54 protein-coding genes and 1 pseudogene (1 of these 55 running past the window's edge) are annotated in these 57671 nt (G+C 37.6%); 41 read left to right on the plus strand and 14 right to left on the minus strand.

All coding sequences use genetic code 11. The annotated features are described in order from the left end of the window. Positions 1–367: 367 nt before the first annotated feature. The 5 genes from ACFSBH_RS19985 (at position 368) to ACFSBH_RS20005 (ending at position 5121) form a co-directional block, all read left to right on the plus strand. On the plus strand, positions 368–784 hold the full coding sequence (locus ACFSBH_RS19985; protein ID WP_251514405.1) for a YugN family protein: 417 nt from the start codon (positions 368–370) through the stop codon (positions 782–784). Between the two features lie 355 nt (positions 785–1139). Beyond that, positions 1140–1970, plus strand: a complete 831-nt coding sequence (locus tag ACFSBH_RS19990) for a basic amino acid ABC transporter substrate-binding protein (protein WP_251514406.1) — start codon at positions 1140–1142, stop codon at positions 1968–1970. 102 nt (positions 1971–2072) lie between these two features. Beyond that, positions 2073–2741: an amino acid ABC transporter permease gene (locus ACFSBH_RS19995; RefSeq protein WP_251514407.1), complete on the plus strand. Its 669-nt coding sequence runs from the start codon at positions 2073–2075 to the stop codon at positions 2739–2741. After that, complete coding sequence (locus ACFSBH_RS20000) at positions 2728–3450, plus strand: amino acid ABC transporter ATP-binding protein (RefSeq protein ID WP_251514409.1); 723 nt, start codon at positions 2728–2730, stop codon at positions 3448–3450. The genes ACFSBH_RS19995 and ACFSBH_RS20000 overlap by 14 nt, the downstream gene beginning before the upstream one ends. A 54-nt stretch (positions 3451–3504) precedes the next feature. Next, positions 3505–5121 carry a M20/M25/M40 family metallo-hydrolase gene (locus ACFSBH_RS20005; protein WP_251514410.1) on the plus strand — a complete coding sequence of 539 codons (1617 nt, stop codon included), beginning with the start codon at positions 3505–3507 and terminating at the stop codon, positions 5119–5121. A gap of 64 nt (positions 5122–5185) precedes the next feature. Here ACFSBH_RS20005 and ACFSBH_RS20010 read toward each other — a convergent pair whose 3' ends face one another. Next, positions 5186–6745, minus strand: a complete 1560-nt coding sequence (locus ACFSBH_RS20010; protein WP_251514411.1) for an FAD-dependent oxidoreductase — start codon at positions 6743–6745, stop codon at positions 5186–5188. A 731-nt stretch (positions 6746–7476) separates the two neighbouring features. Here ACFSBH_RS20010 and ACFSBH_RS20015 point away from each other — a divergent pair. From ACFSBH_RS20015 to ACFSBH_RS20080, 14 genes are all read left to right on the plus strand, one after another. Further along, positions 7477–8250: a gluconate 2-dehydrogenase subunit 3 family protein gene (locus ACFSBH_RS20015; protein WP_251514412.1), complete on the plus strand. Its 774-nt coding sequence runs from the start codon at positions 7477–7479 to the stop codon at positions 8248–8250. A 94-nt stretch (positions 8251–8344) separates the two neighbouring features. After that, positions 8345–10057 carry a GMC family oxidoreductase gene (locus ACFSBH_RS20020; protein WP_251514413.1) on the plus strand — a complete coding sequence of 571 codons (1713 nt, stop codon included), beginning with the start codon at positions 8345–8347 and terminating at the stop codon, positions 10055–10057. Positions 10058–10256: 199 nt separating this feature from the next. Beyond that, entirely contained in the window at positions 10257–10454 is a 198-nt protein-coding gene (gene tatA, locus ACFSBH_RS20025; protein ID WP_251514414.1) for a twin-arginine translocase TatA/TatE family subunit, read from the plus strand. Between the two features lie 199 nt (positions 10455–10653). Further along, on the plus strand, positions 10654–10869 hold the full coding sequence (locus ACFSBH_RS20030; RefSeq protein ID WP_251514415.1) for a WYL domain-containing protein: 216 nt from the start codon (positions 10654–10656) through the stop codon (positions 10867–10869). Positions 10870–11070: 201 nt separating this feature from the next. Continuing rightward, complete coding sequence (locus ACFSBH_RS20035) at positions 11071–12531, plus strand: CoA-acylating methylmalonate-semialdehyde dehydrogenase (protein WP_251514416.1); 1461 nt, start codon at positions 11071–11073, stop codon at positions 12529–12531. A gap of 355 nt (positions 12532–12886) precedes the next feature. Beyond that, complete coding sequence (locus tag ACFSBH_RS20040) at positions 12887–13165, plus strand: CD3324 family protein (RefSeq protein ID WP_251514417.1); 279 nt, start codon at positions 12887–12889, stop codon at positions 13163–13165. A gap of 319 nt (positions 13166–13484) precedes the next feature. Next, positions 13485–13628 carry a hypothetical protein gene (locus ACFSBH_RS20045; RefSeq protein WP_379599426.1) on the plus strand — a complete coding sequence of 48 codons (144 nt, stop codon included), beginning with the start codon at positions 13485–13487 and terminating at the stop codon, positions 13626–13628. Positions 13629–13945: 317 nt separating this feature from the next. Beyond that, the gene (locus ACFSBH_RS20050) at positions 13946–14146 is read left to right on the plus strand and encodes a spore coat protein (protein WP_251514418.1); all 201 of its coding nucleotides are present in this window, start codon (positions 13946–13948) and stop codon (positions 14144–14146) included. Between the two features lie 121 nt (positions 14147–14267). Further along, on the plus strand, positions 14268–14828 hold the full coding sequence (locus ACFSBH_RS20055) for a spore coat protein (protein WP_251514420.1): 561 nt from the start codon (positions 14268–14270) through the stop codon (positions 14826–14828). An 18-nt stretch (positions 14829–14846) separates the two neighbouring features. Further along, entirely contained in the window at positions 14847–15281 is a 435-nt protein-coding gene (locus ACFSBH_RS20060; RefSeq protein ID WP_251514423.1) for a spore coat protein, read from the plus strand. Between the two features lie 132 nt (positions 15282–15413). Further along, entirely contained in the window at positions 15414–15770 is a 357-nt protein-coding gene (locus tag ACFSBH_RS20065) for a DUF2642 domain-containing protein (RefSeq protein WP_379599429.1), read from the plus strand. A gap of 16 nt (positions 15771–15786) precedes the next feature. After that, positions 15787–15999 carry a hypothetical protein gene (locus tag ACFSBH_RS20070; RefSeq protein ID WP_251514428.1) on the plus strand — a complete coding sequence of 71 codons (213 nt, stop codon included), beginning with the start codon at positions 15787–15789 and terminating at the stop codon, positions 15997–15999. 847 nt (positions 16000–16846) lie between these two features. Then, the gene (locus ACFSBH_RS20075) at positions 16847–17128 is read left to right on the plus strand and encodes a hypothetical protein (protein WP_379599431.1); all 282 of its coding nucleotides are present in this window, start codon (positions 16847–16849) and stop codon (positions 17126–17128) included. Positions 17129–17343: 215 nt separating this feature from the next. Continuing rightward, positions 17344–18372 (plus strand): polysaccharide biosynthesis protein, encoded by a 1029-nt coding sequence (locus ACFSBH_RS20080; RefSeq protein WP_379599433.1) that lies wholly within the window; start codon positions 17344–17346, stop codon positions 18370–18372. A gap of 95 nt (positions 18373–18467) precedes the next feature. Here ACFSBH_RS20080 and ACFSBH_RS20085 read toward each other — a convergent pair whose 3' ends face one another. From ACFSBH_RS20085 to ACFSBH_RS20095, 3 genes are all read right to left on the minus strand, one after another. Beyond that, a complete protein-coding gene (locus ACFSBH_RS20085) occupies positions 18468–19394 on the minus strand; it encodes a glycosyltransferase (RefSeq protein ID WP_379599435.1) in 927 nt (308 codons plus the stop codon). Between the two features lie 68 nt (positions 19395–19462). Then, positions 19463–20203 carry a sulfotransferase domain-containing protein gene (locus tag ACFSBH_RS20090; protein ID WP_251514435.1) on the minus strand — a complete coding sequence of 247 codons (741 nt, stop codon included), beginning with the start codon at positions 20201–20203 and terminating at the stop codon, positions 19463–19465. A gap of 17 nt (positions 20204–20220) precedes the next feature. Continuing rightward, the gene (locus ACFSBH_RS20095; protein WP_251514437.1) at positions 20221–21351 is read right to left on the minus strand and encodes a polysaccharide biosynthesis C-terminal domain-containing protein; all 1131 of its coding nucleotides are present in this window, start codon (positions 21349–21351) and stop codon (positions 20221–20223) included. A 136-nt stretch (positions 21352–21487) separates the two neighbouring features. Between ACFSBH_RS20095 and ACFSBH_RS20100 the strand changes: the two genes are divergently transcribed. From ACFSBH_RS20100 to cysQ, 5 genes are all read left to right on the plus strand, one after another. Further along, a complete protein-coding gene (locus ACFSBH_RS20100) occupies positions 21488–22588 on the plus strand; it encodes a glycosyltransferase family 61 protein (protein WP_379599437.1) in 1101 nt (366 codons plus the stop codon). A gap of 402 nt (positions 22589–22990) precedes the next feature. After that, positions 22991–23890: a sulfate adenylyltransferase subunit CysD gene (gene cysD, locus ACFSBH_RS20105; RefSeq protein ID WP_251514441.1), complete on the plus strand. Its 900-nt coding sequence runs from the start codon at positions 22991–22993 to the stop codon at positions 23888–23890. Between the two features lies 1 nt (position 23891). Further along, positions 23892–25718: an adenylyl-sulfate kinase gene (cysC, locus tag ACFSBH_RS20110; protein ID WP_251514443.1), complete on the plus strand. Its 1827-nt coding sequence runs from the start codon at positions 23892–23894 to the stop codon at positions 25716–25718. A 58-nt stretch (positions 25719–25776) separates the two neighbouring features. After that, a complete protein-coding gene (locus ACFSBH_RS20115) occupies positions 25777–27555 on the plus strand; it encodes an SLC13 family permease (RefSeq protein WP_251514444.1) in 1779 nt (592 codons plus the stop codon). A 20-nt stretch (positions 27556–27575) separates the two neighbouring features. Continuing rightward, the gene (gene cysQ / locus ACFSBH_RS20120) at positions 27576–28373 is read left to right on the plus strand and encodes a 3'(2'),5'-bisphosphate nucleotidase CysQ (protein WP_251514445.1); all 798 of its coding nucleotides are present in this window, start codon (positions 27576–27578) and stop codon (positions 28371–28373) included. 84 nt (positions 28374–28457) lie between these two features. Here cysQ and ACFSBH_RS20125 read toward each other — a convergent pair whose 3' ends face one another. The 6 genes from ACFSBH_RS20125 to ACFSBH_RS20150 all read right to left on the minus strand — a co-directional run bounded on the left by ACFSBH_RS20125 (position 28458) and on the right by ACFSBH_RS20150 (position 34096). Further along, complete coding sequence (locus tag ACFSBH_RS20125; RefSeq protein ID WP_251514446.1) at positions 28458–29723, minus strand: glycosyltransferase family 2 protein; 1266 nt, start codon at positions 29721–29723, stop codon at positions 28458–28460. A 101-nt stretch (positions 29724–29824) separates the two neighbouring features. Beyond that, positions 29825–29992 carry a hypothetical protein gene (locus ACFSBH_RS20130; protein WP_251514447.1) on the minus strand — a complete coding sequence of 56 codons (168 nt, stop codon included), beginning with the start codon at positions 29990–29992 and terminating at the stop codon, positions 29825–29827. 61 nt (positions 29993–30053) lie between these two features. Continuing rightward, positions 30054–30731, minus strand: coding sequence for a hypothetical protein (locus ACFSBH_RS20135; protein ID WP_251514448.1), 678 nt, complete (start codon positions 30729–30731; stop codon positions 30054–30056). Between the two features lies 1 nt (position 30732). Further along, a complete protein-coding gene (locus tag ACFSBH_RS20140; RefSeq protein WP_379599441.1) occupies positions 30733–31653 on the minus strand; it encodes an ATP-binding cassette domain-containing protein in 921 nt (306 codons plus the stop codon). Positions 31654–31684: 31 nt separating this feature from the next. Beyond that, positions 31685–32719, minus strand: a complete 1035-nt coding sequence (locus tag ACFSBH_RS20145; protein ID WP_379599443.1) for a hypothetical protein — start codon at positions 32717–32719, stop codon at positions 31685–31687. A 144-nt stretch (positions 32720–32863) separates the two neighbouring features. Continuing rightward, complete coding sequence (locus ACFSBH_RS20150) at positions 32864–34096, minus strand: ABC transporter permease subunit (protein ID WP_379599445.1); 1233 nt, start codon at positions 34094–34096, stop codon at positions 32864–32866. A gap of 193 nt (positions 34097–34289) precedes the next feature. Here ACFSBH_RS20150 and ACFSBH_RS20155 point away from each other — a divergent pair, with 193 nt between their 5' ends. The 9 genes from ACFSBH_RS20155 to ACFSBH_RS20195 all read left to right on the plus strand — a co-directional run bounded on the left by ACFSBH_RS20155 (position 34290) and on the right by ACFSBH_RS20195 (position 44667). After that, complete coding sequence (locus ACFSBH_RS20155) at positions 34290–35906, plus strand: ATP-binding protein (RefSeq protein ID WP_379599447.1); 1617 nt, start codon at positions 34290–34292, stop codon at positions 35904–35906. Further along, the gene (locus ACFSBH_RS20160) at positions 35899–36582 is read left to right on the plus strand and encodes a response regulator (RefSeq protein WP_251514453.1); all 684 of its coding nucleotides are present in this window, start codon (positions 35899–35901) and stop codon (positions 36580–36582) included. Before ACFSBH_RS20155 ends, ACFSBH_RS20160 begins: the two co-directional genes overlap by 8 nt. 201 nt (positions 36583–36783) lie before the next feature. Further along, positions 36784–37833 (plus strand): tripartite tricarboxylate transporter substrate binding protein, encoded by a 1050-nt coding sequence (locus tag ACFSBH_RS20165; RefSeq protein ID WP_251514454.1) that lies wholly within the window; start codon positions 36784–36786, stop codon positions 37831–37833. A 66-nt stretch (positions 37834–37899) separates the two neighbouring features. Continuing rightward, positions 37900–38358, plus strand: coding sequence for a tripartite tricarboxylate transporter TctB family protein (locus tag ACFSBH_RS20170; protein WP_251514455.1), 459 nt, complete (start codon positions 37900–37902; stop codon positions 38356–38358). A gap of 12 nt (positions 38359–38370) precedes the next feature. Continuing rightward, entirely contained in the window at positions 38371–39861 is a 1491-nt protein-coding gene (locus ACFSBH_RS20175) for a tripartite tricarboxylate transporter permease (RefSeq protein ID WP_379599450.1), read from the plus strand. Between the two features lie 2 nt (positions 39862–39863). Continuing rightward, positions 39864–41273: an SLC13 family permease gene (locus ACFSBH_RS20180; RefSeq protein WP_251514457.1), complete on the plus strand. Its 1410-nt coding sequence runs from the start codon at positions 39864–39866 to the stop codon at positions 41271–41273. A gap of 12 nt (positions 41274–41285) precedes the next feature. Continuing rightward, on the plus strand, positions 41286–42707 hold the full coding sequence (locus tag ACFSBH_RS20185; protein ID WP_251514458.1) for a bifunctional 2-methylcitrate dehydratase/aconitate hydratase: 1422 nt from the start codon (positions 41286–41288) through the stop codon (positions 42705–42707). A 12-nt stretch (positions 42708–42719) separates the two neighbouring features. Continuing rightward, positions 42720–43631: a methylisocitrate lyase gene (prpB, locus tag ACFSBH_RS20190; RefSeq protein WP_251514459.1), complete on the plus strand. Its 912-nt coding sequence runs from the start codon at positions 42720–42722 to the stop codon at positions 43629–43631. Continuing rightward, on the plus strand, positions 43624–44667 hold the full coding sequence (locus tag ACFSBH_RS20195; RefSeq protein ID WP_251514460.1) for a GntG family PLP-dependent aldolase: 1044 nt from the start codon (positions 43624–43626) through the stop codon (positions 44665–44667). The genes prpB and ACFSBH_RS20195 overlap by 8 nt, the downstream gene beginning before the upstream one ends. Positions 44668–44777: 110 nt before the next feature. Here the strand turns inward: ACFSBH_RS20195 and ACFSBH_RS20200 are convergent, their stop codons facing one another. After that, entirely contained in the window at positions 44778–45092 is a 315-nt protein-coding gene (locus ACFSBH_RS20200) for a BREX-1 system adenine-specific DNA-methyltransferase PglX (protein ID WP_251514461.1), read from the minus strand. Between the two features lie 136 nt (positions 45093–45228). Next, positions 45229–46623: a MocR-like pyridoxine biosynthesis transcription factor PdxR gene (gene pdxR, locus ACFSBH_RS20205; protein ID WP_251514462.1), complete on the minus strand. Its 1395-nt coding sequence runs from the start codon at positions 46621–46623 to the stop codon at positions 45229–45231. A gap of 112 nt (positions 46624–46735) precedes the next feature. On the opposite strand from pdxR, the gene pdxS reads away from it, so the two are divergent. After that, the gene (gene pdxS, locus ACFSBH_RS20210; protein ID WP_285853729.1) at positions 46736–47620 is read left to right on the plus strand and encodes a pyridoxal 5'-phosphate synthase lyase subunit PdxS; all 885 of its coding nucleotides are present in this window, start codon (positions 46736–46738) and stop codon (positions 47618–47620) included. Positions 47621–47684: 64 nt separating this feature from the next. On the opposite strand, the gene ggt is transcribed toward pdxS, so the two are convergent. Continuing rightward, on the minus strand, positions 47685–49400 hold the full coding sequence (gene ggt, locus ACFSBH_RS20215; protein ID WP_379599469.1) for a gamma-glutamyltransferase: 1716 nt from the start codon (positions 49398–49400) through the stop codon (positions 47685–47687). A gap of 386 nt (positions 49401–49786) precedes the next feature. On the opposite strand from ggt, the gene ACFSBH_RS20220 reads away from it, so the two are divergent. Next, positions 49787–50836, plus strand: coding sequence for a C45 family autoproteolytic acyltransferase/hydolase (locus ACFSBH_RS20220; protein ID WP_251514463.1), 1050 nt, complete (start codon positions 49787–49789; stop codon positions 50834–50836). Between the two features lie 30 nt (positions 50837–50866). Here the strand turns inward: ACFSBH_RS20220 and ACFSBH_RS20225 are convergent, their stop codons facing one another. Then, positions 50867–51745 carry a LysR family transcriptional regulator gene (locus tag ACFSBH_RS20225; protein WP_251514464.1) on the minus strand — a complete coding sequence of 293 codons (879 nt, stop codon included), beginning with the start codon at positions 51743–51745 and terminating at the stop codon, positions 50867–50869. A 135-nt stretch (positions 51746–51880) separates the two neighbouring features. Here ACFSBH_RS20225 and ACFSBH_RS20230 point away from each other — a divergent pair, with 135 nt between their 5' ends. The 6 genes and pseudogenes from ACFSBH_RS20230 to ACFSBH_RS20255 form a co-directional block, all read left to right on the plus strand. Then, positions 51881–52849, plus strand: coding sequence for a DMT family transporter (locus ACFSBH_RS20230; protein ID WP_251514465.1), 969 nt, complete (start codon positions 51881–51883; stop codon positions 52847–52849). Between the two features lie 261 nt (positions 52850–53110). Beyond that, positions 53111–53392 (plus strand): GNAT family N-acetyltransferase, encoded by a 282-nt coding sequence (locus ACFSBH_RS20235; RefSeq protein WP_251514466.1) that lies wholly within the window; start codon positions 53111–53113, stop codon positions 53390–53392. A 207-nt stretch (positions 53393–53599) separates the two neighbouring features. After that, the gene (locus tag ACFSBH_RS20240; protein ID WP_251514467.1) at positions 53600–54538 is read left to right on the plus strand and encodes a ring-cleaving dioxygenase; all 939 of its coding nucleotides are present in this window, start codon (positions 53600–53602) and stop codon (positions 54536–54538) included. 178 nt (positions 54539–54716) lie between these two features. Continuing rightward, positions 54717–55631, plus strand: a complete 915-nt coding sequence (locus ACFSBH_RS20245) for a chemotaxis protein (RefSeq protein WP_285853730.1) — start codon at positions 54717–54719, stop codon at positions 55629–55631. 326 nt (positions 55632–55957) lie between these two features. Beyond that, positions 55958–57336 (plus strand): annotated as a pseudogene (locus tag ACFSBH_RS20250) (MFS transporter). Between the two features lie 22 nt (positions 57337–57358). Continuing rightward, on the plus strand, positions 57359–57671 hold the beginning of the coding sequence (locus ACFSBH_RS20255) for an amidohydrolase (protein ID WP_251514469.1). It continues 878 nt past the right edge of the window; only the first 313 of its 1191 coding nucleotides appear in the window; the start codon lies at positions 57359–57361; the stop codon falls past the right edge of the window.

The following is a 57671-nucleotide window of genomic DNA, read 5'->3' on the forward strand; positions in this document are numbered from 1 at the left end:
ACCTGACTAAATCCATTATAAAGGACTTTTTATTTGCATTAAAGTAAATTAGCGAAAATTCGGGGTCTTGTTAATATTTAATCTTAATTAATGCAACGCTAGTGGTGAAAGTACAATAAAAAACGCCTATATAAAATATAGGCGTTATCGAATATTCGTGGCGAGCGAACCATGTGTTCACATTCACATGTATTACCTTGTTCCTCGACTTACACGAATCAGCTCATCGCCAAGCTAGTATAACATGATTTGGTTATCATAGCTACATACATTATTTGGTTATGATAATCGCTGACTCTTTTTCTAACATGTATACATTTCCGCTGATTACCAATAATAGTTAAAAAACACAGTGGAGGTTGTATGGATGATTCGCTTGGAAACAGATATTGAAGGAAAGCAGATGTCTTTTGGAGAAGCCCAAAGTAACTTGAAACAGTATGGTTTGAGTATGGGTGGCAACTGGGACTACGATAGAGGAATATTTGACGGTATTATGCACCGGGAAGGCGGAGAAACTATTTATATTCGGTTGCCTTTTCATGTGCTTAAAGGTGAGCTGGATCGAAAAGATGCTTGGATAGAATTCCAGCAGCCTTATGTCATCAAGCATGTTGTGAATTTGGGATTGGATAAGGATTCAAATTCACTATTAACTGCAACAGGTTTTAGCCAATTTCAAGAACCACTTGATACAGATGGTTATATTCGTGATAAAAGTAAGTGGCAGGAATTTGGAGAAGAAGCGATTGGAGATATATTAAATAAGTTGGAAAAACAATAAGGTTCCCCACTCAAATGATAGAAAAAGAAAATAGCTAAAAGAGCAGCGTGATACATCTCATCGATAAGATGATTGGTGTCACGTTGTTTTTATTTTACCGAACGATTTTCTTATTAGGAGAAAGAATGAGAGAAGAATGTATAATTAAAAGTGTATCGTTATTACAAGTATTTCTAATATTAGAACTTTACAATCGAACTGCTATAAAGTAAGATGTTGAATAAGATATGAGCTGCGAATAGGATTGGAGTGACGAAAAATGGGAAGTTTTGGGTAAGCATTTGAGCAATGTTCAAGAATAAGAGCGTTTCTTAATTTAGGAAAAGTTATTCAAAATATAGGGGGGGATATTCATTTGAAAAAGTTCATACTATCAATACTTATTGTAGGATTTTTAGGCATATTGGCAGCTTGTGGTTCGGAAGCTGATGGAGATGATAATGGTGGTGGAGAATCTGATAAATTGGTCATCACAGTTGGAACAAGCCCAACATATCCACCGTTTGAATCAGAAGAGAATGGTGAACTTATCGGTTTTGATATTGGCTTAATTGAGAAAATTGCTGAAGCGGAAGACTTCGAAGTGGAGTTTACAACGATGCAATTTGATGGACTTATTCCAGCACTGAAGGCGGGACAAATCGATGTCGTCGTTGGAGCGGTGACGATCACTGACCAAAGAATGGAAAGTGTTGATTTCTCAAATGCTTATTACGAATCCGGTCTTTCCATCCTAGTACCAGCGGATTCAGATATTCAGAGCTTTGAAGATTTAGACGGTAAATTGATAGGTATCCAAAAAGGTACGTCTTCTTATAATTATATGATTGCTAATGGAATCGAAGATCAAAATATTAAACAATATGCTGATATTAGTACTGCATATAGCGCACTTGAAAATGATGGTGTCGATGCAATTTTATATGATCATCCATCAAATATTAACTATATAACAGAACGGAATTCAGATGCAGTAATTGTTGGTGATATTCTAAACGGTGAATATTACGGAATCGCGGTAAATCCGGATAAGAAGGATATCCTCGAAAAAGTTAACAATGGATTAGCGACCATTCAAGAGAATGGCGAATATGAGAAACTATTTGATGAATATCTGGGTGGAGAAAGAAATGGTTTTGTGGAAGATGTCTTAAATCCGGAAGATGTAGTAATTACGGTGGAATAACATCTTAAACACATACATTATGAAACTATCTGGGAGATTAAAGGGAAGAACATGCTAGATTTCCTTTAATCTCCTTGTTGATACATAAGGAGGTCCAACAGCATGCAAGCAGTTTTAGATAATCTCCCTCAACTTTTGGAAGGCCTTAAATTTACACTGTATTACTCGATTGCCGCAATAATCTTGGCTGTAATTTTTGGTTTAATCGCTGCCCTAATGAAGCTTTCCAAGTCAAAAATATTAAAAGGACTCGCAACAGTATATATTGAAGTTTTCCGTTCGACTCCATTATTAGTACAGCTATTCTTCATTGTTTTCGGTTTGACGGGCGTATTACCTTTAAATGAATGGTTCGGTCAAAGAGCATATCCGATCATTGCAGCGACTATCACCCTTGCTTTGCACGAGGGGGCTTATATATCTGAAATCATTCGTGCGGGGATACTTGGGGTAGATCGTGGGCAGAAGGAAGCTGCAGCAAGTATTGGTATGACGGAATATAAAACGATGAGGTACATCGTATTACCTCAAGCTTTTAAACGGATGATCCCTCCACTCGTCAACCAATCAGCACAAACGATTAAAGATACTTCCTTACTGGCTCCAATCGGTATCATTGATCTGGTTTATCGTGGACAGATAATTATTTCTGCTACATTCGAGCCATTTTCTATTTGGCTAGTAATTGCAATCATCTATTTTACTATTATATTTGCGATATCACAGTTTGCCGGGTATCTGGAAAGGAGAATGCAGCTTGATAAACGTTGAGAACCTCCGTAAATCATTTGGTAAACTTGATGTTTTAAAAGGAATTAGTACTGAAATCCGGCATCAAGAAGTTGTTGTGGTAATTGGACCATCTGGGAGCGGGAAGAGTACATTTCTCCGCTGCCTCAATGGGCTGGAGGAAGCAACAAGTGGAAAAATTGAAATTGACGGGGTGGAGCTTACTAACCCGAAAACAAATATACATGAGTTAAGGCAACATGTTGGAATGTGCTTTCAGCAATTTAACTTGTTCAGACATTTAAATATTTTACAGAACATCACAATTGGACCGATGAAGGTGTTGAACAAGAGCAAGGAGGAAAGTGAGCAACTTGCACGTCAATTACTGAAAAGAGTCGGTCTTGGAGATAAGGAACAAAACTATCCAGATGAACTTTCTGGAGGGCAACAGCAACGTGTTGCAATTGCCCGTGCCTTGGCGATGAAACCGAAAGTCATGTTATTCGATGAACCGACCTCTGCGCTTGATCCAGAGATGGTAGGTGAAGTTTTAAATGTAATTGGCGATCTTGCAGAAGATGGTATGACGATGGTGATTGTGACGCATGAAATGGGGTTCGCCCGCAAAGTTGGTGATCGGGTAATATTTATGGATGAGGGGTATCTCATAGAAGAAGGTCCTCCTGCAGAGATATTTAATAATCCTCAGGAAAAGCGGACACAAAGCTTTCTTGCAAAAGTATTGTAATAAGCTTTTCCATTATTGGCAGTACAGAAGAAGATATGAATTTACGGGGTGAATATGTTGAAAGCAAGATGGGGTACACCAAAACAACTAAGAGATTTACTAAATGAACTGGTAAGTTGGAATAGTATCACCTTATCAGAAGGCGAGCGTCAATTCCCGATAAAATTAGAAAATAAGTTGCGGGAATTAGCTTATTTTCAAAAGCATCCGGAGTACCTTACGCTCCATGATACAGATGATCAACGGCAGTTCTTAACAGCCCTTTATAAACATCCAGATGCACAGAAAACAATTTGTCTGGTCAGTCATTTCGATACGGTAAACATAGAGGAATATGGGAAGCTGAAGGAAATGGCGACTGAACCAGATAAACTTACAGAAATATTGAAGATAAGAGCTGCTGAATTTTCAGCTGACGTGAGAAATGATTTAGCGTCTGGAGAGTACTTATTTGGAAGAGGAACCATGGATATGAAAATGGGCCTTGCGTTACATATGCAAATGTTGGAAAGAGCAAGCTTGGAAAACTGGCCAATTAATTTATTGCTGCTCACCGTTCCTGATGAAGAAGTCAACTCTGCTGGAATGCGATCCGCTGTTCCTGCATTGTTGAAATTGGAGGAAAAGCATGAACTTAATTATATCCTTTTTCTAAACAGTGAGCCTGTTTTCACTCAACATGGAGATGATACACATTATATTTATTCCGGATCGATAGGAAAGGTCATGCCTGCTGCGTTGTTCTACGGCAAGGAAACTCATGCGGGACAACCATTGAACGGGATGACTTCTCCATATATTGCATCCTATCTGACACAGGAAATGGAGTGGAATTCTTCGTTTCAAGAAACTTCTTATGGTGAAACGAATCCATTGCCAGTCACCTTACAGCAACGTGATTTGAAGTCCGATTATTCAACACAGACACCATACCGTTCGAGTGCTCTTTATAATGTGCTTGTTATGGAACAAACGGCGGCTGATGTATTTGATCGCTTTGAACAAGTTGCGAATAAAGCTGCTGTGAGACTAAATCGGGATTACGCAGAAATTTGCAGAAACAATCAAGTGGATCCAGTAGGGAAAGTATCCGTCATCCGGTACGAGCAGCTAGAAACATATGCTGTGAATAAGCTTGGAAGAGAATTCATCGACAGGGTGAAAGCGACAGTCCATCACCAGAAAGAATGGGACGATCGGGAAAAGTCGTTACGTATAGCGGATAAATTAATGATTGAATGTCAGGAACTTGCACCGGCCATTGTTATTTTACTTACACCTCCGTACTATCCAGCTGTGAATTCTAGTGACAATGAAACGATTGAAAACTGTGTGGCTTTTGTGAAAAGAATTGCCAAAGAGAAATTCAACTTGAAAGTGGAGAGAGTCCACTATTTTAATGGTATCTGTGATTTGAGTTATGTATCTTATGAGGGAGATTCAAAGGATTCGGTCACTTTTGAAGCGAACACACCGGTCTGGGAGACGAGCTATTCCATCCCATTCGAAGATATGTTGAGACTGGATGCTCCAGTTCTAAATATCGGACCATTTGGGAAGGATGCCCATAAACTGACTGAACGGTTACATATTAAAAATGCTTTTGAAGAAATGCCGGTTATTTTAAAAGAGATGATTCAACAATTGAGTTTAAAAAATAAGGTTAACTAGACTTTCATTTTAAAATGAATGAATTGAACCCTTATCCTGGTTACCCAGGATAAGGGTTCAAGCATTAATAACCGGAATCCTCCGATGTTAGATTATCTATCATCTTGTAATCATATTTCTGTAAAGGTTTTTCTGCCGGGCCTTCAATTACTTCTCCAGTATATGTGAATCTGGAGCCATGACACGGGCAGTCCCAGCTGCGCTCACCACTATTCCATTCCACCTCGCAACCGACATGGGTACAGGTTGTATCAACAATATGGAGCTCTCCTTTTTCATCCCGATAAGCCCCTTTTCTTTCTCCATTGATGCTGATGACTGCACCTTCATCATTATCTAATGTTTTCGGATTCATATTACTCATTTGTAACTTACCTTTGATTAAATGGCCGACAACATCAGCATTTTGAACGAGGAAGTTCTTAATACTTGGTGTCGCATAGAACCTGGAAGGGGTGAATAAGTTCTTAAAAATATTTTCCCTTCCTAATACAATATCTTTCAGTAATAGAGCTGCTGCGGTACCATTGGTCATTCCCCATTTTCTATAGCCTGTGGCAATTAGGATGTTCGGCTGTCCGGAAGTGATTTCTCCAATATATGGCACTTTATCTAATGTCGTAAGGTCTTGTGCCGACCAACGATAAGGAATTTCTTCAATGCCAAAAACCTCTTGTCCCCATTGCTCCAATGCATCAAAATGTTTTTTAGTATCGATGCCTTGGCCGGTTTTATGACTTTCCCCAACAAGGAGGAGCATTTCTTCTCCATTGATCGTTACCGAGCGCACAGAACGTGTCGGTTGATCTGCGCTAATGTACATACCGCCTGGAAATGGCTTATTTGGTTTTACAGCAAGTACATAGGAACGATCTGCATACATTCGCGTTGAATATAAACCCATCCCTTCATAAAACGGAAAATGGGAGCATGCAAGGACAAATTTAGCGGTTACACGATGATCATTACTTGTTAAAACGGTTGGATTTTCTCCTGTTTCCACATTAACTGCGGTCGTATGATTAAAGATTTGACCATCTTTTTTAGTAATCTCATCGACTAAATGAACTAAATACTTTAACGGATGAAATTGCGCTTGGTTACGCATGACAGCAGCATTCCTGATTTTTAGATTAAATGGGATTGTATCTACCAATCCGCCATCGATACCAAGTTTCTCATATGCCTGTACTTCTTTGTTGATTTTTTCTTCATATTCTTCGGTCGTGGAATAGATGTATGCATCCTGTTCGGTAAATTCACAATCTATACCTGACTTCTCCACTGTGCTTTTTATGAATGCCAATGCTTCCATGCTTGCTTCATAATATAATCTCGCCTTACTCTTTCCCATGTTTTTAATTAGTTCATCGTAAATCAAGTCATGCTGAGCAGTAATTTTAGCAGTCGTGTGCCCCGTCGTCCCGCCTAATAATTCATTTGCATCTAGAATGGCGACACGTAATCCTTCCATTGCCAAAAGATAGGCAGAAGTAATTCCAGTAATGCCTCCACCAACGATACAAACATCGACTTGTATGTCCTTTTCTAATCTAGGAAATTCAGGGATCTTAACAGAATCCCGCCAATACGATTTTGTGATATCTGGTAGTTTTTCAGCCATACTAACCCTCCGTTAAATAATGAATATTATCAACAGAATCTCCATATAAGGGCTGAAGTATACTAAAGCTGGAATAATTCACCAGTGTATACTGAATAATTCTTGAGGGATTACAGAGGAGAGTAGTAGATTTTATATAGATGTTATTTGTTTATCACCCAAACTTAATAAAGGTTTCTTTTTTCTTTACCGATTATTGATATATTTAATTAAATAAAAACTAAGGAAGAATTGCAGGACCAAACGACGCAAATGAATCGGATGTTGTGATCCGATTAATGGACATTGAATTTAGCAACTATGCTTAATAAATTTACCAATCTATGCAATTTTCCTCCATGATTTTCTATTAATTTCTAGTTACTGGATAATTAGTTTAGTTGATTGACAAAACAAAATGAGAGGCATATACTTAATTCAGCATAAATAGTTCAAGAATTTGTAACAAAGTGAGCATACTTCAAGAATTGACATCATGAATTAGGTTATATTAGCACACTATATTTTTAAATGGATGTATCTATAGTCTATGAAAATAGCAAGTGTTAATCATTCCCTAGAAATTGATGGGAATTTTTTTGTTGAAAATTCTTACACCGTATTTATGTATAAGTAAAGAATTTGGTAAACGATTACTTTGTTTCAATTTGCAACATTTACATATAAAAGAAACCAGAAACAAGAAGCCGTTCCAGTTCTTTATGAAAAGTATTTGAATGGGGGATATATTAATGGAAAAAAAAGAGGATCAAAAGCTGGAAACAACTGAAACAACTAATAATTCCAGACGCCAGTTTTTGAAGAGCTCGGGTATTGCTGTCGGAGGAATTGCCGTTGGTAGTGCATTAGGTGGAATTCTAGGCATGTATGGTAAGGAAGAAGAAGCGCCTGCTGCTACTCCTGCAGAATCTCAACCAGCACAGCAACATGACCACGCACTGCAATATTTTACAAATCGGGCAGATTTTGAAAAACTTGGACAAGCAACAGAGCGAATTTTCCCTGAAGATGAAAATGGACCTGGAGCAATTGCGTTGGGGGTTCCATATTATATCGACCACCAATTAGCAGGTAAATGGGGAATCAATGCGAAGGAATACCGCCAAGGACCTTTCTTTGAAGGTGTACCTGAACAAGGTTATCAATCTCAGTTAAAACACCATCAAGTTTTCGATTTAGGATTAGAAGCTCTAGATAAATATAGTCAAGAAAAATTTGATGCATTATTTGTAGCGTTAGACGGAGAACAACAGGATGAAGTTCTAACTGCATTTGAAAATGATGAAGTGAAGATTCCTGGCCTTCGTTCAAGCTTATTCTTTGAACTTTTACGTAAAACTACCATCGAGGGAGTCTACGCTGACCCACTTTATGGTGGAAACAAAGGTATGGCTGGATGGAAGATGAAAGAATATCCAGGAGTTCAAATGAGTTACGCAGATAAAGTTGAGGAAACAGAGTTTCTTAAAATTGAACCGAAGAGTCTTCATGATACACATAACTAAGAGCGTTCTTAGATAAAATAAGGGATTTGTACGAGACAGGCTGTATGGGGTTTTAACAGCAGGGTAGTACATCGAGAAAGGGAGTATAGGAAGTATGGTTACAAAACTGCCAAAAACAGACGTCGTGACGGTAGGTGTAGGTTGGACAGGAGGCATTATTGCTGCTGAGTTAAGTAAAGCAGGCCTGAAAGTCGTTGGTCTTGAGCGTGGTGGCGATCGTAGTACAGAAAACTTCGCAATGAAGCATGATGAACTTCGCTATGCATTACGTTACGAACTGATGCAAGATTTATCTCGTGAAACTTTAACATTTAGACATAATAGTAAACAAAGAGCTTTACCAATGCGCCAATACGGAGCTTTCTTATTAGGTAATGGTGTTGGTGGAGCAGGTACGCACTGGAACGGAATGACGGACCGTTATAACCCATATGATTTTGAAATCCGTTCGAAAACAATTGAAAAATATGGTGAAAGCAAAATTGATCCAGAATTGACGATTCAAGACTGGGGAATTACATATGACGAAATGGAACCATATTATACAAAATTTGAATTGATGGCTGGAATCTCTGGTGACGAAACGCCATTACGTGGACATCGTTCCGAACCGTTCCCTAACCCGGCATTGAAAAAGACACCAGCTATGGATATTTTCTTCGATGCGACGAAGGAAATGGGACTTGACCCATTTGTTATTCCGGCAGCGAATAACTCACAAGCTTATGATAACCCAGATGGACAACATTTGGCGGCATGTCAATATAACGGTTTCTGTGAACGTTTCGGTTGTGAATTCGGTGCGAAAGGAAGCCCTAATACAACAGTAATTCCGACAGCACTAAAAACTGGAAACTTCGAACTTCGTGCCAACTCAGAAGTTCTTGAAATTCTGCATGAAGGTGGAAAAGCTACTGGAGTGCTTTACATGGATACTCGTACAGGAGAAAGATTCGAACAACCGGCAGAAGTTGTTGCAGTGACGAGCTATACATTCAATAACAACCGTTTGCTTCTGAACTCTGGATTGGGAACTCCATATGATCCTAAAACAGGCCGAGGTACAATCGGTAAAAACTATTGCTACCAAGTAATTGTTGGTAATGATGGTTTCTTCGATGATGAGAAGTTCAACTCTGCAATTGGTTCAGGTGGTCTTGCTGCAGTGTTAGATAACTTTAACGCAGATAACTTTGACCATAGTGATTATGATTTCCTACATGGTGGATCAGTATTAATGGGACAAAAAGGTAAACGTCCAATTGATGAAAACCAAGTTCCTTCAGGTACACCTAGATGGGGTAAAGAGTTCAAAGCACAATCCCTTAAATATTACAATCGTCATTTGAACCTTTACACGTATGGAGCACAGTTGCCAACAGTTCACAACTACCTGGATTTAGATCCAACGTATAAAGATATTAACGGTTACCCACTTCTTCGTATGACGTTTGACTTTACAGAGAGTGACCGTAAACGCGGTAAGTTCTTAAACCAGCAAACTCGTAAAATCTTAGAAGCAATGGGAGCAACTCATATCAGTGATGATACAAACATGGATCACTTTGACATGACAAGATATCAAGCAACTCACAACACTGGTGGAGTTATCATGGGAGCAGATCCTGAAACATCTGCAGTAAATAACTACCTACAAATGTGGGAGCATGATAACGTATTTGTTGTTGGTGGATCTGCATATGCTCACCAAAGTGGATATAACGCAACTGCAACTCTTGGTGCATTAGCATACCGTGCATCTGAAGGTATTATCGATTATAGTAAAAAAGGTGGCAGTCTCGCATAATGTGAAACTTCATTCAGTTGGGGGCCTACCTCCTGAATGCTAGTTGACCAGAATCAGGGATTTATGGGCTGTTTATTCCTACCTTCATATATTGAGGTACCCTCATGATTGGAGGGGGATTCTTAACAGCCCGTTCATGCGTGGTATACGAGAAAGCTAGTTTTATGATAAACTTGTCCCAAGTGGGAGGCGAGATACAATGGGTATAGCAAATATCGGAATTCCTGGTCTAATTCTAATCGTCATTTTAGCGCTGATTATTTTTGGGCCAAGTAAATTACCTCAAATCGGGAAAGCTGCTGGACAGACATTAAAAGAGTTTAAAGGTGCAGCAAGCGATCTGATGGATGATAAAGACGAAAAAGAGAAGCAGGAAGCAACTGCAGAAAAAAAATAAACTTTCATATATAGCACTGAAATCGAATTCGATTTCAGTGCTTTTTTTATTTAAGGTGAAAATGCCTTTATCCTACTTAGGGTCGAACGTGTAATCTTAATATGCATTTCCGTTATTATAGTGAAGTGTTGCAAAAGAACACACGTTCCTTTATAATAACTAAAAAGAACATTCGTTCGTTAGTCGTGGAGGGAAGAGTATGAAAGGTGTATTTTTGCGTGCAATGGAGTCCAAACAAAAACTTACCATTATGTACATGAATGGAAATAACGAAATAACCCAACGTGAAGTAAAGGTATTAAAGATGAATGATGAATACTTACTTGTATATTGTTATTTCCGTAAAGCTGTTCGCACAATGAAGTGGGATCATATCCTTTCTGCTGAGCCTAGACCGATTCGTATGGGAGCATAATTCATCAGTTTAAATACAAAAAACATAGATGAATCATTATCTGCGTAAATTGATGATATTCATTAAAAGAAGGATAAGCACTGATACATGTAGAACTAGTTTTATAGGGTATGAGTTTAATATCTCCTGTAATGGTAAAAGTATTATAAATAGAGCCTAAAACTTCCCTTAAGTTTAATGAAATGGTAAGGAGGACCTTAATTGGCACAAACATCAATGAAAGTTTTGAAGAATTACATCGGCGGTAAATGGATAGAAGCAAACACGGATAAATCAGAACCTGTCTACAACCCAGCAACAGGTGAAGTGATAGCACATGTTCCTATTTCTTCCCAGGAAGATGTGGACCTCGCAGTAGAAGCTGCGAATGAAGCATTTCAATCGTGGAAAGAAGTTGCAGTGCCAAGACGTGCACGTATTCTATTTAAATATCAGCAATTATTAGTAGAGAACTGGGAAGAGCTGGCTCGTCTCATTACAATTGAAAATGGGAAAAATTACACGGAAGCCTACGGTGAAGTTCAACGTGGTATTGAGAACGTCGAATTTGCTGCAGGTGCACCTTCCCTCATGATGGGTGAACAACTTCCATCGATTGCAACAGATCTTGAGTCTGGAGTGTACCGTTATCCTATTGGTGTTATCGGTGGGATTACCCCATTCAATTTTCCAATGATGGTACCTTGCTGGATGTTCCCGATGGCGATTGCAACTGGTAATACATTCGTATTAAAGCCTTCTGAACGAACACCACTCTTGGCTAACCGATTAGCCGAGCTATTGGAAGAAGCGGGATTACCGAATGGTGTATTTAATATCGTCCATGGGGCGCATGATGTCGTAAATGGATTGCTGGATCATAAAGATGTAGCGGCAATTTCCTTTGTAGGTTCTCAGCCGGTGGCAGAGTACGTTTATAAACGTGGAACAGCTAATCTAAAACGCGTTCAAGCATTAGCAGGTGCTAAAAACCATTCGATTGTTTTAAGTGATGCAAACTTGGAAAATGCTGCTACGCAAATTCTGAACGCAGCATTTGGTTCTGCTGGAGAGCGCTGCATGGCAGCATCTGTTGTAGCGGTGGAAGATTCAATCGCTGATGAATTCTTAGTACGCCTGAAGCAAAAAGCTGATGAGATAAAAATTGGAAACGGCTTAGATGAAGGGATTTTCTTAGGCCCTGTCATCCGTGACCAGCATAAAGAACGTACACTAAATTATATTGAAACCGGTGAGAAAGAAGGAGCATCGCTTGTACGTGACGGAAGAAAAGACGAAGCTGTCGAAGAGGCAGGCTACTTTGTCGGTCCAACGATTTTCGACCATGTCACACCAGATATGAAAATCTGGCAAGATGAGATATTTGCACCAGTCCTATCCATATCACGTGTGAGAGATTTAGATGAAGCAATCGCTCTGTCCAATCAATCCCGTTTCGCAAATGGAGCATGTATTTTCACAAGAGACGGCGGAAGCGTACGCAGGTTCAGAGAGACAATTGATGCAGGAATGCTTGGTGTGAATATCGGGGTACCGGCTCCAATGGCATTCTTCCCTTTTTCCGGTTGGAAAGATTCGTTCTATGGTGATCTACATGCCAATGGAAAAGATGGGCTTAACTTCTATACACGTAAAAAAGTCATTACGACGAAATGGGTTTAATAATAGGATAAAACAATTATAACCATTCTTCCCCTTGTATAAGACCCCGTGAATATGAGTTAATATAGATGTCGGACCGATAGACTCTTTCGGGAAGGAGGGTGATCATATTGATTACGTGTGTTGAGGTGATTTCCGCTTAGCGGATAACCTTTGTGGGACCGTATTTTATACGGTCCCACTTATTTGCGAAAAATATTTGCAAAATTAACATCTTTCCAATTTGGAAAAAGTCGTTTATAATTTGCATTATGTAGAAAGTGAAAAATATATATAGAAAGGGGTGCACGGACTATGGGAATTTTTCCAGGAAACGGTTATTTAGATTTTCAACGTTTTAAGGAGGAAATGAATCGTGCAGTACAAAAATGCAAAAGAGGTTCTTCCCCCTAGTTTGCTGAAAGAAATGCAGAAATATATCCAAGGAGACTTGATTTATATTCCTAAAGCAAAAAAGGAACGGGCAGCTTGGGGAGAAGTGAGTGGATCTAGAGCATTGATCGCTAAACGAAATGAGGAAATGTTCCAATTGTATCGTGATGGGATCACATTTGAAGAATTGGAACAGAAATTTCATTTATCGATTGATACTATTAGAAAAATCATTTATAAGATGCGTAATAACCATAATTAACAATAAAAAAGCATGGAGTCCTTACGAAGGACTCCATGCTTTTTTATTGTACCTAGGTCGGCAAGAACAGTTATAATTATTCTTTCGCTTGTTTGCGTATGCGCTCCATTGTATAAATAAGGTTGTAGCAAGTGACTTTTGGAAAGGAGGTAACAGATGATGTTAAAAATATTTCTTGGGGTGGCTCGATTTTAAACATGATACTCCATTCAATCGGCTAGAGATTGAATTTGAGTAAAATCGTTACCAAACTTTTGGTTCATGCTGTTAAACTACAAGCCTTCCTCATTATTAATAGTAAGAATAAGGGGAGGAAATCATGCTTACAGATATTGATGTATATAGATGTATTGTTAAAGATCGTTTGGAGAAAGTGAAGGAAGAAACATATGGAAATAGTTGCTATTATAAAACTGATAAAAATCTAAAATTGCTGCTGACAATTTTGAATGTATTTGTATAAACAGCAAATACAATAATAGAAAAAGTGAGCCACTATCCCTCTGGATAGTGGCTCCAATTGTGTAGAAAGAGGTTGTGGAAGGTTCAGGTGAAGGTGCCATGTAAAACAAAAGATGAGGAGTGCCAGGCACCTTGCACTTACTATATAACATGCAGAAACAGACATGTTTGAAAGAGACAACAGTTTACAGGGCTTTAAAATGTGTGTTTTACCATGCTGTACAAGTCAAATGAAATTCTAATCTAGACTGCTGCATAATCAGGATAAGGTAAATTACATAGTCTAATATAGATACATGAAAGGAAGGGGAGAGTATTATGAGTGGTCAACCACCTATTAACAATAAAGTGGTCGAGGTATTAGTCAAGAGTGTACTAAGTAAAAATGGAGTCAAAGCGGATGAGGTCAAAAGAAGTATACCGGAAGAACAGAAAAAGATGTTGAGGGAAATGGTGGAAGACTTAAAGAGGCAAGTTGAAGAATTTCAGCAAAGTCAAAAGGAAGAAAACAGTGAATGATTCATGAAAGCACCTAGAACTAGGTGCTTTTGCTATTTTTAAGGAAGCTAGTGAATTTGTACAGTCTTATAGAAAAAAAAACCATAAAAATATCATATAACCACAAGAAAGGAGTGTCTAAATGTCTGTTTTTAGAAATGTAGATTACTATGATATTGACCATGGAAGAGATAGATATTCGTACTTTGATGATACAGCATTTGAAGGAACTAGGAGAAATTGCGGTTGTGGTGACCACTGTGGATGTAAGAGTTCCCATGAATTTAGTAATCACCAATCAGTTGAATCGAACTTCCAAAGCAATAACGATGCTTTTGAACTACAGGATGGAGCCCAACTATCATGGATGGATCAAGAATCAGCTGAAGTAATTTGGGTAAAGGAATCTTGCCACATTAAAGTGAACACAACTGATACTCAAATAGGTGTCTCTCTTCAAGCTGCTTTGCAACTAGCCATTGCCCTCGTTTTAAATATCTCAATTGCTGATGGGCAACAAAGGGATGCTGTATCTCAAGAGCTTACACAACAATTCAATATGGCGCAAAAGAATAAGCAAAAAATCTTAATTTATAACACAAAAGACGCAAATGTAACTACGAAAGATACAGATTTGGCAATTAACATTCAATTAATGCTTCAAGTCCTGATTGCATTAGTGCTATTGGTAGATATCTTATAAAGGAAAGGGGTGTAACATATGTCAAAAACAAAAGAGTGGCGAGCATTGGATTACTGCGAGGACAATAGAGGGGGTTCACAAGCGATTGTAGAACAGGATGCCGAACAGACGAACATTACAAAACAGCTCTCAGAAGAATGGATCATTATTAAGGATTCAGAATGTGTTAATGTTGAAACAACTGATACACAGGTAGCACTATCTTTACAAATCGGTATCGAAGCAGCGCTTGCCATTGTGCTTCGCTTGGCTATAGCAGATGATAATCAAGTTGAAGATATCTTACAAGACTTCAAACAGATTTCTAAGACAAATCAGAGCAATCGCCAAAAAACAATTGTAGAAAAGTCGAAGTATGTTGACATTGTCACAGTTGATACAGATATTGCAGTACATCTACAAATACTCATTCAACTTCTTCTTGGTGTCATTGCTACGTTAGACATTCTGTAATATGGGTGAAGGCGGAAAATTACCAGCAATCATTGGTGGGTAATTTTCCTGCCTATCACCACGATAAGAATAAGACAAAATAAGAAAGGATGAATCAACTTGCCAGAATTAACAAATAGGCAGAGAGCTTTATTGGGTTTACTCAATCAGCTGTCACAAAATAACACTTCTCTCATCGATAGAGCAACTACAACTGGTGTCGAAGTAGACTTTCCGTCCGTAGACTTTAATGTCGACTTCGGAGGGATTTCGATAGATCGTCGACCAACACCGCCAACACCAAATCCACCAATACCTCCAACCAGTCCAGCATCAATAAGGGAGCTACTATTATCCTTAGTAAACGAGCAAGTAGAAGTTACCGTTCCGTTTGGACCGTTAACTGGAGTGCTACTTGCCGTCAGAAACGACTATATCGTACTTGTCGAGGCTGACGGATCGCAAGTGCTAATTCGAATAGACAAAATTGAATTAGTGAGTGAATTATAAAGGAGGAGTGTAATAAATGTTTGAAGCAACTTTCACTGCTGAATTGGCTAGACGTTTAGGAGCAACAGTAGAGGTCACCACGGATAGTAATGTAATTGAAGGGATACTCTCGACAGTTACAGGTGATTTAGTTCTAGTTATCGAGGTAACTAGTGGATACGGGACCACAACCAAACAGTATGTCGCAGCAAGTGCCATCAACTATGTCCGATTCCCTGTAGCAGTCTAATAACTTGATTATGAATATTAAAATAACAATGATTGTGCAACAAGTAGAACTTGTTCCTCGGATGTTTTTCCACTATTCTGTGGAATAGTTACTAGTCATTACTTTTCTTACGGGGAACAAATATAAAATCGGACACCGTTTTAAGAAATAGCCTTGCCTGGTATGGGGGAAGGCTGTTTCTTAATGGAGGTAAAAAATGTAGTGTATTTTACTTGCATATCATAGTATATCAGCATCTTTATTCTATATTGTATCCTTCGTGTCTGCTTTCTTTAGGAGTTGTATGACGAATAAAACCAATTACTGTTAGTTACTTCATTATATGCTGATTAACCCATAAGTGCTAATGTCCTACTTACCTCTTCAGACCTTTTTTATTATCAAATACAGACAAATTATAATTTGTCTAAATCTGTCACATGAAATCGCTGTTCTTATATCCTCACATGTCCTATCACGCTGTTCAGTATTCTATCCCGTCTATTAAGGAAGATAGACAGTTAAAAAAATGTCCGGTTATATTCTGAAACAAAATCTTTCTTCAAGATGCAGAATGCTGATACATGTATATTAAAATCTAGTCTGTATATTATCCTAATTTTCGATCGAATATGATGAGTATTTTAATTTAATCTTGTTTATGCCTACACATTCTTGTTTTCTCGACTGATGGTAACTTTGATCAAAAACTATTGGAAATAGGTGGTTTTTTCAATTTCGTGAAAATGTAATGTTTTGGTTGATATGTCCAATCTTATAACTTATGAATCCATAGATTGATATTAAGTGAAGAAGGAAGTTCTAGTATGTATCTAGGGAAGTCAGCGTCGATAATACTACTAATATGATGAAGGAATACAGAAGAAATATCTCTCTTAAGGATAGTGAAGGTAAATTCCCTCTATTCCATTTTCTAAGAATGAGGGAAGATAAGGATGCATTTTTAGCAGATTATAATTTAACATCCGTAAAGATTATGAAAGAAAGATACATCTCAAAAAACGAAAGTAGCTTGCATCTTTCATATAAATTAATGTGTTGCTTTATAAAGGGAAAAGTATTTGAATTCACTAACAATCCAAGAAAAGATACAAGGTTAAGAGATGAGATCAACTTATTTCTACGCTGAGTATATCTCGAAGTACAATGAGAAGTCCTTTGAAGTTAATAATTTAACGTCACGCTGTAGATTTTGCCTTTTATTATCTGCTTCATTTATTAGATAAAAACATGAGAGCAAGAAAATGGGTTATCTGGGAACTGGTCTATAGACGATCAGCTATCAATAAGTAAACTCTTGGTGACAATTAATAAGAATAATAGTTGGAGGGGAGTTTTTTTAAGTTGTTTAAAGATGCAATAATATTGGTTACTGGAGGAACAGGCTCATGGGGGCATGAGCTTGTGAAGAAGCTTCTACCATTCGAACCGAAAGAGATTCGAATATTCTCGCGTAATGAATTTGCACAGGTTAATATGAAGAGAAAGTATTCGGATAATCCCATTTTAAAATTTGTGATAGGTGATGTTAGAGACTTTGAAGCCGTGAACGAAGCAGCAAGAAATGTTGATTATATTTTTCATCTTTCGGCGCTAAAACATGTTCCAATCTGTGAAGATCAACCATTGGAGGCATTGAAGACTAATGTTCACGGAACGGAGAATGTGATTAAAGCGAGTTTAATTCAAAATGTAAAAAAAGTTATTGATGTATCGACAGATAAGGCAGTGGAACCGATTAATTTCTATGGTATGACAAAAGCGATTGGTGAAAAGCTTGCCATCCAAGCCAACCAGTTAAGTAACCATACTCGTTTTGTTTGTATTCGTGGAGGTAATGTTATTGGAACAAATGGTAGTGCCATCCCATTTTTCAAAGATCAAATCATACACCATCATTCTGTACCTCTAACATCAAAAGAAATGACCCGCTTCTTTTTGACCGTCTCTCAAGCGATTGATTTATTATTATACGCATCCGAAAAAGCAATTGGCGGAGAAATATTTGTTATGAAGATGAAAGCATGTCGGATTATTGACTTAATTGAGGTTTTGAAGGAGCATTACGCTACTAAGGAAATTACTATAAAAGAAATTGGCATTCGGCCAGGTGAGAAACTGCATGAAGTATTAGTATCCGAAGCTGAATCACGTAACGCTTGTAAATTTGATGAGAATTATTACGTCATCTTACCTGATAATGCCTCTGAAGAATTAAGAGAAAGATACGGGAAGCTACCAAAGGTTAGTTTTGCTCGATATCAATCAAATGATAAATTGATGCAGTTATACGAAATTGAGCAAATTCTTATGGACGCTGATTTTATTTCAACAAAAGCAATTTTTGATAACGATGTTGAAAGGAAAGAGTAAACGATATAAAAAAATGGTCTGACTCAGAATCACGATTATGTGATACTCGGTGTCAGCCATTTTATTTAGGTGGGAGGCATTAAGAATAAGTTTTTTTACAGTATTGTTTTTATTTGATCGACCAGTTGCTTTGCACGGTGAGCAGCTGAATGGTTATGGTGAATGAAATGGAAACCCTGCTCTATTATTCGTTTTCTTTTCTGCTCGTTTATTAGGTAGTATTCTGCTTTCTCCGCAAAATTCTCCTCATTTATATCTACAAAATGTTTACCTGGTAATAAGCCGATCTCTTTTAGTTCCGGCAAGTCAGGGGCCAATAGTAACGTACCGCAAGCTGGAACTTCAAAATATTTAAAAGTCACCACTTGCCGGATAGATCCACATGCAAAAAAGAGTTTTGCCTTGTTAATTTCCCGTGCATAATTCTCTTTAATTAAGGCCTCTTTCGCTTGTTTTTCCGAAAAATTTTTCCAACCTGGATGAGGGGAAGTTACAAATCTAGGGTCAGATTTAAAATATTTTAATATCTGTTCTCTTAAAGGGTATATTTTCGGCAGAGAGGTTTCCCCTAACATCATCATGTCAATTGACTTTTCAATGTTGTATTTTTTGAATATGGAGATATTAGCAAATTGGGGTAAAAAGAAAACTTTGTCATGTTGTTGGTCTGGGTAATAATTGAAGAAATTATGCTTACATATGACAAAGAATATTTTGATATGATTAGCTGTTATATACCTTTTCCGTTGATTCACAAATCGGTGGGCATCATTCACTACCAGTGCTGTTGGAATGTTGATAGTGGACAAACCGTTAACCACTGGGGCAAAATTTTTCCCTACATCATTTAGAATTAAGATGAAATCTGGTTTGTAAGGAATATTGTGTAGTATTTTATTGATATGTCCAGATTTTCGATAGACCATCAGATTTGTTATATTTGCTAATTCTTTCTCTAGAACGTGGTAATTATTATTTGTAAAATGAGAAGTATCCGTTGCTATAAGTAATATATTCAGCATCGGTAATATTCTCCTTTCTCAAAAGTAATAAGCGCCTTTTGATATCAAAAGGCGCTTGCCTGTTACGTTTAAATATCATATCCTAATCGTTTTAAAGTTTTATAAAACTTTTCATTGATTTGTATTTGTTGCGTTTGACTTAAGACAGATTTCCATGAATTTGACCGACCCTCCCTTACAAAAGGGATGTTCGGATTAACAAGTGGTGACCTGCCGTTAAGATGCTCATGTTGTTTCTTCTCTAATTCTTTCATATTATCAAAGGATGCCCATTTTACCGCTTCGTTTATTTCTTTGTTCGTTCTGTTCAAATTTAAGAATTTTATAATCCTTTGTGCTTCTTTAAAAGTGTTTTCTAGGAGATCTTCATATTTAATCAGCAGAAATCCATTGTTAACGTTTTTCTGATTGTCAAGCCAGCTTTCTATATTCTTATCCCAGAATCCAGGACCGATGCTTCCTTCCATAAAAGCATCAAAGAAATCATTAAAGCTCCGTGTATCACCAAAGTATTTCTGAAAATGATGATAATAAGAAATGACGATATCTCTTGGATCTCTTACAAGGTAAATAACTTTCGGATAGGTTGGATCATAACCATGATGGCTCCAAACAAGATGTGGGGAGGGAAGTCCGACAATTGGCTCGCTATCTATGTTTTGAATCATCATCCCTTTAGTTGCCCAATCTAATTTTTTCTTGTACAGTAACGTAGCAACAAGAAATAGTAGAAAATTGTTTCCTGACTTAGGGTAGGCAACTATACAAATATCATCTTCTTGAAATTTATATTTTCTATCTTTCGACACAAATATCATCCTCTCTTTTAATCAGTTTTATCCCTATCAACTTGTAAATAAAAAGTATCCGGATTATTCGGGTCAAAAAGTTCATTAGCCCAAAACAATACAATTATCTCTTCATCCGTTATATTTTCAATCGAATGCGTATAACCTGGAGGAATATCTACAATCTCAATATTTTGGTCTGACACAGTGTAAGTGATCGTTTTATCATTACCAATTTTCCTTAGTTTAATATTTGCTGTGCCTTTAATAACGCAAAACTTCTCTACCTTTGTATGGTGATAGTGATTTCCCCTTATGACACCTTTTTTTGTGGTTGACATAAATATTTGTCCAGCCTGGTGCGATTTGATTAATTCAATCAGACTACCCCTACTATCTTTATGTGTAGGCAATCTATAGGAAAAGTCGTTAGGTTCTATATAAGATAAATAGGTTGTATATAAATATTTAGTCAGCAAATCAGACAAATCCGGTATAATCAACGATTTCCGTATGTCTCTAATTTTATAAAGCCTATTAGCTAACTCTCCTACGGTTATATGAAAAGTTTGTTTGATATGTTGATAAAAAGTCTTTCCCATCTTTTTCTCATAAAGGCAATCTATGAAACTATTCACGACATCATCAATATATACAAGCTCCAACATTTTATCTGCATCATGGATATCTATTTCCCTATGATGTGCAATTTCATGGCAGAACGTAGCAACAACTGAATTGTAATGCGGTTTACACCACTTACCGAAGACACCTGGCAATTGATAAATTCTTACGTCTGCCCCAGTCTCTATGCTGAATTTTTTTAGAACTTCTTCAGCTTCTTTTTTACTTTGACCATAAGGGTTATTCATCTCTGCTTGCCTTGAAGATGAAAAAACTATCAGTGGTGTTTTATTCTGATCCTTCAAATATTTAACAATGGTCTCTGTAAGTCCTTTATTAACTTTAGTAAACTCTTCATTTTCCTTAGGTCTGTTAACTCCTGCAAGGTGATAGACTATATCAGCATTATTTAAATACTGATATAACTGCGATACGTCATCATTTCGATGATACTGATTGACAATGATCTTTTTGTCTTGTTGCAGTACATCTATTAAATTTTTACCAATAAATCCTCCTGCCCCGGTTACTAATACGTTAATCATGTTATACTCTCCTATCTGACTAAAGCTCAATTTTTGCACTATTAGTTATTCTTCTACATATTATGTTTTATATCAGAGGATGTGTAATAATAGGGCGGAATTGGGGCAACCAATTTAAAAGGAGGTAAGGCAATTTATGACGGATTTATTTGTTCATACAAAAGATTGGATGAAAGAAACTACTAAGAATAAGGATTTAGATGATGTTTATAAAGAGTTTTTTAAAGACGAGGTAGTGACATTTAGAGTTCCAAAAGGAGATACACCAGAATGGGTGGATTGGGTAATACCTCCAAAGTTCGGAGTTGAACATAGGTTTCCTGAATCTTATGTTTCCATGATAAAGAACGGAAGTATTTGGATGTGTGATAAAGGTGAAGGAATGGTATATACAATGACTCCTGACCAAAAGTGTTTGCAAGATATGGTTTTTCATTTATATCATCCATATTTTGAAAGGGTGGCTCACAAGCATATACCTGTACCAACACTTTACAATGGCAACTTGGGTGTTTTATCCTGGGCCGGGCACACGAATTACTGGCATTGGTTACATGATATACTAGGACGCTATCATTTATTGCAGCTAAGTGGATTTCACATTGACAAATATGTTCTACCGGCTATGACTAAGCCATTTCAACGAGAAACTGTAAGAATGCTTGGAATTCCTGACGAAATGATTCTACAGCTTAAAGCTGGACAGCACTTGAAAGCTGAAAGTTTAATTCTACCCTCGGTTCCCTTTAATGCAGGAACATGTGTAAAATGGACAATTGAATTTCTTCGGAAATCTTTTCTTAAGACACCCCCAAAAAATGAATTAAGTAACTTTGAAAGAATTTATGTCAGCAGGGAAGATGCTTCATGGCGGAAGGTTGCTAATGAACCGAAGCTTATGAAACTATTAACGATTAAAGGCTTTAAAAAAATCGTCTTAAGTTCTCTGACTGTACAGGAACAAATTGATATTTTTTCCTCAGCCAAAGTGATCATTAGTCCAAATGGTGCAGGCCTAGCAAATATAATGTTTTGTCAGCCTGGAACGAAAATTATTCAGCTTTTTACTTCTACTTCTGATGAGTTCGTAAAAATTGGACAATACTTAGGTTTAGATTACCACCTACTAAAATGCAGGACTGCTAATCCCGGTTCTAAATCCCATGAAGTCCTCAAAAACCTTGTTGTTGATGTTAACAAATTAAGGACGATGTTAAATAATGAGGGGATTAGCTAGTCAAATTGTCTTTTTACAATCCTCTTTTGGAAACCCTCCTATTGATAAAGACCCCGGCTTGATTGTTTTTGTTTATTAATAACGAATGCTCTGCAGGGAATATCACCACATTATGTTTATTATTTTGGAAGCAAGATTCTATCTAAAGAAATATCTTCTAATTCCTAACCTGTGTCAATGCGCAAGTACAAAAGCCGAGACAAAGTCAATAGTGGTATCATACTTTATCTTGAATCAATTGTTTTTCTATGCTATTGGAACTGATCTGTAGTACAACATGGGGAATTTGTTTTTTGTTTAGGGAAGAAATCAAACAGGGATTAAACGAAGCAGCATATTAACCATAGTTTTAAAGAATCCATTGATTATACTTTTGATAAATTTACGCAAGGAGGAAATGAAATGTCCAAATTGACCCACCTTGATCAACTAGAAGCGGAAGCCATTTATATCATCCGTGAAGTAGCAGCAGAATGTGAAAATCCAGTTATGCTTTATTCGATTGGTAAAGACAGCTCTGTGATGCTCCATCTGGCAATTAAAGCATTTTATCCTGAGAAACCGCCATTTCCTTTTATGCATGTTAATACAACATGGAAATTTAAAGAAATGATTGAGTTTAGAGATCAGGTTGCAAAGAAACACGGAATAACCATGATTGAGCAGATTAATGAGGAAGGTATAAAACAAGGTATTAATCCATTTGATTATGGTGCCTCTTATACTGATATTATGAAAACGCAAGCGTTAAAACAAGGTCTAGATAAATATGGGTTTACGGCTGCATTTGGAGGGGCTCGTCGTGATGAAGAGAAGTCACGAGCAAAAGAGCGAATCTTTTCTTTCCGTAATAAGAATCATGCGTGGGATCCTAAAAATCAAAGACCCGAAATGTGGAAGCTTTATAACACATCTATAAATAAAGGGGAGAGTATTCGTGTATTTCCGCTTTCTAATTGGACGGAGAAAGATATCTGGCAGTATATAAAGCGGGAAAATATTGAGATTGTCCCACTCTATTTCGCAAAAGAACGTCCGGTAGTGGAACGCGAAGGTAACATCATAATGGTAGATGATGATCGTATGAAATTGGCCTCAGGTGAAAAGGTGGAGATGAAAAAAATACGATTCCGTACACTTGGCTGTTATCCTCTCACTGGTGGTGTAGAGTCTGAGGCCGATACGCTTGATGAAATTATTGAGGAAACACTAAGTGCGATTTCATCTGAACGCACAAGTCGGGTGATTGATCACGAAGCTAAGGGCAGTATGGAACGTCGGAAACGAGAGGGGTATTTCTAACATGAAAAGTCTATTGAAATTTATTACTTGCGGCAGTGTAGATGATGGTAAAACAACATTAATTGGACATATGCTTTTTGAGGCAAAACTGATATTTGCAGACCAGGCAAAAAGCTTGGAGCTTGACAGCAAAGCCGGTAGTCGTGAAGGGCGGATTGATTATTCTTTTCTTCTTGATGGGCTGATAGCTGAACGGGAACAGGGTATTACGATTGATGTAGCGTACCGTTATTTTACTACAGAGAAACGGTCTTTTATCGTTGCAGATACCCCTGGACATGAGGAATACACCCGTAATATGGCAGTGGGTGCGTCTTTTGCAGATTTAGCGGTTTTATTAGTCGATGCGTCAAAAGGAGTTATTACTCAGACAAAACGCCATGCCCGAATTTGTGCACTAATGGGAATAAAGCATATTGTATTGGCTGTCAATAAAATGGACTTAGTAGATTATGACCAAGAGCGTTATGAGCATATCAAACAAGATTTTGAAGAGTTGGTATCTAATCTTGATCTTGAAAGTGTCCGTGTTATCCCTGTATCGGCTACTGAAGGAGATAATATTATCAAAAAGTCGCAGAACACGCTTTGGTATAAAGAAAAAGCCCTTTTACCGTATTTAGAATCTATTGAAGTAAAACAAAAAGTGAAACGGGATAAATTTTTAATGCCAGTCCAGCGTGTAAGCCGTCCAAATCATACATTTCGTGGTTTCCAAGGTCAAGTGGAAGCTGGTACGATCCACGTTGGAGATGAAATCTTCGTTCTTCCAAGCCATGAAAAAGCAAAAGTGAAAAGCATCCTAGTATCTGGGAAAGAAGAGAACTCTGCTGTATACGGTCAACCAGTTACTATCCAATTAGATCATGAAGTTGATGTTTCCCGCGGTGATGTACTTACAATAAGTAAAGAATTAAAAGTGGCTGATATGCTGACAGCAACTGTTCTTTGGATGGATGATAAGGAACTAGTTGAAGGTCAAAATTACCTTATTAAAGTTGGAACAAAAACACTGCCGTGTATGGTAGTGACCATAAAAAATCAAATCAATATTAATAATGGTCTAAAAACACCTGTTGACAAAGGGATTAAGAATGAAATGATTGAATGTGAGATAGCTCTATCCGAAAGCATAGTGTTCGACCGTTTTGAAAATAATGAAGCAATGGGTGGTCTAATTCTTATTGACCGTGTATCGAATATGACATCTGCATGTGGAATTATTGAACAGTCGGTAAATCGTTCCAATAATGTCATTTGGCAAGAAACAGATGTTACGAGAGAAATACGCGCAACCCAAAAGGGCCAAATTCCATTAACATTATGGTTTACTGGTTTATCTGGGTCTGGTAAGTCTACACTTGCAAATGAAGTAGAGAAACGTCTTGTGGCTAGAGGATTTCATACGATGTTATTGGACGGAGATAATTTACGTCATGGTTTAAATAAAGATCTTGGATTTAAAGAAACGGATCGTACAGAAAATGTACGACGTATGGCGGAGGTCTCCAAGTTAATTAATGAAGCTGGATTAATATCAATGGTATCCCTTATTTCACCTTTTAAAAAAGACCGTGATGATGCTCGTGAAATACTAGGAGATTCATATATTGAAATCTATGTAAATACGCCACTCAAAGAGTGTGAAAAACGTGATCCGAAAGGTCTGTATAAAAAAGCACGTTCGGGTGAAATTTCAAAATTCACAGGGATATCGAGCGTATATGAGCCACCGGAAAAACCACATATCCAAATTGATACAAGTAAATATACTTTAGAAGAAGCTACTGATCTTGTAATGAAACAAGTATTGGAATATTTAAGTTAATGGTATGTTAACTATTAAAACGAAAGTGGATGCTGTGGTTGGGAGGAGCAGTATGTAGATGACATGGGAAATGATATTTGTTGCTGTTATGATTATCGTAATGTTTTGCGCGCTGTTATTTGAAGTTTTAAGGCCGGATATTATTATGTTTTCTGTCGTTATTGTATTTCTCCTCACAGGTTTACTAACAACCGAAGAGGCGTTGAAAGGATTTTCCAATGAAGGAATGCTTACGGTGGCGCTGTTGTTCATTGTAGCAGGTGCTGTTCAGAAACATGGAGTAATTGACCGGTTTGTGTATAAATGGTTGGCTTCAGGAAAAAATATAAAAGGTTCCTTGTTGAAGTTTTATATATCAATTGCAACATCTTCAGCTTTTCTAAACAACACGCCAATTGTAGTTACGTTTACTCCTTTATTAAAGAAATGGGCGGAAGATAATAATCTAGCCCCCTCTAAATTCTTAATCCCATTATCTTATATAACTATATTAAGTGGAACGATCACTTTGTTGGGCTCCTCAACTAATATGGTTGTTCATGGATTGCTGCTTGACCTTGGTTTGGAAGGATTTTCACTGTTTCAATTGGCTGTCGTTGGGCTCCCTATTACAATTGTTGGATTTATCTTCTTGTTTACCATTGGAATCAAATTGTTGCCAAACCATAAGAGTTCCGACAACCAAGTACAGGTTGAATCAAGAGAATATCTAGCAGAAATGACGGTTGAATCAAATTTTAAGTATATTGATTGTTCCGTGAGGGAAGCAGGGTTAAGAGAATTAAAAGGTCTGTATCTAATACAAATCAACCGTGGGGATGAAACAATTTCCCCGGTCAAATCTACAACCATTATTCGAGAAGGCGATCGTTTAATTTTTACAGGACTTATTTCTACAATTGCTGATTTAGAGAAAGTCAGTGGACTAAAGCTAGAAACAGGTTCTGAATTTCAATTAGATGATTTAAGAAAAAGTGATATTCATTTATTTGAAGTAGTTATATCCCATGAATCCTCTCTTTTAACAAAATCTATTAAACAATCAAAGTTCAGAACAAAATTTGATGCAGGTATCTTAGCGGTTCATAGGGATAATGAACGTATAAAGAGCAAAATTGGAGATATTATCTTGAAAGCAGGAGATAGGTTATTACTATTATCTGGTTCTGAATTTACGGAAAAATATGAAAGGTGTAACGAATTTTATGTTATTTCCTCTCTTGATACCCCATCTAGGTTAGAGGAAAATAGAAATAAGGGTTGGTTTGCGGTTAGTGTGCTTATTTTGATGATTGTATTGGTAACCACTGGATTTTTAACTATGTTTAAAGCGATGGCCCTAGCAACACTATTATTGATGCTATTTAGAGTAATTAATATTGAAGAGGCGAAAAAATATATTCAGTTTAATATCTTATTGTTAATTGCCAGTGCATTTGGAATTGGTACTGTTATGACAAAGACGGGATTGGTTGGAGTCATAGCGGATATAATACTTTCTTTAGGCGAGCCTCTTGGACTCATTGCTATTTTATTCTCCATTTATATATTAACGAACATTCTAACAGAGGTGATTACAAATAGTGCCGTAGCCGTGTTGATGCTCCCGCTTGGGATTGAAATTGCAAATTCTTTAGGTGTATCTTATGTAGGATTTGCAGTGATAATCCTCATAGCTGCGTCGGCAAGCTTTGTTACCCCAATTGGATATCAAACTAATTTGATTGTATATGGACCAGGGGCTTATAAATTTAAAGACTTTATTAAAATAGGAATACCACTTAGTCTATTAATTATGCTTATAACAGTTACTATTGTTTCATTAATTTGGTTTTAATAACAAAAGGTGGTATAGGAATGGATCATTTTCTAAGTGATTTAACGAAAATTGTACTGGAAGCTGGAAAAGAAATATTAGATGTGTATGGTGAAGATTTTGATTTCGAATATAAAGAGGATGATTCCCCGCTTACCCTGGCAGATCAACGAGCACATCGTGTTATTGTGCAAGGCTTACAAAATTTAGATGAAACTATACCAATATTAAGTGAAGAGGGAAGATCAATTCCTTATATGGAAAGGAAAAGTTGGGATAAGTTTTGGTTGATTGACCCACTAGATGGCACGAAGGAATTCATTAAGAAGAACGGAGAATTTACCGTGAATATTGCGTGTATAGAAGGGAGTTATCCATCATTAGGGATTATTTACGCCCCAGCTCTCGATGTGCTCTATTTAGGATATAACAAGGAAGCGTATAAATTGGAAAAGGTATCAGGTGTTGATTTTGAAAATGATTATGATTTATTGAAAATGAGTGTTCGTTTGCCGGATAAAGAAAATAGTGTTTTAAGGGTAATAGCAAGTCGTTCCCACATGTCAAAAGAAACTGAGACATTTATTAATGACCTTAAGGAAAAACATGATGAGATTGAAGTCATCTCATTAGGAAGCTCGCTTAAATTTTGTTTAGTAGCAGAAGGAAATGCTGATTATTATCCGAGGCTTACTCCAAGTATGGAATGGGATACCGCAGCGGGGCAAGCGATTGTTGAAGCGGCTGGTGGGAAGGTGATTAATTATGAGGAAGGAAAACGACTGTATTACAACCGGGAAGACTTACGGAATGGTTGGATGTTGGCAGAACTACCATAAGTTAATAGAATTTTGTGCTAAATAAATTAAATATATAAAGAGAAAATAAACAGTCGGGAGAACGCCCTGACTGTTTATATTTTGCTATAGATACTTTAAAAAACCATCCCAATGTTCCAAGTTCTTTCGAGTAGTGCTTTCTTTATGTTCTCTTATGTTGTAAACGGTAAAGTTTTTGTATTGAAACTTATAGGACTTGATTAATTCGTTTAATACACTGACATCTTCATACAGACGGCCGTCTTGATAAGTTATGATAGGAAAGCCGCCAATTTTTTTTAATGAAGATGTGCGGTATATCCTAGGCCCAAGAGGGAAATGGTATGATAGTAAATCTTGTCTGTTTTTGACACTACGCCCCATAGAGACTTTTTTGAAGAGTATACTATTGTTTGTTTGTTTCCACCTTCGTAGATTTCCATACAACACTGCAGTGTTATCCTGTAAGTCTGCTATCTGTTTTTTTATGACGGAAACGGCATCAGGGTCCAACCAGTCATCGGCATCGAGTTCTAAAATAAAATTGGTATGAACATGTGGAAGTAAATAATTTAAGGCCCTTGCCTTTCCTTCGTTTTGCTTGTGGAATATTTCAATTGTTGATATCGACTTCCATTTATTGATCTTATTTAAGGATTTGTCAGATGAACCATCATCTATAATATAGATCCTATCTGGTTTTTGATTTTGCAGCAGACAGGAATTTATTGCGTTCTCCACATATTTCTCCATATTATAATTGGCTATAAAGATGGCCAGACTTGGATGAGTCGTTTGAGTTTTGTTCGTTTGATATTTTTCCATGAAACGTTGTTTTTCCAGCCAGTTTCTGTTCAGCTGTTCTCTACCACGCATGACTAGTTTTTCTTTAATTTTGATACGAGAATCGTCTACTGTTGAAAGCCAGGCAGGGAAAATTGCCTCCGAAAAAGGAAGCTGCTGTTCTGGCGGAAAAGGATTTTCTTTCATGAATTCTGTCCGAATTAATAATGGGTAATGAACAGAGGTTTGTTTTTGGTGATAGGTATGAGCTAGGACCATTTCGGATGCCTTCAACTCGAACTCTTCGGTAATTGCCATTGGAGAAAGATATTCTGCATTCTGTAGGATGAGAACATACTCGCTTTGTATCTTGGAGATTAAATCATCTACTGCTTTGCTCAATTCCCCAGTTTTAAATTTATGGAATTCAACGTTAAAAAGTTGGTGTTGGATATAGAGATGAGATTTATCTTCATGTAATACGATAACAGAATGTATTTTGGAAGAGATGATGTTTAAAGAGTGGAGCGTTTTCTGTATTGTTGATTGTTCAGTGTAATTAACGAGAAAGACAGTGATTTCCTTCATCAAAACCCCCCAGTCTTGAGTATAGATACAAATGTTAGCTATATTAATATATATGACTAGGTTGGCTTTGTATAACATCAATTATTGAGGCAATAAATCTATCATATATTTATTTCTTTCGTCCGCACAGAATGGATCGATGTCTCTTTTCCATATTCGCGACGAACAGCTTTTCTTGCCTCTACAGTCGATCGGGCGTATACAGGGAGAAGCGTAGTGCCATCTTCTTTTTCAATAGTTACGTAAAAACATTTTACACCACAGCGCATAGATAAACTCCTTTCCTTCGGGACATTCCTGACATAATCTCCGAATGTCCCCTATTAGGTGCTATTCAAACTTCAAATAAGATACTCCATTAATCTTTAAGATTTGACCTTCTTTTATTTCCACTTGGATGGAAGGGCTATTTATAATTTCAAAGATCCGGGGATCATTACCCTCCTCAAAAATCTGTAAATAACCAAATTCTAATTCAGAAGCTGCAACGACAGTATAACTTCCAGCTGCAATATCTGCACCAACTTCCCATATCCCAGCTGTCAACTCGTTTAATTGTTCTGTTGGAACTGGGGTGAGATATGCCCAATCTAGACCGTCAAAATATACTTCATGGGAACCGTTCAGATTTAGTGTTACTCTTTCCACTCCCCCTAGACCTAAAACCTCTTCCAATAATATTACTCCATTTTCATCTGAAACTACAACCCTTCCAGATTGCGGAACCCTTCCCGGTTCACCGGTATGAATCATATACCTACCAGCAGGGGGAGTAATGCCAACACCTGGTCTTTCAATAGGTGAAACGAGGATTTCTTCGGCTTCCTCATTAGTCCGCTGAATTGTTTCATAAATAGTAGGGCTCACTTCTCCGATGAGTTCTTCTCGTTCTTCACCGATAATTTCATTGTTCTTCTGGTATTGTACAACTTTTTCAGAGGCTTCTGATGTGCATCCTATTAATAGGATAAAGCAAGTCAGTATATTAAGGAAAAGAATCTGCTTCATATCATTCTCCTCCTAGGATTTTAGCCTTTGCATCGCCATGATAATAATGCTCATAAAATTCTAAAGTGCCAAGAGGGCCAATGGTGACCTCTTTATTCTCGTCATTCGCTACGTTAAGCATCCAATGGAGTTGTTCCTCCTTAGACATGTTGACAGTTGGAATACATAGTAGGTGGTCCGCAATATAGAGATGGTCCTCCGGTAAGCTATAAACAAGAGACAACTTTTCATATTCCTCAGGAGATATGTCCAGTTTGATATATTTTTCATCTTTATTTTGTGCATTTTGTTCGTGAATAAAGTCCCCGTCTTTTAAATAAAGGACCCTGTCCGCATATAAATCAAGATTCGAGAGAAGGTGTGATGCGATGAATAACAATTTACCTTCTTCCTTCATTTCAGCAAGCCTTCTGGAAATGAGAGCGACATTTGCCACATCAAGGCCGTTCATTACTTCATCCATCAGCATGACAGGTGTGTCGGCACAGGCGAGCATGGCAAAACAGAGACGTTGACGCATTCCAAGGGAATAGGTTTTTACTTTCTTTTTCACATACCCTTCCATTTGGAGATACTTATAAATATCCTCCACCTTTTTATCTGAATTCCACATGTCTGCATATAGTTTCATATGCTCCACACCAGATAGTTCCTCAAATAGATCAGCTTGGTCTGGAAGAGTTGCAAGCTGATTATGGATAGCGATTTCTTGCTTCTCCGTTTTATACTGCAGTTTTTCACGGAACGTCACGTTTCCTTTATTCGGTTTTAAAAAGTTGGCAATAACATTAAAAAGTGTCGTCTTTCCAGTACCATTTGGAGCAACTAGTCCAATGATCTCCCCAGCCGTAGCAGTGAGGGAGAGATTTTCTAATACAGTTTTATCCTTATATCTGACCGTGATACTTTCCAGCTTAAGCATGAATTTCCCTCCTATTGCTCATTCTTCACCGTTAAAACGCTTTAGTTAGCGGATTGTTTTTTGGTACTTGAAGATACGTATATTTATTCCAAGCATAAATAATTACAATTAAAACGAGACTCACTATACCTAAAGTTATCATCGCATTCCAAAAATCAATGGCAGGATTATTTAATTCGGCAGCAAGCTCTCCCGAAAGTACTTTGTTTATATCAATATATTTGATGGGATGCAGAAAACGAGCTTCAAATCCAGCAGCTCTTACGATATCTGGAAGGATAAAAATTCCTAGTCCGATTAAAACATTGGCAAAAGCATGCCGGAACATCATATTCATTAAGACGGAAAGAAGCAGAATAAGAATCGTTACGACCCCAAATCCAATAAATAGATAAGCTAAGTATTGGATCGTTGAAATAGCGACATATGTATCATTCTGGTACATTAAAACAGGGAATTGAAAGCCTCCACCTTCTACATTTCGTGATAAGTATGAATACCCGATAGCTATTCCGAGAATTAGAAAAGTAAAAATAAATAAGCTGTGTACGAAAACCTTACTTGTAATCTTTTTTATGAAAGTTATGGGTACACCTTTCAAGACGGAATGATGCTTCCTTTCGTAGACGAGTATTTCATTGCCGCTAATCAGCAAAATAATGAGGAATAAGAGACCTGACATCATAGCTAGTCCATTTGTAATATAATGATTCGTCATGAAGGAATCAGATTCAATAGGCAAATCATTGTCTCTGATATAGTGCAACAAGGCATCTTCCTTTAAGATATCCTCTCTCGGGACAATGAGATGATCAGATATTCCGCTATTTCCCAGATCATGGACTTCCAGCCTAAGCTGATTAATTTCCAAACCATCTTCTACATACTGTTCCGGGTCACTGCCTCCTCCAATATTCCAAACTTGCATGCCTAGCAGGGATTGGATTTCTGTATGACGCTCATAAACTTCTGCTACTTCTGGTATAGCATGGCGTCCACTATCCAAATGATAGAATACAGCGTATGACGTTTGATATTCATTTCGTTTCTGATCCTGAAGGCTCATCTGTTCCTCTTGACTATAATAGATGAAATATAATAGAAAAAAGAGAAGCAGAAATATAGCGAGCAACCAGCTTTTCCGATTGATATACACCATTTTCCATTCAAATCTAGTAAATTTCCAAAACATAATATTATTCCTTTCTAATTAAGCTGATTTCGCATAAAAGCGGCGCTTATTAAAAACTCGTGAGGCAATCAATAATGCAATCTCCACTATTAAGATGGAGATTAATAAGACGATAATGCCTTTTTCGTATGTAATGGATTCCAGATGAAGTAAGTAATATTTTTCTCCAGATATAATCCTACCGAAATCAAAATACGTTTGTGGAAAATTGCTTAGGTCAATACCAAACAGTTCGGTTGTTGTTCTAGAGTAATAGATTCTTTCAGAGAAGAAGAGGGCAGTCGCTATCATTAGTACAACCCATGAGTTTCTGAATATTAAGCTCAAAAGGGCATTGATTCGGATGAATAAATAGATAAGAATAGGTACAATTCCTACGGTTAGTAATAAAAATTTTGCAATCGTGATGGTGTCAAACTCACTAAAACGATAACCGAAGTAATCCTCTGGTTCTGTGCTTGGAATTGTGATAGGTACCGCCAGCTGAAAGAATCCAAATCCATTCTGGATGGAAATCATAACAACAGCAAGCAATGCAAGCCCTGCAAGAACGATGAATGTATAAAGGAAAGCGACAAAAGATTTGATATTAATCAATTGGTACCAGCCAATCGGCATCCCTTGCAAGATTGAACGGTGTGTCCTGTCTCTAGAAAGCATATCGCTGCTGAAGTAGATTGCACAGAAGATAATAAGGGCAGCGGTAGTTCCTAAAAGGAATTTTACAATAGTCTGTAGGGCTGTTTTTTGTTCAATTATTTCATATGTAATTGGATAATCTCCTTCTAAATAATCGTTGTAACGCAGGTTGGAAAGCTCTGAATCCCGCATTGTATCGATGGAAGGGTAAGGTGCGTCACCAATGATCATCCAATCAGAAGTTTGACTTGCTGCATAATGATCATTGATTTTCATCCTCAAGTCCAGGAATCTGTTGAAATCTTCGTCTTCAAAGGCGTAGATCATTCTGCTTAAGATATTCCTTTTGTAAGTGTCTGTTGCATATTGTGTTTGACCTGTAAATTCGACAAATCCAGTTGCACCACGATCAATCATTCCCTGTCTAAGGGCATCAAGGTTCTTAATTTCTTCCTCTGTTTTTTCGACATCAAAAGAATCAGGAGTCTCCATTGTTGGCAGGATAAGCAAACAATAGCTTAATAGTAAACTTAATATTGCAATAATGAAGAATATATTTTTCCTGCTTCTCATCATCATCTTTAATTCATGGCGAATCATCGCAAGTTTCATCGTAAATCCCCTTTAGATTTATTTCTCTATTTAATGTAATATGATTGTGAATTTATGGAAAATTATATCACTATCCTAGAGTGATGGTCAATGTTGATTTAACGGGAAGTTTGTTGATTTTTCTATAATTCAGTTATATTCTTTTTATTTAGAAAGTGATAAGGTGAGAATAAGGTATACATTATCAACTACAGTGAGGGATAAAATGCAAAGTCGGTTTTCGTTACAATCAAAAATTCTTCTGCTAATTATTGTTCTAATTGTATCTACAACTATAATGTTAGGGAGTATTTTTTCTTATTTTGAGTTTATGGACACCAAAGATGAAATGGGAAAAAGAGCATTGGAAACAGCAAACATAGTCGCAAGGTTACCCACGGTAATTAACGCATTTTATATCGAAAATCCGGAAGTGATTATCCAGCCGAAAGCCGAAGAGATTAGAAGACAAATAGGTGCAGAATTTATAGTTGTGGGGAATTCGGAGAGCATACGTTATTCTCATTCTGATCCTAGTAAAATAGGTAAGCAGATGGTTGGAGGAGATAATGATCGGGCATTAATTAACGGCGAATCTTATATATCGGAAGCCACAGGGAGTCTTGGTCCCTCATTGCGGGGGAAAGCTCCCATTATTGGAGTGGATGGAGAGATTATAGGTCTTGTTTCTGTAGGTTTTATGATGGAAGATATCAAATCGATTATTTATAATAGATTACTAAAAATCAGTATAGCTTCTTTAGGAGTACTGCTAGTTGGTATTATCGGCGGTATTTTTCTAACCAAGAATATTAGGAAAGATACGATGGGATTTGAGCCGTATGAAGTATCTGATATGTTTAGGGTAAGAGATGCAATCTTGTCTTCTATAAATGAAGGGATTATTGCAGTGGATAAAGCCGGTAGGATCACCTTAATGAATAATTCCGCCAAGAAGCTAACAGGGATAAACAGTGATAATGATTTAACTATTGGTGAAGTATTTCCAGATCTAGACCGCAAAAGTATTTTTGATAGCAATAAGCAGATTACAAACTCGGAAATTGTTGTTAATAATAGGGTTGTAATAGTTAATAATACCCCTATAAAAAAAGATGAGCAGAATGTTGGTTTTGTAATTAGTTTTCGAGATAAGACAGAAATGAAAGAACTTGTAAATACTCTATCTGAGGTTAGAAAGTATTCAGAGGACTTACGGGCACAAACCCATGAATACACGAATAAATTATACGTTATTTCTGGTTTACTTCAATTGGGCAATTATAGAGAGGCTATAGAATTAATTCAAGCAGAATCAAAAGTAACTGAAAATCAAAATAAAATATTATTCGAGCAAATTAAAGATTCTACAATCCAAGCTATTTTATTAGGGAAAATTGGCCTTGCATCTGAAAATAAAATTGAGCTGGTATTGGACGAAAACTGCTACTTAGATAATGTGCCGAAACATATACAGCCTACACAATTAATAACAGTGATTGGTAATTTAATTGATAATGCGATTGAAGCAGTGCGAGGTACAAAACAGGGAAAAGTAATTTTCTCTGCTACAGATTTAGGTAATGATCTAATTTTTGAGGTTTCAAATAATGGGGAACCTATTCCGGAAGTGGTAATGGAGAAAATCTTTAAAAAAGGATTTTCAACAAAAAATAAAGAAGGTCGAGGTTATGGATTGGCAATTGTACAGGAAACAATGAATGATTTAGCTGGCGATATTATCGTGGAAAATCATCCAACAAATGGTGTAACTTTCTCAGTATTTATCCCAAAAAAGAGTAATGGGAAGGGGGTAAAATATTATGATTAAAATACTAATTATTGAAGATGATTATCGCATAGCAGAAATCCACAAACGATTTCTCGAGGAACTAGATTACGTTACTGTTGTCGGCAAAGCATTGACTGGAAAAGAGGCGATAGAAATAGCCGGTAAAAATAAAGTTGATCTTGTTTTATTGGATTTATATTTACCTGATCTTATGGGGGAAGAAATTATTGATGAATTAAGAAAGACAGAGCAAGAAATGGACTTTGTTGTTGTTACTGCAGCTTCAGAGAAAGAAATAGTCGGTAAGCTTCTTCGCAGTGGAATCTTTGATTATATAATAAAGCCTGTAATTAAGGAGAGACTACTAGAGACGGTTGCGAGGTATAGAGAATTTAAAAAAAGTTTATTAGAAAAAAAGTCCATTGAACAAAATTTCCTTGATGACTTCTTCGGTGTCTCTGTTGATGAAAAAAATGAGCATCGAGTCAAACCGACTCCAAAAGGTATTGATCCTTTGACATTAGAAAAAGTTAGGGAAATACTATTCAATTCTGAACAGGGAATTACCGCAGATAAATTAGGAGAGAAAATAGGAGCTTCCCGCACAACAGCAAGAAGGTATTTAGAATTTTTAATCTCAGAAGAAGAGGTGGTCGCTGATTTACGATATGGGACAATTGGTAGACCGGAGAGAATTTATTTTATAAGTCAGTAAACCTCTTATTGATAATCAATCTACTTTTAAAATCAAGTGTACACTTGATTTTTTTTTGCAATTTTCATGAACAATATGAACAAAACGTTTTTTATAAATAGAAAGGTTTTTATTTTGGAAACGTTTACATAAACTTGTTGTTGTATTATCTTGAATAGAAGTAATTATCAATTATTTAATATTCGGAAGAGGGGGATAAGAGTGAGGAAATACTTAATTTTATTATTTATTCTAGTCGCAATGCTGATTAGTGCTTGCGGGGAAAATGAAGAAGGTAACGGTGAGGATGATGCGACTGAAACTTCCGCAGAAGAAACTTCAGCATCAGGAAGTGAAGGTGCAAAATGGAAACCTGAAGAATCTATTGAAATTATTGCACCGGCTGGAGCTGGTGGAGGATGGGATACAACAGCAAGGATGGCTGCACAAGTATTCTCTGAAGAAGGAATTATTGATGGAAATATTGGTGTTGTAAATATGGAAGGAGGAGGTGGGGCAGTAGCTTGGGCACATGTAGCAGGTTTTGAGGAGAACCCATACAAGCTCTTTGTCTCTTCACCGCCAATAATCTTTATTCCATTAAATGGTCAGTCAGAATATGGACATGAAGAATTCACACCTATAGCCAATATCATTGCTGATTATGCTGCATTCGCAGTTCGAGAAGACGCAGAATGGGATAGTATCAATGAATTATTTGAGGATATGAAAGAAGATCCTGAAAGCATTACGGTAGTTGGTACATCATCTCCAGGAAGTATGGATCACATGCAGTTCGTTCAAATTGCAAAAGCTGCAGGTGTTGATATTACAAAAATCCGCTATGTATCTGCCCAAGACGGTGGAGGATTGACGCAATTGCTGAATGGAAGCGTCGATGTATACTCAACGGGAGTAGCTGAAACAGTGGAACAAGTAAGAGCAGGTAATATTAAAGTACTAGGAGTTACTTCTGAAGAAAGATTAGAAGGGGATGTTTTAGAAGATTTCCCAACTGTGAAAGAACAAGGTATTGACGAAACATTTGTGAATTGGAGAGGCTTCTTTGGTCCACCAAACATGTCTCCAGATGCTTTAGCGTATTATGAAGCCAAATTCAAAGAATTAAGTGACTCAGATGCTTTTGCAGAAATCCGAAGTCAATTTGGCTGGGATGAATTGTATATGAATAGTGAGGAATATAGTCAATTCCTGGATGAGCAAAAGGAAAGTCTTGGCGCATTGATGGATGAGTTAGGACTGGGTAATTAAACCTTAGTATGAAGTCGATGACCTAAGTCGTCGACTTCATTTTCTACATATCAAGGGAGTGAGTATATGTTAAAAACGCTTAATCAAAAAGTCAGTCTTGTATTGTTTGCTATTGCACTATTGTATCTCATATACGCATATCAGATTCCTTCATTTCCCTATACGGTAGTTGATGCGGATGTTATACCTAAAGTTCTAGGTTATTTATTATTGATACTCTCCGTTTTCTTGTTTTTCATAAAGGATGAAGAATCTGAGGAGCAGAAAGCAAGACGCAATATACCAAAAAAAGAAGTAGGTATGTTATTGGGAGTAGGCGGTCTAATTATTCTTTACATTATATTTTTGGAAATATTAGGGTTTGTTTTTGTAACTGCTTTATTTATATTTCTTTGCTCTAGATTTCTTGGATATAAAAATTATTTAGCTAATGTACTCGTATCGATCATACTTCCGGTTAGTTTATATTTGATGTTTACACAGCTTCTGAGAATTAGTTTACCAAGTGGCATCTTGCCTTTTTAAGGAGGGAAATATATGGGTTCATTAGAGGGTATTATTACAGGGTTTCAGACTGCACTTAGTGTAGAGGCAATTTTCTTCGTATTAATAGGAGTATTTGTAGGTACTATTATCGGCATGTTACCAGGTTTAGGGCCTATAAGTGCAATTGCTGTCATGATTCCAATGACATTTGGAATGGAACCAAGTATTGCATTGATAATGATGGCTGGAGTATATTATGGAGCTATTTTTGGGGGTTCTACCTCATCTATTCTCTTAAATGCACCTGGTGTTTCTGGCACCGTTGCTACTGCTTTTGATGGTTATCCAATGGCGCAGCAAGGAAAAGCAGGTAAGGCTCTTGCAATTGCAGCTATAGCCTCCTTCGTCGGTGGAACAGTCAGTGTCATTTTATTGATGTTATTAGCTCCAGCACTTTCCAGTGTCGCCATATCTTTTGGTCCGCCTGCATATTTTGCCCTAATGGTTTTAGGTTTAACGGCCATCGCCAGCTTATCTGAAGGATCTACAACTAAAGCATTAATATCTGCGGTCGCTGGCTTTATGGTTGTAACGATTGGAATTGATGCCCAAACCGGAACGCAAAGGTTTACATTTGGAAGCATTAATCTGCTTGATGGTATAGATTTCTTAGTTATTGCGTTAGGGCTCTTTGCTATAGCAGAGGTCTGTACATTAGTTTTAAATCGTAAGGATACATCACTAAAAAAATTCCACAATATAGGAAGTTTAAGACTTTCTAAAAAAGACTTCAAGGAAATGTCAGGCCCCATGTCAAGACAATCTCTTCTAGGCTTTCTTATAGGTGTTTTGCCTGGTGCTGGAGCGACAATCGCTTCATTTATTGCGTACATTTCTGAGAAAAGAATTGCGAAGAAGCCTGAAGAATTCGGAAAGGGTTCTGTTAAGGGTCTGACTGCTCCGGAGACTGCAAATAATGCAGCGACGAGCGGGGCTTTTGTTCCTTTGTTAAGTTTAGGTATTCCGGGATCCGGGACAACTGCAGTAATGCTTGGAGCATTTCTTGTAATGGGTGTACAGCCGGGACCAATGTTAATGACGGAGCGTCCGGAAATATTTTGGGGAGTAATTGCGAGTATGTATATCGGTAATATTTTTCTACTCATACTAAACTTGCCGTTGATCCCGTATTTTGCAAAGGTTTTAAAAATTCCTCGTCCAATGCTTATTTCGCTGGTCATCGTATTTAGTATGATTGGTGTTTATGCAGTAAGTTTTAACACATTTGATTTATATATGCTTCTCTTATTTGGAGCAATTGGATTTATTATGAGACTGTTTTCTTTCCCGGCACCTCCATTTATTTTAGCATTCATTCTTGGTGGCATGATGGAACAGTCGTTTAGACAATCATTAACAATCTCGAACGGAGATTTAATGATTTTTATTACTAACCCAATCTCATGTGCGCTATTAATTATTTCGCTGCTATCATTTGTATTTCCGCTGATCGGGGTAGTAAGGAAAAAGAAAGGTAATTAAAGTTGAATAAAGTAATGCGGACCATATTACTGAACCGAAACTTAACCTTAACGTTCATAACTATACTAATTATAGTAGGTTTAATTTCTTTAATACCGGTCCCTGATTATTTTACGAGAGAACAACAATGGACAATCTTGGTTTTATTATTTGCAATCTTTTTATGGGTCGCAAGCCCGATTCCTACAGCAGCAAGTAGTCTGCTTATTATTTCATTATTAATATTATTGAACTTAGTAGATACAGTAGAAGAAGCCTTAATAGGCTTCTTGACGCCTGCTTTATACTTTATTTTAGTTCTATCACTTATAAGTAATGCTCTCGTAAAAATTGATGTTGACCGGGTTTTTGCTAGATTGCTAGTTAAATTCAGCAAAGGTGGTCCTCTCCATCTAGTAATTAGTTTACCGGTCATTGTTTTATTTATGCCGATTGTACTTCCTTCAGCGGTTGCGAGATTTAAAATGATGCTGCCTCTTATATACAGTTTAAATAATTATTATGGGTACGACAGGCAAAGTGTTTTTAATAAATACAGTGTTTATTTAATCGGTATGGTGAACCAGAATGCCACAATTGTAATATTTACTGGTGGAGGTTTTCCCATTCTTGCTCATCAATTGTTGAAAGATTATCAGATTGCCAATCTTAGTTGGATAGAATGGGTTTTAATGATGGGACCTCCATTATGGATAGGTTCAATAATCATGGTGTTCATTATTTTTAACTACCTGAAGTTACTGTATCCAAAGAGTAATTTTAAAAGAGTAGCAACTACAGAAATATTGGGTCTGAAAAATGATAAACTGCCTCCAAAGTTTTGGGTTACATTATTAAGTTTTTTAATAATGATTTTTGTTTGGATTGTTACCGATGAAGACAGAGTTCCGCTCATTTTGCCACCTATGCTCCTTATTGCATTTTATGCTATACCGAAGATGGGTCTTGTTACAAATAAAATGGTCCAGGCCTATGATTGGGAAAACTTCTTAATGCTAGGAGCTTCTTTTTCTTTAGGTGGAGTATTGATGAAAAACGGAACAGCCGATACAATAGCCCATTTATTAATCAGTTTTATGCCAGTCGACACAGGGATGACGTTAAAAATAATCATTGTAGCTGCGATTATCTTCCTTTTGCGCTTTTTATTTATCGTGCCTTCCGCAGCTTTAGTAGTTATCTTTCCGATTGTAATGTCATACTCTGATTTGCTGGGAATACCAGAGTTTCAACTAGCTTTCTTAGTCATCTTAATAGTTGGGAGTATGATGGTACTTCCGATTCATACAACGACAACTTATCTTGCATTTGAAACACAGGTACTGACTAAAAAAGAGCAATATACCATTGGTTTTGTTTTTAGTTTGGTGTTTATGATTATCTCTATTTTGTCTGCATTATATTTTTGGTAAAGGAGAACAAAGATGAAGCAAAAGACTGACTCTCTATTAGTAGAAATAGCAGATTACGTGGTTGATGGGAAAATTGAAAGTGCTGAAGCAATGGAGACTGCAAAGAACGTATTAATTGATACTTTAGGATGTGGTTTATTAGCTTTACGCTATCCTGATTGTACAAAACATTTAGGTCCAATAGTTCCGGGAACACATGTACCAAATGGAAGTAGAGTTCCCGGCACTCAAATTGAGTTGGATCCGGTGCAGGCTGCATTCAATATAGGAACGATTATCCGTTGGTTGGATTTTAATGATACTTGGTTAGCTAAAGAATGGGGACATCCTTCTGATAATCTGGGAGGCATTTTGGCAGTTGCTGATTATATCAGTCGAAAAAATGTCTCAGAAGGCAAAGAGCCACTGACTATGGAAGATGTGTTAATTGCAATGGTGAAGGCACACGAAATACAAGGTGTATTAGCGCTGGAAAATAGTCTAAATCGAGTCGGTTTAGATCATGTGTTGTTTGTAAAGGTTGCTACTACAGCTATTGTAACAGGCATGCTCGGTGGTACGAAGCAAGAAGTAATTAACGCAGTATCCAATGCATGGATTGATAATTCGAGTCTTCGAACATATCGGCAATTCCCTAATGCAGGCTCAAGAAAATCCTGGGCAGCAGGTGATGCAACGAGCAGAGGTGTAAGACTAGCGCTAATGGCTGTGAAGGGGGAGATGGGCTATTCCACTGCATTATCCGCTCCGACCTACGGATTCGAAGATGTGCTGTTTAACGGGAATAAGTTAACGTTAGCACAGCCATTTGGCTCTTACGTCATGGAAAATATTTTATTCAAAGTATCTTATCCTGCCGAATTTCACGGACAAACAGCAGCAGAATGTGCTGTTATTCTGCATGAAGAAATTAAAGAGCGATTAGAAGAAATAGAAAAGATTGAAATAACAACTCACGAGTCTGCTATTCGGATTATTGATAAGCAAGGTCCTCTACATAATCCTGCTGATAGAGACCATTGTTTACAATACATCACTGCCATTGGCTTAATCTTTGGTGATATCGTTGCTGACCACTATGAAGACGAAGTAGCTACAAACCCGTTAATTGATCAGCTTAGAGAAAAAATGGTGGTTGTTGAGGATAAACAATATTCAGAGGATTACTTAGACCCGGCGAAACGTTCGATAGCAAATGCTGTTCAAGTATTTTTCCGAGATGGTTCAAAAACTGAAAAAGTAGAGAGACAATATCCGCTCGGACATCGCTTCAGAAGAGAAGAGGCGATTCCAAAGTTGGAAGAAAAGTTTGTTGCAAACTTAGAAACTCGTTATCCAGAAAAACAAGTTAAAGAAATTTATGAGGTTTCTACCAATCTTGAAACCTTGAAAACCATACCTGTACATGAGTTTATGCAAAAGATGGTTATATAAGGAGATGATCTGATGACCTGGTTTATCGAGAAGCATTCGACTCAAGAAGAACTTGCCGATCAATTCATGGAATTGGTACTTGAAGATGAAATTTTTAAGATACCAGGAGCCCATGATGGAATGGCCGCTCTAATAGCAAAAGAAGCTGGTTTCCAATCTTTATATCTATCAGGAGCTGCGTTTACGGCAAGCAAGGGGCTTCCTGACCTAGCTGTAATGAATTCTAATGAGTTAGCGGAAAGGGCGGAGGAACTCATTCGGGCTTCAAATCTTCCGGTGTTAGTTGATATTGATACAGGTTTTGGAGGGGTATTGAACACGATTCGTACAGCATTGGAAATGTATGAAAAGAGAGTGGCTGCTGTCCAAATAGAGGACCAGCAGTTACCAAAAAAATGTGGTCACTTGGATGGGAAACAATTAGTGCCCATCGAAGAATTAGTACAAAAAATTAAAGCGATTAAAGAAATTACACCTACATTAGTCGTCGTGGCAAGGACGGATGCGGTAAGTGTAGAAGGTGTAGAATCTGCAGTTCAACGTGCGCAGGCATATTTCGATGCCGGAGCAGATGTGATTTTTACAGAAGCCTTGACAACAGAAGATGATTTTAAGCTTTTCAAGGAGAAAATTGGTGCTCCGCTACTTGCAAATATGACTGAATTTGGGAAAACTCCGTATTATTCAGCGCAGGACTTTGAAGAATTCGGCTATAATGTCGTTATTTACCCTGTAACTTCTTTAAGGGTGGCAGCTAAAGCATATGAGCGAGTGTATAATGAGATTATGGTTAAAGGTACCCAGAAAGAAATGCTGAATGATATGCAAACACGGAAAGAGCTTTATGAAACGATAAGGTATTTTGATTACGAAGACTTAGATAATAGAATAGCAAAAACTACTGTTCAAGAGTATTATGATTGATTTAAGAAGTGATACATTAACTCAACCTACTGAAGCGATGCGAGAAGCAATGTATAAAGCTGAGGTTGGGGATGATGGCAGGACAAATCCAAACGGGGTTGGAGAAGATCCAACCGTTTATGCACTTGAGACATTTGCCAGTAATCTTACTGGTAAGGAAGCGGCTTTGTTTTGTAATAGTGGCACAATGGCAAATTATATCAGTTTACTTTCTTACTGCAAACGAGGAGATAAAGTACTATTAAGTCGTAAAAGTCATATTTTTCGTAGCGAAAAAGCTCCGTTCATGAAAGGTTTATTTGGGCTTATACCTGTTTTCTACGAAGAAAATAATTATGGTATACCTGACCTTAATAGTATTGAACAGATAATTGATTCTGAAGACATTAAAGTCATTTGCTTAGAAAATACTCATAATTACTATGGTGGTACATGTATTCCGCTGGATACTTTACAAGAGATAAGCTTACTGGCAATAAAGAAGGCAATACCATTGTTTATGGATGGTGCAAGAATATTTAATGCATCGGTTGCATTAAATAACTCTTTGAAAGAATTATGCATGCCAGTTGATTCTCTTACTTTTTGCTTATCGAAAGGACTGGGGGCGCCAGTAGGTTCGTTGGTTTGTGGTAAGTCCACTTTTATCAATAAAGCCAGAAGTGTACGTAAACTTCTCGGTGGGAATATGAGACAATCCGGTATTATTGCGGCTGCAGGTATTGAGGCACTACAAAACTATAGAGTAAGATTAATGGAAGATCATAGAAAGACACGTATGCTTACAGAAAAGTTAAGGCTTAATAGTTTGGTAACCATTGATCTTAATAAGGTACAAACGAATATCATTACAGTCGACTTCTCTCAAAGCGGTATAAAATCAAATCAGATAGAAAAAGATTTATTCAGGCGAGGATTGGCTGTTAAGAGAATGGATGAGAGTTGTATTCGATTAACAATGTATGCTGATATTAATAAAAGACAAATTTCGGAAGCGGCAGAGATACTAAATAAATATATATTTGAAATTAGTTGAATGGAAATGGAAATCTTGTTTTAGAATCGTTTTTTGTCATTCAAACCTTTGATTGTCGTCATATTAATCTAAGAAGCCGAACATTCAGCTTTACTGCTCTGAATGTCCGGCTATGTTAATTCTTTTATTAATTTCTCTAATTGCTTTACTCTATCTTCCAGTTCCACAATTTCTTTTTGCATTTTATCCTTATCTGCTTGATATTCTTGCTGGGATTGAATCTCAGCTTCTAAATCAGCATTTAACTGTATGATTGCCCCGAGGGTAGATAAAGCACCACCAAAAGTTGAGATGATTCCACCTAATATTCCCAGTACTATCCCAGTAGTATCAACAGGTTGAAAGGTATCTCTAGGAGTTTGAATAGCTGCAGTTTCTGAAGTGCTTACTGGGGTGACTGCGGTTATTCGTTGATCTTCACTCATATGCTTCCCCCCCAAAGTTTTGTCATAAGCTAGGCTTATTAATTATCTTAATCCATTTTATAATATTCATTGTAAGCGAAAGGTGTTCTATAAATTTGAGGGAGTACCCAGCAGTATCATCAAAACTGTCAATTACTCATTCAGCCCAGCATTTCATTAATAGATGTATTGCCTCTTGTAACTCTTCCTCCCTGATACCTGCAAAGCCCAAAAGAATGATTGGATAGTCTCCGGTTTGTTTTTCCATCACATAGGAGGAGAGAGGGTAAATTTTAAGTTGAGCTTTTGCTGCTTTGCTGACCAATTCTTCTTCCGATAGGCCATTTCTAACCCTAAGTACCACATGAAATCCTGAGAAATCACCAGTTACTTCAACTACATTATTATAATCTTTTAATGTCTCCAACGTAATTTCCATTTTGCGCCGATACACATTACGCATGCGGTTCAGATGCCTTTCAAAATCACCTTCCTGCATGAATTGTGCCAAAATATGTTGATCTATCCGAGAAACTGAGCATTGGAAATAAGATAATTTTTCCTTGTAAAGTGTTGTTAACTGTTTTGGCAGTACCATATAGCTGATTCGGATTGATGGAATTAATGATTTGGAAAAGGTTCCTAAATAGACGACTTTTTCATTTTGATCCATGCTCTGCAATGAAGGAATCGATTTACCTGTATAGCGAAATTCACTGTCATAATCATCTTCAATGATATAACGATTATCCTTATCTGCAGCCCAGTTCAGTAATTTGATACGTCGGTTGGCTGAGAGTACAGAGCCGAACGGAAATTGACGTGAAGGAGTGACGTACATAATATCAATCGGCGTATGAGCCAACTCATCCACTTTTACTCCTCTGTCATCAACTTCTAAAGGATAAGCTTTATTAGGGTAATGCTTTAACATCCGCGACATGACATAGTAACCCGGATTTTCCACTCCATATGTTGTTTCACTGCCCATCAGCAAGATGAATTGTTGCAGAAGTGTTTCAATACCTGCCCCTAGAATGATATCGTCTGGTGAGCATTGCACCCCCCTCGCTTGATAAAGGTAAGTGGCGATTTCTTCACGCAATATAAGTTCTCCTTGTGGATCCCCCATAAGGAGCAAATGTTGATTTTCATTATCAATGGTTCTCTTTGCATACTTTCTCCATTTCGTAAAAGGAAAATGTTCTGTATCGATTCGGCTTGGGTGGAAATCGTAGCGGATATGTTCATTCACCTCAGGTTTTGATTGAGTTGTCTTTTCAAGCTGTACATATTCCAAATCTTCATAAGCTAGAACAAAATATCCTCTTCTTGGTCTGGATTCGATAAATCCTTCTGCTACTAATTGGTCGTAAGCTTGTTCCACTGTATTTTGGCTGATGTTAAGGAAATCCGAAAGTTTCCGTTTAGATGGTAATTTTGTATGATGAGAAATTTTTCCTTCCATAATTTCTTTTTTAATGTATTCATACAGTTGCTCATAAAGTGGTATTCCGTTTCCACGTTCTAAATGGCAAGTGAGCATGTTCATATTTCTCTCCTCCAAACTGACCCTGTTAATTCTTGTGAAACTGATACTTTTAATAGTACCACAAATTCTTTACAATTAATTAAAATTCGAAAAAATCAAAGGAGTGTTCTATTTGACAATTCAAACTATTACAAAGCACGCAGAAACATTGGAGAAAATTAAATCTGGCGGTGTGATCATGGATGTGGTCAATGCTGAACAAGCTAAAGTTGCAGAAGAAAGCGGTGCGATTGCTGTAATGGCTCTAGAACGGGTACCTTCAGATATTCGCGCGGCTGGTGGAGTAGCTCGGATGGCTGACCCACGTATTGTTGAAGAAGTGATGCAAGCAGTTAGTATTCCTGTCATGGCAAAAGTTCGGATTGGCCATATTTCTGAAGCTCGAGTATTGGAGAGCATGGGCGTCGATTTCATTGATGAAAGCGAAGTACTGACTCCTGCAGATGAAGAGTTCCATTTATTAAAAAGTGATTATGATGTCCCGTTTGTTTGTGGTGCAAGAGATTTAGGAGAAGCAGCAAGACGCATTGCGGAAGGTGCGCTGATGATTCGCACGAAGGGTGAACCTGGAACAGGGAATATCGTTGAAGCGGTCCGTCATATGCGTAAAGTTCAAGCAGAAGTCCGTAAAGTGACGATAATGAGTGATGATGAGTTGATGACGGAAGCAAAAAAACTTGGTGCTCCATATGAATTGCTGAAGCAAATTAAATCTGAAGGAAGACTACCGGTATCGAACTATGCTGCAGGCGGGGTAGCAACTCCTGCAGATGCTGCATTAATGATGGAACTAGGTGCGGATGGAGTATTTGTTGGTTCCGGCATTTTTAAATCTGAAAATCCGGAGAAGTTCGCTAAAGCAATAGTTAAGGCGACGGCAAATTATCAAGATTATGAGTTGATTGGACAACTATCCAAAGAATTGGGTAGTGCAATGAAAGGAATCGACATTTCAAAATTAAGTTTAGAGGAAAGAATGCAGGAGCGTGGTTGGTAGAAGCTTCTCTTCGTTAGAAATAAGAAAGGAGTACGGATATATCTAGTCCGCACTCCTTTTCTGATTATTTTCTTTTCCCTTTCAGGTCCACGCCGATTGCTGCACCTTCTCTTCTAAAATCGGCAACACCTTTGAATAATCCATTATGATGATCAATTTGGATGCTTTGTACATTTCCAATTGTTGTTGAACTGGTTCCAAAACGATGCCCCATTCTACGAAGTTCCTGCAACACATCTTCCGGGATACCTTCTTCATAACGGTATGAATTTAAATTATTAGTATAGATTCTAGGTTCTTCTATAGCATCCTCAAGTTCCTGACCGTACTCCAGTGTGTTGATAATGGTTTGCAGAACTGAAGTAATGATTGTAGGACCGCCTGGAGATCCCACTGTCAACATTGGTTCTCCATTCTCGAACACGATAGTTGGGGTCATACTGCTTAGTGGGCGCTTATTCGGTTGGACTTCATTAGCTCCACCAGGTATCGCATCAAAGTCAGTTAGTTCGTTGTTCAGTAAGATGCCGTATCCAGGTACCATAATCCCTGAACCAAATACTTGTTCAATGGTAGAGGTGTAAGAGACGACATTGCCATAACGGTCAGCGACGGTGAAATGGGTTGTTTCACCTATTTTATCATTTGCTGGTTGTTCAACTTGCTCATAATTTGGTGTTGTTTGTTCATATTTCCATGGATCACCTGCAGTTGGATTTTGATTCACTTTGTTTAAATCGATTAGAGATCGACGTTCACTGATGTATTCTGGGTGAAGCAGGCCGTCCACTGGGACTTCTACAAATTCAGGGTCGCCTGCATAAGCGGCACGGTCTGCGTAGGATAGATGCATTGCTTCAGCAAGCAAATGGTATTTTTCCCAGGATTTCATATCATATTGTGATAAATCAAATCCATCTAGAATTCCAAGCATTTGAAGCAGAAAGACTCCTCCCGAGCTTGGTGGCGGCATGCTCGCAATCTCATAACCTTGGAACTCGCCCCAAATTGGTTCATCTATTGTAATGTCATAGACTGCTAGGTCGTCTGAAGTCATAGAACCGCCGAATTCGCGCACTGTTTCGGACAATGCATCAGCAATTTCCCCGTGATAGAATGCATCTACACCGCGAGAACGGATTAATTGTAGTGTATTCGCCAGGTCTTCTTGGATGAGAAGCTCACCCTCTTGGAGAGGTTCCCCATTCGGTAAAAACACCTCTGCGGCTGCACTCCTAAGAAGTTTATCTTGATTATCTTTAATATCCTTCGCAAGGATTCTATTCACCGGAAATCCTTTTTTGGCAAGCTTAATGGCTGGTGCAATCAATTGTTGGAATGGCCGAGAGCCCCAGCGGTTATGAGCTTCTTCCAGTCCTTTCAATGTTCCGGGTACACCTACTGCGTTTCCGTGCTGAACCCGTTCATCGAAAGGAATTGGATCGCCATTTTCATCTAAAAACATATCTGGTGTAGCGCCAGCTGGAGCTCTTTCACGACTGTTAATGATGGTAGTTTCTTCCGTTTCCCCGTCATAAACCATCATAAATCCTCCGCCACCAATCCCAGACATCATAGGCTCTGTAACATTTAATGCAAATTGGATAGCAATCGCAGCATCTACTGCATTTCCATTCGTTCTCAATACTTCTGCACCAATAGCAGAGGCTAAGGGATGTGAAGTGGAGACCATTCCTCCATTTGCTACAGCGACTCGTTCGTAATTATCATAATCTGTATCGTAATTTTTCGCTGAATGTAGCTGTGGAAAACCTGCCATTGTCATTAGAACAATTAATGAAATGATTAAAGTGCGGTAAAAAAATCTCCCCATTGTTCTCCTCCTCGTAATTAACTCTTTAGAAATGCTTGTGAACTGGATGTACTCTTATAAAAGCAATCTACATAAACAACTCCTTCCGACAAAAAATAGACTTATAGTGTAAGATTCGTGTCATTTCTTATTTTTCCTGCCAAATTTTCCAAAACGATGCTATTGGCCTGCTTGGTTACTTTCTTCGGGAGTTTTATACTGAGGCGTAAAGCATGAATGAGATGCAAGGGTATGTCGTACTTCAGCTTAAGAATGCACAAACTAGGAATTTTCTCTTTTGTTAATTTTCAGTTACAATAGTGGCTAACAAATCAAATAGGATGGAGTGTCATATGAAGCAACTTTACAGCGATGTCGTTCAGTTTCGTGGTACTCATTATGAATATGGGATTATGCTGGGGAACCAAATAAAAGATTCTCTTGTTATGAAGAATAGGGAAAGAATCTGGAAGATTCGACAGCCGCGGTTTACAGTGGATCAACAGGAAACAAAGAAGATGATTAAAATGTATGCACCAGGAATATGGGAAGAAATTGAAGGGTTACAAGATGCATTAAAAGCTCCAATGCAAATCATTTTACGAGACTTTTCTGGATATCGGATTCCTATTGAGCGGAGTGGCTGTTCCATTGTGACTGGGACAGACTTCATGGTGAGAAATTATGATTTTCATCCAAAAACTTATGAAGGAAGATACCATATCTATCAGCCGACGGATACGGGCTATGCGACGATTGGACCAGCGCAGCGAGTTACTGGACGTATGGATGGAATGAATGAACAGGGGCTTGTGATGGGGTATAATGCAATCAATCGTAAAAAACCAGGAAATGGATTTGTTTGTTGGATGATTGGCCGGATGCTCTTGGAAACTTGCGCCAGTGTGGAAGAAGCGGTTCAGTTTTTAAAGGAAATTCCCCATCGCCATAGTTTCAGCTATGTCGTCCTAGACCCGAATGAAGAGACTTATATCATTGAAACGAGTCCAAGGAAAGTTGCGGTTCGAAAAGGTAATGCTTGTACGAATCACTTTGAGACATTACATGAAGAAAACCGTCGTTACTTAGTTGATTCTCAAAATCGTTTGAAGACAATAATCGAAAATAGAACGACAAAATATGTAGAAGATGCTTTTCGTTTTATGAATGATCCTCATCAAAATGTTTTCGCTAAGGAGTATAAAAGTTGGGCGGGAACAATCCATACATCAGCTTATTTGCCGAAAGAAAAACAGGCATGGATTGCACTCGGTGAAAGTGGTGAACCGGTGAAATTTGATTTTAAAGGCTGGGTAGAAGGAGAGGACGCTAACATAGACTCAATCAAAGGTGAAGTAGACACAGAAATCGGTTTTGCCCATATGGATGATGGACTTCGTTAAAAAAGCCAATCAGATTGTTCTGATTGGCCTTTAATATTTCAGCGAATGGATTTCTACGTTTTGGTTTGTTTTAATCGTTTCAATAAATTTTTGGAGGGTTGTCGTAAGATAAGTATCTTCTCTACGAATGAACATTGTCTTCACTTTACTGTATTGATCAGGTAAAGAATAGGTCCGGATGAGTCCGCTATCTTCTAAATGTATGACAGATGATTTTGGTACAAAGGCGATACCGAGACCTACGACTACACTTCGTAAAATCGTTTCTAGTGTTCCGAATTCCATTACTTTAGTAGGTCGGATTCCTTGGTCTGCATACCAATTTTCCAGGCGTGCCCTATATCCACATCCTTTAGTGAAACAAAGGACCGGCTCTTTCTCTGTTGCTTCAAAAGCATTCACTTGACTACTGGAAATGAGGACAAGTTCCTCCTCAAATACTTCCTCTGTAATTATTTCAGAAGAAAATGGCCCATCGGTAACAAAGGCACCGTCTAATTGATGATCCATTACTTTTTTCTCCAGCTGTTCGGTTACTCCTGAAAATAAAGAGAGCTCTACATTTTTGTACTTTTTATCAAATGAGGCTAATATATTTGGGAGTTGAAAAACCGTTTCAATTGTTCCGATTTCAAGTTTGCCGGATGGTTCTTCTTTACTCTGGACAACTTTCTTCATTTCATCTGTGAGTGACATGATTTTCTCACTATATGTCATTAACTTCTTCCCCTCAGGTGTCAATGTCATACCTCGGCGGTGACGATTGAATAACGGAGTATTCATTTCTCTTTCCAACTTCTGAATCCTGGAAGTGATATTGGATTGTACATAATTCAATGCTTTTGCAGCATCGGTAATTGTCCCTTTCTCAGCCACCATCTGAAAGATCTCCAAGTCTTTAAACTCCATATGCTGTCCCCCCTTACTCACTCTTGTTTATGATATCAATAATAATGATGATTGTCATCAAATTGATTCATTTTACAAGATATCTAAAGGGCTTGATAATGATGGTATAAATACAAAAGGGGAGAAAAAACAGAAATGAAGAATAGTGTGTGGTTTGGGGCAATTCTTTGCTTCATTGCTGCAGCTTCTTGGGGAGCAATGTTCCCAGTAGCTCATTCAGCATTTAAGCATATTGATCCATTTTATTTCACCATCATTCGCTACGTATCGGTAACGGTTATTTTAGTAGCGATTTTATTTTGGAAAGAAGGAAAGCAGGCTTTTCGTTTCGAAGGCAAAGGTAAGCAGCTCTGGTTCTACGGTACGATGGCGTTTACCGTTTACAATCTATTGATCTTTTGGGGAGAAGATTTATTAGGTGAGCCTGGGATAATGGTAGCTTCCGTTATGGAAGCGCTGATGCCGATGATTTCCATCGTCATTGCATCTATCTTATATAAACGATTTCCTCAGCCTATAACGTTGATTTTTGTCATTATAGCCTTCGTAGGTGCTATATTGGTGATCACAAAAGGAAATATCCAGTCCTTTCTCGGAGCAACAACGGATATGATTCCTTCATTATTGATTCTAATCGCGGTAATCGGTTGGGTTGTTTATACAATGGGAGGACCACAGTTTGCAGGCTGGTCAGCCCTACGTTATTCCACATTAACTTGTTTACTTGGTACATTGACTGCAGTAATTATTGTTGCAGCCTTAACGATTATAGGATTTATATCTGTTCCTTCCATTGAAACCGTTATTGTTACAGCACCGCATTCATTATTTATGATTATATTCCCAGGGGTAATTGCACTCCTAGGCTGGAATGTAGGAGTTAACATTTTATCCCCACTGAACGCCTTGTTATTCATTAACTTTGTTCCGATTACAACTTTAACGATTTCCATTATCCAAGGCAGTTCAATCACTATCTTTGATTACCTCGGTACGATCTTTATTATCGTATCCTTAGTTGGTAATAATATTTATTTAAGAATGTCTGAACGGAAGGATTCCAAACAGGAAAACGCCCGGCTTGTTGAAAGGCCATCTTCCTAAGACTTTACCTGAGAGGCTTACCCGTTTCCATAGTGGAATGGGGGCCTCTTTTTTATTTCCTTATATTCATCAAGTATTTAAATGGATTTTTTGGTTATATTATCACCAGAACAATGAGATAAACCTATTTTAATTACTTAGATCAGAGGATGCTTATGTTTTAATCACCATTCGAGGTGGAAATCTAATAACAAAAGTGTAATAAAAAAGCTTGACGTGGGTATTGGTGAGATATCCATTGAAAAATAAGGAGGAAAATAGATGAGCTACGAATTTAAAGAAGAAGCAGGTCGTTTTGTTGCAATGGATGAACAAGGAAACCAAGCAGGGGAAGTGACATTTACAAGACAGGGTGACAATGTATTGGTTCTTGACCATACAGGAGTAGAAGAAAACCATCGTGGTCAAGGTTTGGCTGGTCAGCTCGTCCGTCAAGTAGTGGATAAAGCGAAAAGTGAAGATCTTAAAATTTCACCGACTTGTCCTTATGCTAAAAAACAATTTGAAAAAAACGAGGACTATCAGGCTGTGCAATATAAGTAAATGAACAATGATGTGATGTAAAGATTCTTTGACAAGTTCTGAATTTTGTCGAGGAATCTTTTATTCATTGGCTGTAGTGGGATGCTGTTTTTATATTACATTCCTCCTAAAGGAGCTAGTTGACATTTGGAATGTAGTTAGATAAAATAAACTTAATTAATAAATATGTAATTAAGAATAATTGAAATCATAAGGAGTCATTACTATATGAAAAAAACTGAAGGAATTCATCATATTACAGCTATTGTTGGTCATCCACAGGAAAATACTGATTTTTATGCCGGGATTTTAGGTTTACGATTAGTCAAGAAGACAGTAAACTTTGACGATCCGGGGACATATCATCTTTATTTTGGAGACGATGGAGGAAATCCTGGTACAATCATTACATTTTTTCCGTGGGTGAATGCATATCAAGGGAAAATTGGTGGCGGTCAAGTCGGCGTGACAACCTATGTTGTTCCTGTTGGGGCTCTGCCATTCTGGGAAAAACGGCTAGAAAAATTCAACATCCAATTTAGAAAAACAGAAAGATTTGGCGAAGTGTACTTGGAATTTGAAGACGTCCATGGCTTACATTTGGAATTGGTGGAAAGAGAAGAAGGAGATCGGAACAATTGGACGCATGGAGATGTCACGCCAGAAGTGGCGATAAAAGGGTTTGGAGGAGCAATATTATTATCGACAAATCCACAGAGCACAAGGGATACGCTAGAGAAAGTTATGGGCTTGGAGTTTATAGGTGAAGAGAATGATTTATTACGTTTTAAATCCAATGGTGAAATTGGAAATATTATTGATGTGAAAAAGACTTCAGTTGAACGGGGGCAAATGGGTGTAGGAACGGTGCATCATATCGCGTGGAGAGCAAAAGATGATGATGACCAGCTTGATTGGAAACAACATGTTGGTACAAATGGCTTCCTTGTGACTCCTGTTCAGGACAGAAACTATTTCAATGCAATATATTTTAGAGAGCATGGGGAGACTCTATTTGAAATTGCGACTGATCCACCAGGATTTGCACACGATGAATCCTATGAAACGATGGGGCAGGAACTAAAGCTTCCAGAACGTTACGAGATGTATCGTGAATCGTTAAACCAATCGTTGATTCCACTTGAAGTCAGAAATCTCGACAAGTAAGAATCGTATTCCTTGGGATAAACCTACAAATGTCATTATGGACTCCATCCAATTCCAGGAGGTTTGAAAAAAATATATAACCGAATTATTTATGACATGCTACAGAAGTAATTGAAAAAAAGAACGGAGAAATGTAAACTGGGGAAGGAACAATAATAGTGTTTGTAGGAGAATGGGAATGGAAAATCATAATAACGGAATTTTATTAGAGAGCGGAACAAATGAATTAGAAATTATCCTCTTTGAGCTTGGAAATGAATATTATGCTATTAATGTACTCAAAACGAGAGAAATTATCACCCCGGTAGCGATAACAAGTATACCCATGGCTCCTAATTTTGTTGAAGGTGTTATTCATCTAAGAGGAGAAATTATTCCAGTCATTAACTTGGCGGAAATTGTAAGTAAGCAACCGTCTGTAAATCCAGATTCTGATCGGTTTATCATTGCAGAAATGAACCAAGTTAAGATTGCATTCCGGGTTCATAAAGTGAATCGGATCAATCGAATTTCTTGGGAACAAATTGAAAAACCAAGTGACCTGGCAACAGGTAATCAACCATATGCTACAGGAATAATCAAATTAACGGATGAAACCCTTGCGGTATTTTTAGATATAGAGAAGATTATCTCCGAAATTAATCCGGAGCTTGCAGGAAACGTAGATAGCATCCAAACGTTAGGTGAACGAAAGCGTTCGGATAAGAAAATTGTAATTGCGGAAGACTCTGCAGTTTTGCGGGAGTTATTAAAGGATACGCTAAAGAAATCAGGCTATAGTAACGTTACGTTCTTCCATAATGGGAAAGAAGCTTGGGATTATTTGGAGAAGTTGGCTGAGGATTTGTCCGTGCATCCCGAGGAATCTGTCCAACTCATTCTCACGGATATCGAAATGCCTCAAATGGATGGTCATCATTTGACTCATCGAATTAAACATCATCATCGTTTGAGCGGAATACCAGTTATCATCTTTTCTTCTCTTATCACAGATGACCTTTACCATAAAGGTGAAAAAGTTGGTGCAAGTGCTCAAGTGAGTAAGCCGCAACTAGTCAACTTAGTACAAGAAATTGATACGTACATCTTATAAATAAAAATCGACTCGATTAGGTAATTTGTCAAAATCGAGTCGGTTTTTTAATTGAGTCAATTTAAGACGGTCATTTTTTTACTTGTTTAAGTTTATGTGAAAAAATGCACATAATATCAATTGATCCAGGATGAATAAAGACTTATTGGATGAACGGTGGTCTCTTATAATAAAGTTGAGCTCAGAAATATTAAATATTATTCCTAACAAAGTGGATATTCATTCCACGGGAGAAGCTCTATTAACAGTATTATTAACCAATTGTTTTATTCACTCATCGGGCAATAATAAAAAACACAAGCCCACCAAATCAAAAGGAGGCGTTTTTGATGGAAACAACGTACAAAGGTACGAATAAATTGATTACAGGTATCGTCTTTGGTGTAATTTCATTCTGGTTATTTGCTCAATCAATGGTAAATATAGTTCCGGCGGTTCAATCTGATTTAGGTGTTTCGTTAGGTACGTTAAACGTAGCGATCAGCCTTTCAGCCTTATTCTCAGGTATGTTCATTGTAGTTGCAGGTGGTTTAGCTGACAGGTTGGGACGTAAGAAAGTTACCTATGTCGGTCTAATTCTAAGTGTTATTGGTTCACTGTGTCTTGTATTAGCGAACGGAGCATTCCTTTTGGTTATAGGCCGTATCCTTCAAGGTTTATCTGCAGCTGCGATTATGCCAGCGACAATTGCTTTAGTGAAGGAATACTTCGAAGGTCCTGAACGCCAACGTGCACTTAGTTATTGGTCCATAGGTTCTTGGGGTGGTTCTGGTCTCTGTTCCTTCTTCGGTGGTGTAGTTGCAACATCTATGGGATGGAAATGGATCTTTATCTTCTCCATCATCTTCTCTTTATTGGCTATGTGGTTGATTAAAGAAGTTCCTGAAAGTAAAGCAGTATCTCAAGGTAAATTCAAGTTTGACTTTGGTGGACTAGGGATATTCATTATAACAATGTTAGCTCTAAACGTATTCATTACTCAAGGTGCTGAATTAGGTTGGACAAACCCATTAACGATTGGACTTGCGGTAGTTACTGTGGTTGGTATCTATGCATTCGTCAAATACGAAGGTAAACGTGAAAATGCATTGATTGACTTTAAAATGTTCTCAATCAAACCGTATACTGGGGCTACCATTTCTAACTTCTTATTGAATGCAGTAGCTGGTACGTTAATTGTTGCAAATACGTATGTGCAAGTGGGACGTGGGTTCAGTTCATTCCAATCAGGGATGGTGAGAAAATTATGCAACGTACAGGAGCGAAAAAACCAATGGTTTGGGGTACGACCCTTACGTTAATCGGTGTTGGTGTTATGGGACTTACCTTCCTGCCAGATTTAATTTATACAATCGTCGTATTTGTGGGATTCATCCTCTTTGGATTAGGACTTGGTTTTTACGCAACTCCTTCAACTGATACAGCAGTATCATATGCACCTGAAAATAAAGTTGGGGAAGCATCAGGAGTGTACAAAATGGCAAGTTCTTTAGGTAATGCATTTGGAGTAGCTATTTCAGCCACTGTGTACGGTGCAGTAACGGCTTTTGCTAGTGTAGATGTGGCCGCAACAGCTGGGATTATTACAAACGTCATTTTTGCTCTTCTAGCCCTCGTCTCCATTGTGGTATTTGTACCAAATGATACAGGGGCAGAAAATCTTTCTCAGCCAGCTGTCAAAATCAAGCCTGCAAAACAAGGCTAATTTTAAAAGGGAGTCGGTTCAAATGAGAAGCCAATTAATGGAAATGTTAGAAGCGCGTAAAGAAGAAATGATTGAAATCAGACGCCATCTTCATGAATATCCAGAAATATCCTTTGAGGAAGAAAAAACAGCGCAGTATATAGCAGATTTTTATAAAGGTAAAGATGTTGAAATAGAAACAAATGTCGGTAATGGTTACGGTATTATCGTGACCATTACCGGTGGAAAATCAGGCAAAAAGATCGGACTGCGGGCAGACTTTGATGCGCTGCCGATACAAGAAGAGGCAGATGTACCATTCAAGTCGAAAAATGAAGGAGTCATGCATGCATGTG

It is taken from the genome of Oceanobacillus luteolus, assembly GCF_042678205.1.
Lineage (GTDB): Bacteria > Bacillota > Bacilli > Bacillales > Amphibacillaceae > Oceanobacillus > Oceanobacillus luteolus.

Coding starts and splice junctions, on each gene's coding strand:
- prpB (WP_251514459.1), top strand. CDS start 42,720: ATGACCTGGTTTATCGAGAAGCATTCGACTCAAGAAGAACTTGCCGAT.
- ACFSBH_RS20140 (WP_379599441.1), bottom strand. CDS start 31,653: ATGCTTAAGCTGGAAAGTATCACGGTCAGATATAAGGATAAAACTGTA.
- ACFSBH_RS20235 (WP_251514466.1), top strand. CDS start 53,111: ATGAGCTACGAATTTAAAGAAGAAGCAGGTCGTTTTGTTGCAATGGAT.
- ACFSBH_RS20045 (WP_379599426.1), top strand. CDS start 13,485: ATGCTTACAGATATTGATGTATATAGATGTATTGTTAAAGATCGTTTG.
- ACFSBH_RS20075 (WP_379599431.1), top strand. CDS start 16,847: ATGAAGGAATACAGAAGAAATATCTCTCTTAAGGATAGTGAAGGTAAA.
- ACFSBH_RS20030 (WP_251514415.1), top strand. CDS start 10,654: ATGAAAGGTGTATTTTTGCGTGCAATGGAGTCCAAACAAAAACTTACC.
- pdxR (WP_251514462.1), bottom strand. CDS start 46,623: ATGAACATGCTCACTTGCCATTTAGAACGTGGAAACGGAATACCACTT.
- ACFSBH_RS20055 (WP_251514420.1), top strand. CDS start 14,268: ATGTCTGTTTTTAGAAATGTAGATTACTATGATATTGACCATGGAAGA.
- ACFSBH_RS20010 (WP_251514411.1), bottom strand. CDS start 6,745: ATGGCTGAAAAACTACCAGATATCACAAAATCGTATTGGCGGGATTCT.
- ACFSBH_RS20160 (WP_251514453.1), top strand. CDS start 35,899: ATGATTAAAATACTAATTATTGAAGATGATTATCGCATAGCAGAAATC.
- ACFSBH_RS20200 (WP_251514461.1), bottom strand. CDS start 45,092: ATGAGTGAAGATCAACGAATAACCGCAGTCACCCCAGTAAGCACTTCA.
- cysQ (WP_251514445.1), top strand. CDS start 27,576: ATGGATCATTTTCTAAGTGATTTAACGAAAATTGTACTGGAAGCTGGA.
- ggt (WP_379599469.1), bottom strand. CDS start 49,400: ATGGCAGGTTTTCCACAGCTACATTCAGCGAAAAATTACGATACAGAT.
- ACFSBH_RS20005 (WP_251514410.1), top strand. CDS start 3,505: ATGTTGAAAGCAAGATGGGGTACACCAAAACAACTAAGAGATTTACTA.
- ACFSBH_RS20060 (WP_251514423.1), top strand. CDS start 14,847: ATGTCAAAAACAAAAGAGTGGCGAGCATTGGATTACTGCGAGGACAAT.
- ACFSBH_RS20135 (WP_251514448.1), bottom strand. CDS start 30,731: ATGAAGCAGATTCTTTTCCTTAATATACTGACTTGCTTTATCCTATTA.
- ACFSBH_RS20125 (WP_251514446.1), bottom strand. CDS start 29,723: ATGAAGGAAATCACTGTCTTTCTCGTTAATTACACTGAACAATCAACA.
- cysD (WP_251514441.1), top strand. CDS start 22,991: ATGTCCAAATTGACCCACCTTGATCAACTAGAAGCGGAAGCCATTTAT.
- ACFSBH_RS20150 (WP_379599445.1), bottom strand. CDS start 34,096: ATGAAACTTGCGATGATTCGCCATGAATTAAAGATGATGATGAGAAGC.
- ACFSBH_RS20195 (WP_251514460.1), top strand. CDS start 43,624: ATGATTGATTTAAGAAGTGATACATTAACTCAACCTACTGAAGCGATG.
- ACFSBH_RS20115 (WP_251514444.1), top strand. CDS start 25,777: ATGACATGGGAAATGATATTTGTTGCTGTTATGATTATCGTAATGTTT.
- ACFSBH_RS20240 (WP_251514467.1), top strand. CDS start 53,600: ATGAAAAAAACTGAAGGAATTCATCATATTACAGCTATTGTTGGTCAT.
- cysC (WP_251514443.1), top strand. CDS start 23,892: ATGAAAAGTCTATTGAAATTTATTACTTGCGGCAGTGTAGATGATGGT.
- ACFSBH_RS20050 (WP_251514418.1), top strand. CDS start 13,946: ATGAGTGGTCAACCACCTATTAACAATAAAGTGGTCGAGGTATTAGTC.
- ACFSBH_RS19995 (WP_251514407.1), top strand. CDS start 2,073: ATGCAAGCAGTTTTAGATAATCTCCCTCAACTTTTGGAAGGCCTTAAA.
- ACFSBH_RS20225 (WP_251514464.1), bottom strand. CDS start 51,745: ATGGAGTTTAAAGACTTGGAGATCTTTCAGATGGTGGCTGAGAAAGGG.
- ACFSBH_RS19985 (WP_251514405.1), top strand. CDS start 368: ATGATTCGCTTGGAAACAGATATTGAAGGAAAGCAGATGTCTTTTGGA.
- ACFSBH_RS20020 (WP_251514413.1), top strand. CDS start 8,345: ATGGTTACAAAACTGCCAAAAACAGACGTCGTGACGGTAGGTGTAGGT.
- ACFSBH_RS20185 (WP_251514458.1), top strand. CDS start 41,286: ATGAAGCAAAAGACTGACTCTCTATTAGTAGAAATAGCAGATTACGTG.
- ACFSBH_RS20070 (WP_251514428.1), top strand. CDS start 15,787: ATGTTTGAAGCAACTTTCACTGCTGAATTGGCTAGACGTTTAGGAGCA.
- ACFSBH_RS20015 (WP_251514412.1), top strand. CDS start 7,477: ATGGAAAAAAAAGAGGATCAAAAGCTGGAAACAACTGAAACAACTAAT.
- ACFSBH_RS20245 (WP_285853730.1), top strand. CDS start 54,717: ATGGAAAATCATAATAACGGAATTTTATTAGAGAGCGGAACAAATGAA.
- ACFSBH_RS20100 (WP_379599437.1), top strand. CDS start 21,488: ATGACGGATTTATTTGTTCATACAAAAGATTGGATGAAAGAAACTACT.
- ACFSBH_RS20170 (WP_251514455.1), top strand. CDS start 37,900: ATGTTAAAAACGCTTAATCAAAAAGTCAGTCTTGTATTGTTTGCTATT.
- ACFSBH_RS20085 (WP_379599435.1), bottom strand. CDS start 19,394: ATGCTGAATATATTACTTATAGCAACGGATACTTCTCATTTTACAAAT.
- ACFSBH_RS20145 (WP_379599443.1), bottom strand. CDS start 32,719: ATGAGCCTTCAGGATCAGAAACGAAATGAATATCAAACGTCATACGCT.
- ACFSBH_RS20175 (WP_379599450.1), top strand. CDS start 38,371: ATGGGTTCATTAGAGGGTATTATTACAGGGTTTCAGACTGCACTTAGT.
- ACFSBH_RS20220 (WP_251514463.1), top strand. CDS start 49,787: ATGAAGCAACTTTACAGCGATGTCGTTCAGTTTCGTGGTACTCATTAT.
- ACFSBH_RS20095 (WP_251514437.1), bottom strand. CDS start 21,351: ATGATTAACGTATTAGTAACCGGGGCAGGAGGATTTATTGGTAAAAAT.
- tatA (WP_251514414.1), top strand. CDS start 10,257: ATGGGTATAGCAAATATCGGAATTCCTGGTCTAATTCTAATCGTCATT.
- ACFSBH_RS20130 (WP_251514447.1), bottom strand. CDS start 29,992: ATGCGCTGTGGTGTAAAATGTTTTTACGTAACTATTGAAAAAGAAGAT.
- ACFSBH_RS20230 (WP_251514465.1), top strand. CDS start 51,881: ATGAAGAATAGTGTGTGGTTTGGGGCAATTCTTTGCTTCATTGCTGCA.